Here is a 57,671-nt window from a genome sequence, read left to right as displayed (position 1 = left end):
GTCGATGGCTTTAACTACATTCTTGATGTAGGTACGAACCATGGAACGCAGGCTGGCGTTGTGGCTGCGACGCTTCTCAGCCTGTTTTGCACGTTTTTTGGCGGAAGGTGTGTTGGCCACCGTCGAGCTCCTCGAAAGACTTTTTAGGAAATAGCAAACAAAATAGGCCGCGAATCATGCCGATGAGTTGATGTCTTGTCAAGGGCGGTTGAGACGTTCCGCTAAGTGGTAGGTATAAAGAGGCGGGATATTTATTTCCGGCGCTTGACCTGTAAACTCGCGAGCTTTGGCTCTGTGCTGCTGCGGCGCGGAGTATCGCATAAGTGGGCGCGTTGTTCGCCTGCTGTTTATCGACAGGCACAAACTCTTTCAATGAATCTGCTCAAATCGTTGGCCGCCGTCAGCTCTATCACGATGCTTTCCCGGATTCTGGGGTTCGTCCGTGACACCCTCATTGCGCGCACATTTGGCGCGGGGATGGCGACCGACGCCTTCTTCATCGCCTTCAAACTGCCCAATCTGCTGCGCCGGATCTTCGCAGAAGGGGCTTTTTCCCAGGCCTTCGTGCCGATTCTTGCCGAGTATAAAAGCCAGAAGGGCGAGGAGGCGACACGCACTTTTATTGCCTACGTCTCCGGCCTGCTGACACTGGTGCTGGCGCTGGTCACCGCATTGGGCATGCTCGCGGCGCCTTGGGTGATCTGGGCGACGGCGCCAGGCTTCACCAACACCCCGGAAAAATTCGAGCTGACGTCCAGCCTGTTGCGGGTGACCTTTCCTTATATATTGCTCATCTCCCTGTCTTCACTGGCCGGGGCGATCCTCAACACCTATAACCGCTTCTCGGTGCCGGCCTTCGTGCCGACCTTGCTCAACGTCAGCATGATCATCTTTGCGGTGTTCCTGACGCCGTACTTCGATCCGCCGGTCATGGCCCTGGGCTGGGCAGTGCTGGCTGGCGGTCTGGCGCAATTGCTTTATCAGCTGCCGCACCTGAAAAAAATCGGCATGCTGGTGCTGCCACGCCTGAACCTGCGCGACAGTGGGGTGTGGCGGGTCATGAAACAAATGCTGCCGGCGATTCTCGGCGTTTCGGTGAGCCAGATTTCGCTGATCATCAACACCATTTTTGCGTCGTTCCTGGTTGCCGGTTCCGTGTCGTGGATGTATTACGCCGATCGTTTGATGGAATTGCCGTCCGGGGTGCTGGGCGTGGCGTTGGGCACGATTCTGCTGCCGACCCTGGCCAAGACCTACGCCAGCAAGGATCGCGCCGAGTATTCACGGATTCTCGATTGGGGCCTGCGACTGTGTTTCGTGCTGGTGTTGCCGTGCTCGCTGGCGCTGGGGATTCTGGCCGAGCCGCTGACGGTTTCGTTGTTCCAGTACGGTCAGTTCAGCGCCTTCGACGCGGCCATGACTCAACGGGCGCTGATCGCCTATTCGGTCGGGTTGCTCGGGATTATCGTGATCAAAGTGCTGGCGCCGGGCTTTTATGCGCAACAAAACATCCGCACACCGGTAAAAATCGCGATTTTCACGTTGATCGTCACGCAATTGTTCAACCTGGTGCTGATCGGTCCGCTGGCTCATGCCGGGCTGGCGCTGGCGATCAGCGCGGGTGCCTGCCTCAACGCCGGGCTGCTGTTCTATCAGCTGCGCAAGCAGCAGATGTATCAGCCGCAGCCGGGCTGGGCGAAGTTCGGCGCCAAGCTGGTGATCGCGGTGCTGGTGATGTCAGCGGTGTTGCTGGTCGGGATGCGCTTTATGCCAGTCTGGGATCAGGGGCATATGCTGGAGCGTTTCCTGCGTCTGGGCGCGCTGGTGGCTGCTGGTGTGGTCACGTATTTCGGTATGTTGCTGCTGATGGGCTTCCGTTTGCGCGACTTCAATCGCAACGCGCTGAGCTGAGGCTTTTGCCTCGATAAACACGGGCGAGCCGGCGGTTTTGTCGGCTCGATCACTTTGGGTTACGGTGTTGCCTGTCGTCGGCCGCCGGGTGTGGTTATAATCGACCACTTTATGAGCAAGAAGCGCGTTATGCAGCTGGTTCGAGGCCTCCACAACCTGCGCCCCCAGCATCGGGGCTGTGTCGCCACTATTGGCAACTTTGACGGTGTTCACCGTGGTCACCAGGCTATCCTGGCGAGGCTGCGTGAGCGTGCGCTCGAGTTGGGCGTGCCCAGCTGCGTGGTGATTTTCGAGCCACAGCCGCGGGAATTCTTTGCCCCCGACACGGCGCCGGCCCGTCTGGCCCGGCTGCGGGACAAACTGCAGCTGCTGGCCGACGAAGGCGTGGACCGGGTCCTGTGCCTGGCGTTCAACCAGCGTCTGAGCAAACTCAGCGCCGCGGAATTCGTCGATACGATTCTGGTGGACGGACTGGGCGTGCAGCATCTGGAGGTCGGTGACGATTTCCGCTTCGGTTGCGACCGGGTAGGGGATTTCGATTTTCTGCAACAGGCCGGCGTCCTCCAGGGCTTTACCGTCGAAGCGGCGCAAACCGTCGAGCTGGACGGTATCCGCGTCAGCAGCACCCAAGTGCGTAATGCATTGGCCGCTGCCGACTTTGTCTTGGCCGAACGCCTGCTTGGGCGGCCGTTCCAGATTAGCGGGCGGGTGCTGCATGGCCAGAAGCTGGCGCGCCAACTCGGGACGCCGACCGCCAACATCCAGCTCAAGCGTCGTCGCGTGCCGTTGTCCGGGGTTTACCTGGTCAACGTCGACATCGACGGCAAGACCTGGCCAGGCGTCGCCAATATCGGCGTACGGCCAACGGTCCAAGGGGATGGCAAGGCCCACCTCGAAGTACATCTTTTAGATTTTGCCGGCGATCTGTATGACCGGCGTTTGACGGTGGTTTTCCACCACAAGCTGCGTGAAGAGCAGCGTTTCGCCTCTCTGGAGGCGCTTAAGACGGCGATCAATGCGGATGTCGCCGCCGCCCGTGCCCTGTCGCACCTAGCGCCAATCGCTAATGAAGAGCCATAAATGACCGACTATAAAGCCACGCTAAACCTTCCGGACACCGCCTTCCCAATGAAGGCCGGCCTGCCTCAGCGCGAACCGCAGATTCTGCAGCGCTGGGACAGCATTGGCCTGTACGGTAAGTTGCGCGAAATTGGCAAGGATCGTCCGAAGTTCGTACTTCATGACGGTCCTCCGTACGCCAACGGCACGATTCACATCGGTCATGCGCTGAACAAGATCCTCAAGGACATGATCATCCGCTCGAAGACCCTGTCGGGTTTCGACGCGCCTTATGTTCCGGGCTGGGACTGCCACGGTCTGCCGATCGAGCACAAAGTCGAAGTGACCCACGGCAAGAACCTGGGCGCGGACAAGACCCGCGAACTGTGCCGGGCCTACGCCACCGAGCAGATCGAAGGTCAGAAATCCGAATTCATTCGCTTGGGCGTGTTGGGCGACTTCGCCAACCCGTACAAGACCATGGACTTCAAGAACGAGGCCGGCGAAATCCGCGCCCTCGCTGAAATCGTCAAAGGCGGTTTCGTGTTCAAGGGCCTCAAGCCCGTGAACTGGTGCTTTGACTGCGGTTCGGCCCTGGCTGAAGCGGAAGTCGAGTACGAGAACAAAAAATCCTCGACCATCGACGTGGCCTTCCCGATTGCCGACGAAGCCAGACTGGCTGCCGCTTTCGGTCTGCCGTCGCTGGGCAAACCGGCTTCGATCGTGATCTGGACCACCACCCCGTGGACCATCCCGGCCAACCAGGCGCTGAACGTTCACCCGGAATTCAACTACGCCCTGGTCGACGTCGGCGACAAACTGCTGGTCCTGGCTGAAGAGCTGGTCGAGTCGTGCCTGGCGCGTTACAGCCTGGAAGGTTCGGTCATCGCGACCACCACCGGTAAAGAACTGGAACTGATCAACTTCCGTCACCCGTTCTACGATCGTCTGTCGCCGGTTTACCTGGCCGAGTACGTGGAACTGGGCGCTGGCACCGGCGTGGTTCACTCCGCACCGGCCTACGGCGTGGACGACTTCGTGACCTGCAAGAAATACGGCATGGTCAACGACGACATCCTCAATCCAGTGCAAAGCAACGGCGTTTACGCGACTTCGCTGGAGTTCTTCGGCGGCCAGTTCATCTGGAAGGCCAACCCGGCGATCGTCGACAAGCTGACCGAAGTCGGTGCGCTGCTGCACACCACTATCATCGAACACAGCTACATGCACTGCTGGCGTCACAAGACCCCGCTGATCTACCGCGCCACCGCGCAGTGGTTCATCGGCATGGACAAAGAGCCTGTCAGCGGCGACACCCTGCGCAAGCGCGCTCTGAAAGCCATCGAAGAGACTCAGTTCGTTCCGGCCTGGGGCCAGGCGCGCCTGCACTCGATGATTGCCAACCGTCCGGACTGGTGCATCTCGCGTCAGCGCAACTGGGGCGTACCGATTCCGTTCTTCCTGAACAAGGAAAGCGGCGAACTGCACCCACGCACTGCCGAGCTGATGGAAGAAGTCGCCAAGCGCGTCGAAGTCGAAGGCATCGAAGCCTGGTTCAAGATGGACGCTGCCGAGTTGCTCGGTGACGAAGCTCCGCAGTACGACAAGATCAGCGACACCCTGGACGTCTGGTTCGATTCGGGCACCACGCACTGGCACGTCCTGCGCGGTTCGCACCCGATGGGCCACGAAACCGGTCCTCGCGCCGACCTGTACCTGGAAGGCTCGGACCAACACCGAGGCTGGTTCCATTCGTCGCTGCTGACCGGTTGCGCCATCGACAACCACGCGCCATACCGCGAACTGCTGACCCACGGCTTCACCGTCGACGAGTCCGGTCGCAAGATGTCCAAGTCGCTGAAGAATGTGGTCGAGCCGAAGTCGGTAAACGACACTCTGGGCGCCGACATCATGCGCTTGTGGGTCGCTTCTACCGATTACTCGGGCGAGATTGCGGTGTCCGACCAGATCCTGCAACGCAGTGCGGACGCCTACCGGCGGATCCGTAACACCGCGCGCTTCCTGCTCTCCAACCTGACCGGTTTCAACCCGGCCACCGACATCCTGCCGGCCGAAGAAATGCTCGCGCTGGACCGTTGGGCCGTGGACCGCACGTTGCTGCTGCAACGCGAGCTGCAAGAGCACTACGGCGAATACCGCTTCTGGAACGTCTACTCCAAGATCCACAACTTCTGCGTGCAGGAGCTGGGTGGTTTCTACCTCGACATCATCAAGGACCGTCAGTACACCACTGGCGCCAACAGCAAGGCCCGTCGTTCGGCGCAAACCGCGCTGTACCACATCTCCGAAGCGCTGGTGCGCTGGATCGCGCCGATCCTCGCGTTCACCGCCGACGAACTGTGGGAATACCTGCCGGGCGAGCGTAACGAATCGGTGATGCTCAACACCTGGTACGAAGGCCTGACCGAACTGCCGGACAACGTCGAACTGGGCCGCGCCTACTGGGAGCGGATCATGGCGGTGAAGGTCGCGGTCAACAAGGAAATGGAAATCCAGCGCGCGGCAAAGGCCGTCGGTGGCAACCTGCAAGCCGAAGTGACGCTGTTCGCCGAAGACGCGCTGAGCGCCGACCTGGCCCAGCTGAGCAACGAACTGCGTTTCGTACTGATCACCTCGACCGCCAGCGTTGCGCCTTTTGTTCAGGCGCCAGCGGACGCGGTAGTCACCGAAGTCAGCGGCCTGAAGCTGAAAATCGTCAAGTCGGCCTTCGCCAAGTGCGCCCGTTGCTGGCACTGCCGTGAAGACGTCGGCGTGAACCCGGAGCATCCGGAAATCTGCGGCCGTTGCGTCGACAACATCAGCGGCACTGGCGAGGTTCGTCACTATGCCTAATGCCATTGGCCGTTTCGGACGGCTGGGCTGGCTCTGGTTGAGTTTGCTGGTCCTGGTCATCGACCAGGCCAGCAAGTTCTACTTTGAAGGCTCGCTGAAGATGTACCAGCAGATCGTGGTGATCCCCGATTACTTCAGCTGGACCCTGGCCTACAACACCGGCGCGGCGTTCAGCTTCCTGGCCGACAGCTCGGGCTGGCAGCGCTGGCTGTTTGCCTTGATCGCGGTGGTGGTCAGTGCGGTGCTGGTGGTATGGCTCAAGCGTCTGGGGCGCAACGAAACCTGGCTGGCCATTGCGCTGGCCCTGGTGCTCGGTGGCGCGCTGGGCAATCTGTATGACCGCATTGCCCTGGGCCATGTGATCGATTTCATTCTGGTGCATTGGCAGAACCGCTGGTATTTCCCGGCGTTCAACTTTGCCGACAGTGCAATTACTGTCGGTGCCGTGATGCTGGCACTGGACATGTTCAAAAGTAAAAAGACCGGAGAAGCCGTTCATGACTGAACAGGTATTGGCTGAGCAACGCATCCGCCAGAACACGGAAGTCACCTTGCACTTTGCACTGCGCCTGGAGAACGGCGACACCGTCGACAGCACCTTCGACAAAGCCCCGGCGACCTTCCAGGTCGGCGACGGCAACCTGTTGCCAGGTTTCGAAGCGGCCCTGTTCGGCTTCAAGGCAGGCGACAAGCGTACGCTGACGATTCAGCCGGAAAACGCTTTCGGCCAGCCAAACCCGCAAAACGTGCAGATCATCCCGCGCTCGCAGTTCAAGGACATGGAACTGTCACCGGGTTTGCTGGTGATCTTCAACGATGCGGCCAATACTGAGCTGCCTGGCGTGGTGAAAGAGTTCGATGACGAGCAAGTGACTATCGACTTCAATCATCCGCTGGCCGGCAAGACATTGACCTTTGACGTCGAGATCATCAGCGTCAAATCGCTGTAACTGACCGGATGCGGTCAAATGTAGGAGCAGAGCTTGCTCGCGAAGGCGTCATCACATTCAACACCAATGTCGACTGACACACCGCTTTCGCGAGCAAGCTCTGCTCCTACAGGATGTAATGTTCTAACTTCTTGCGCGCAAGACACGAGGCACAGCATGCAAATCAAACTCGCCAACCCCCGTGGCTTCTGCGCCGGTGTGGACCGGGCGATCGAAATCGTCAACCGCGCCCTGGAAGTCTTCGGGCCGCCGATCTATGTTCGCCACGAAGTGGTGCACAACAAATTCGTCGTCGAAGACCTGCGCGCTCGCGGCGCGATCTTCGTTGAGGAGCTGGATCAGGTGCCCGACGACGTGATCGTGATCTTCAGTGCCCACGGCGTTTCCCAGGCTGTGCGCACCGAAGCCGCCGGCCGTGGCCTCAAGGTGTTCGACGCAACGTGTCCGCTGGTGACCAAGGTGCACATCGAAGTCGCGCGTTACAGCCGCGACGGTCGTGAATGCATCCTGATCGGCCACGCCGGTCACCCGGAAGTCGAAGGCACCATGGGCCAGTACGATGGCAGCAATGGTGGCGCGATCTATCTGGTCGAGGACGAAAAAGACGTTGCCGCGTTGCAGGTACATAATCCTGAAAAACTGGCGTTCGTCACCCAGACTACCCTGTCCATGGACGATACCAGCCGCGTCATCGACGCCCTGCGTACACGCTTCCCGGCAATCGGTGGTCCGCGCAAGGACGACATCTGCTACGCGACGCAAAACCGTCAGGATGCAGTCAAGCAACTGGCTGACGAATGCGACGTGGTGTTGGTGGTCGGCAGCCCGAACAGCTCCAACTCCAATCGCCTGCGTGAGCTGGCCGAGCGCATGGCCACCCCAGCCTACTTGATCGACGGCGCCGAAGACCTGCAAAAAAGCTGGTTCGACGGTGTCGAGCGTATCGGCATCACCGCAGGCGCCTCCGCGCCAGAAGTGCTGGTGCGTGGCGTGATTCAGCAACTGCAGGCCTGGGGCGCTACCGGTGCCGATGAGCTGGCTGGTCGCGAGGAGAACATCACCTTCTCCATGCCTAAAGAGTTACGCGTCCGTTCGCTGCTTTGATTTTTTTCCTTTCTCGCACAATGCCTGTGCAGTCTTATCGCTGCGCAGGCTGACGCGACCGCTGGGGGCCAGCACCACCTGGTGCTGACTCACCGGCTCGCGTTTTGCGCAAACGTGTATTGTCCCCGCTTGGAAGCCACCGTGCAGCGGTTCGCCGAGATGGCTGAATCGAACAGAAGTGCTGATGTAGTGATTGCCGAAAATCGGCACCCGAGTGCCACTTCGGCGCTCGACCAGCAGCGGATTGCTGCTGTCCTCATGCCCCTTGCCATTTAAATCCAGAATCATCCGCCAACCTTGACCCCAATCGTCGTTTATCCCGTGAATGACGACGGTCTGGTTTCGCGTGATTGCCTCGCTTCTGGCGCTGCGTATGCCACTGACAAGCGACTTCGCCGCCTCCTCGCGATGGTTCGATTCTGTGAGCGCTGCGAACGCCGGACTGACCAAATGCAGAACAATCCCGACAATCATCAGTCCCATAAGCAGTTCAACCAGACTGAAACCTTGTTGGCGCATGAAATCTCCCTCCCTGGAATGCGGTAGCCCGCGCAATCCTTGCGCGAGTAATAGCAAAACAACCGAACATCTGTCGGTCGAATGTTCTAGCGTGTAACAGCAGGTATAGCCGACGGCAACGGAGGGCATCGATGGATCATCGTACAAAAGGTTTCACGCTGATCGAGTTGCTGGTCGCGCTCGCGGTCTTTCTGATTCTGATCACCCTGGCGGTGCCGGCGTTTACCCGTTCGGTGCAAGGCACCAAGGCCGACACTGAACTCGGCGACCTGCAGCGCGCTTTGAATTTCGCCAGGCTTGAAGCCATCGACCGGGGCATTACCACCCGGGTGCGTCCAACGGTGGGCGGCAGCGTCTGGACCGGCGAATTGGCGGTCTACGACGGTACTGGCACTCCGGCCAATGTATTGCGGGTTGTTCCAGCGATGAGCAGCGGCGCAACTCTGACGCTAACCTCAGGAGTGACCGCCATCGATTTCAACAATCTGGGCGGTCTGTCGGCACCGTCCACGGCGGTGGTGATCAGCTATGTACTGGGGGCGCAAAGCAGGACGCTGACGGTGTGTTTGAACGGACGAATTCTATTGGGTGGAAGTTGCGGATGAGGGGATGGAGCAAGCGTGCACAGGAAGGCATGACGCTGATCGAAGTTCTGGTAGCGTTGTTGATTCTGAGCGTGGGTCTGTTGGGGGCGGCGGCGTTTCAGCTCAATGCGCTGAAGTACACCGACAGCTCGCGCATGACCAGCCAGGCGAGTTTTATCGCCTACGACATGATGGACCGCATCCGCGCCAACTCCGGCGCCGATTACACCGTCACGCCGCCGACGTCGGGCAACCTGAATGTCGCGCGGGACCAGGACCTGTACGACTTCACCTCCAATATCATCAATTTCCTCGGCAGCACCGCCACGGGCAGCGTCACCCTCAATCAGCGGGTGTACACCATCACTATCACCTGGGACGACTCGCGGGCCGCCAACATCGCCAACTCTCGTCGCAGCTTTGTGCTGACCAGTCGCGCCGCCGTCGATCCGGTGGCGACGCCATGAACCGGCTCAATCGCGGTTTCGGCCTGATCGAAATGTTGATCGCCCTGGCGTTGAGCCTGGTCGTGGTACTCGGCGTGGCGCAGGTTTTTATCGCGGCCAAGAACACCTACGTCAGTCAGAACGCGGCGGCGAACATGCAGGAAGATGCGCGTTTCGTGCTGAGCAAGATGATTCAGGAAATCCGCATGGTGGGGATGTTTGGTTGTCTGGGGACGATTATCGATGCAAGCGCCGGGGCGAGTTTCACTGCCAGCCAAATAACGCCGATCAGCTGGGACAATGCCAACCTCAAGCTGACGCTGGTGACTGCCGATGTCGGAGCGGGTGGTGGTACGCCGACCTGGACGGTGGTTTCGGATTGCCGAAACACTGCGATGGCTTACTCCAATGTGCAGGCTCCCGCCACAGGACAATTGGCGTTTCCGATTCGACGACTGATCTACAGTCTCAAGAACGGCCAACTGACAATGGGCAGTGGCATCGGGACGCCGACTCAGGCAGTGCTTGTCGACAACGTCAGCAAATTTGACGTGAGCTTCGGCCTCGCTGCGTCGGCCACCGATACGGCCGCTTCCAGTTACAGCCCCAACCCGTCCGACCCTGCGCGAATCCGTAGCGTGCGCCTGACGCTGACGCTAAGGGATCCGAACAGTCGCGTTCGCGATCAAACCTTCAACGTGGTTGCCGCTTTGCGCAACCGCTTGCCATGAGGGGAGGGCTGATGAGTTTTTCTACCGCGACCTCTCACGCCCAGCGCGGCATGGCGCTGCTGGTCAGCCTGGTGTTCCTCCTGTTGCTGACGCTGATAGGCATTTCATCGATGCAGAACGCCACTTTGCAGGAAAAAATGGCCAGCAGCGTGACCCTGCGCAATCAGTCGTTCCAGATTGCCGAAGCCGCGTTGCGCATCGGCGAAAGTGCGGTGCAGCTGGGTACTTATGCATTGCCGGTTTGCAGCGGCAATCAATGTTTGCCGCCCGCCGAGTCATCGACCATCACGGCTGCCGGTCTCAATTCCACTTCGGGTGTCACCTGGATTGCCGCCGCCAACGGTTTCTACGGGGTGCAGAACATCGGCACCACGTTGAACGCCGTGAATGTGCCAAGCAACACCTCTGCGACGCTTTATCGGGTCACGGCAGTGGCCATCGTCGGCAATAACGTTCGCAGTGTGGTGGAGAGCATCTATGCCAAGTACTGACAGGTGTTCCGGGATCTGGCGGTTGCTTTCTGGCGTTGTATTGGGCCTGTACCTGTCAGCCCCTGCGTACGCATTCACGCCCTCGGACTCGCCCTTGCTGAGCGCTGCGGCGGTTCCGCCAAACGTGATGCTGCTGATCGATGATTCGGGAAGCATGAACAACATCATTTGGGCGCCGGATTTCGATCCGACAGCCAACCGTGCACAAATTGCGAATTGCACTGCGAACGGCTCTTGTCAGAGCGGTCAGTTTCTTGACATGAGCGACACCAATATTGCCTTGTCGAGCCTTAATCGTGGCGGTTGTTCAACCAGCGGCAATTGGTACGGTTTCTATCGGGGATTTTTGGGGCTTTCATCGGTTTGCCTGAAGCTGCCCGACCCGGCGGGCAATGAAAACACGCGTTATACGGCTGACTATCTGTCTTATCTGGTGAGTCTGGTGACGGGCTCGAGCAGGGACTTCACCACTGGCACTGCTGCCATCCCCAACGATTACCGAATGAACGTAGCGAAGGATGTGTCCAAAAAACTCGTTACCAGCAATCGCGCGCTGCGTATCGGCCTGTCGACGTTTAATCCGCCTACGGGCTCTAACTCCGGCCCCGGTGGTTTTATTGCCCGCGCAGTCAGTGATCTGTCTCCCGTTGGCAGCGTTACCCAGGATAAAGCGGACGATAACTTCGATGACCTGATTTCATCGATCACGGGTTTGAGTGCAATCGCCAATACCCCGTTGGCGGAAACCTATTACGAGATCACGCGGTACATGCGCGGCATGGCGCCGTACTACAACTCGACGCCCACCACTTACACCAGCCCGATCCAGTATCGCTGCCAGAAAAACTACGGCGTGGTGATCACCGATGGCCTGCCTACGTTCGACCGGACCTTCCCGACCAACGACCCGCTCGGTGGCAGCCGTTTGCCGAACTGGGACGGCATCAGCGCGAACGATGGCGACAACCTCTCCGGTGATGGCGAGGGTGATACGTTGTACCTGGACGATATTGCCAAATTCGCCTTCGACATCGACATGCGCACCACCGGTACCGACGCCGCCGGCAAGAACTGGAACGCCACAGATTTCCCCACGCAGAACATGAACACCTACACCGTAGGCTTCACTGCCGCGAATCAGATGTTGTCGGATGCCGCCAGATACGGGCAGGGCAAGTATTATCAGGCAACAGACAGCGTCGGCCTCAACACCGCGCTGGCATCCGCCCTGAGCGACATCACGTCGAAAGCCGGCTCAGGGGGCAGCGGCACCACCAGCAGCTCAATCGTCGGGGTCGGTTCCGCTTACTACCAGACCAGCTACGACCCCAAGGACTGGCGCGGCACCATCAAATCCTATGGGTTCACTGCCACTGGCGCGGTCAATACCGCCTCGGTGCTCTGGACCACTGACACGGCCATCGTACCCGGTGCAACGGCGCCGGTTTACCAGTCGTGGAACACCGTGAGCAATGCTCCCGTCACCCTGGCTTACACCAATTTCGCCCCGGCGCAGCAGACGGTGCTGAGTCAGGGTCTGCCCACGGGAATCACCGGCAGCGATCTGGTGGAGTGGAGCAAGGGCACCAACAAGACGGGGTTGAAAGTGCGCAGGGTGTTGCTCGGCGATATTATCAACTCGCCTTTGGTGCTGGCCTCGCCGACGGACAAAACCGCATCCGATCTGGTGAGTGACACCAGCTACAGCACCTATCTGGCGACCAAAGCCATCAATATGAACTCCAGCCTGGTGGTCAACGCCAACGACGGTTTTGTCAGCGTCATCAACTCGGGTAACGGCGCGAGGCGCTATGCCTACATGCCTTCCAGCGTACTGCCATCGTTGCGTTTCATTGCCGATACCGCCTACATCAACGGCGTCAGCCACAAGTTTCTGGTCGACGGGCAGGTCGGCGTATTCGATGCACAACTCAACAGTGCCTGGAAAACCCTGGCGATCGGCGGGACAGGGGCGGGTGGCAAGACGTTTTACGCGCTGCAGCTGTTTGACGCTTCGGCCGGTAACGTGACCAAGGCGTTGTGGGAGTTCAGTGCACCCGCCACGGCCAATACGGCGAACGTTTTCAATGATCTGGGCTATGCCTATGCCCGTCCGGAAGTGGCACGCTTGGCCGATGGCCGTTGGGCGGCGTTCATCTCCAACGGCTATGGCAGCAATTCGGGGGTGGCGGCGTTGTATGTGATCGATATTCGCGATGGGTCACTGATCAAGAAAATCGTCATCGACAGCACGGAGACCACCAACGGCCTGTCTTCGGTAGAGCTCAAGGTCAACTCACAGAATGTGGTGCAGGCTGCCTATGGCGGAGACCTGAAAGGACGGTTATGGAAGTTTGATTTGAGTGGCGCCACCACCGACACCTGGGGTGTGGCGTTTTCCGGCAAGCCGTTGTTCACGACAGCGGGCGGTGCCACCCAGCCGATCACTGCGCAGCCGTTACTGGCGGACAATTCACTGGGCGGTAAAGTGGTGTTTTTCGGCACCGGCAAGTTCAACGAGACCGTCGACAAGACCAGCAAGGATCTGCAGGCGTTCTATGCAGTGTGGGACGCGGACGGCGGTTCCGGACAGATCACCACGTCCAGTTTGCAGATTCAGTCGGTGACGGGCGTGTTCTCGGGAAGCTCGGGGCAATTCATTACTACCAGCCAGAACGAAACGACTTATCCGGCGGAGAAGGGCTGGTACTTGCCACTGGTCTACAACAGCGTATTAACCGGTGAACGAGTGATCAACCAGGCATCCCTGGTGCTGGGGCGAATCGTATTTACTACCGCCGTAGTCGACACTACGGACCCTTGTGCGAGTTTCGGCACCGGCAAACTGGTCGAACTGGATGCGTTCAGCGGTAAGATGCTCAATTACGCGGTGCTCGACACCAACGGCGACGGGGTGGTCGACAGCGCGGACACGATATCCAGTGGAGTAATATTTACTGGCGGGATGCCGTTCTTGAACGCCATCGTCAACGGCGGGGCCCGCAAGATTGTGAACGATTCCAGCGGAACGCCCACTTCGCTGGTGGAAAAAGCCGGCGGCGGTAGCCGTCGCATCATGTGGCGACAAATTCAGTAAGTGAGAGTTGATGAATGCGCAGATCCAATCGAGGTTTTACCCTGATCGAAATCATGATCGTGATTGCGATCATCGGGATCGTCATCACCATTGGCTACCCGAGCCTCACCGAATATGTGAAAAAGGGGCGTCGGACTGAAGTGGCCGGCCTGCTTTCCGAGCAGGCGCAAATTCTCGAACGGTTTTACTCGAAGAATAATGTTTACACCGGTGCCACCGGCCTGAGCACCGGCAATGACTTCTACACCATCACCCCGACCCTGACCGACCAGACCTTCCTGCTGACCGCTGCACGCAAAGCCGGCAGCATGGAAACTGACAAGTGTGGCGATTTCACCATCACCAACACCGGTGTCAGAAGCATGGTCAGTGCTGCGTCCGGCCTGACTACCAAGGATTGCTGGGGGCGCTGAGTTGCTTTTTCGGGCGCCTTTTGCGCCCTCTGTCTATTTAACGGTTGGATCGGAACATGACCATGCAACAACAAGTGGTGATCGTCGGCGGCGGTGTGATTGGCCTGCTGACGGCGTTCAATCTCGCGTCCGAAGTACAAAGCGTTGTGCTGCTGGACCGTTCGAATGTCGGTCAGGAATCGTCCTGGGCCGGTGGCGGCATCGTCTCCCCACTCTACCCATGGCGCTACAGTCCGGCTGTCACCGCACTGGCCCACTGGTCGCAGGATTTTTATCCACAGCTGGGCGAGCGGCTGTTTGCCGCGACCGGAGTTGATCCCGAGGTGCACACCACCGGTCTGTATTGGCTGGATCTGGACGATGAGGCCGAGGCGCTGGCCTGGGCCAAGCGGGAAAACCGGCCGCTGCGGGCTGTGGATATCTCGGCGGCGCACGATGCCGTGCCGGTACTTGGCCCTGGCTTTTCCCGGGCGATCTACATGGCCGACGTGGCCAATGTGCGCAATCCGCGGCTAGTGAAGTCCCTCAAGGCTGCTTTGCTGGCGCTGCCGAACGTGACGATTCACGAGCAGTGCGAGGTCAGCGGGTTTATTCGTGAAGGTGATAACGTTGTCGGCGTGCAGACTTCGACGGGTGCTATCCACGGTGATCAAGTCGTCCTGACCGCTGGCGCCTGGAGCGGTGATTTGCTCAAAAGCCTGGGGCTGGAACTGCCGGTTGAGCCTGTGAAAGGGCAGATGATTCTCTACAAGTGCGCGGCCGACTTCCTGCCGAGCATGGTGCTAGCCAAGGGGCGTTATGCAATTCCTCGCCGTGATGGACACATTCTGATTGGCAGTACGCTGGAGCATGAAGGCTTCGACAAGACACCGACCGGGTCTGCGCTGGAGAGTCTGAAGGCCTCTGCGGTGGAGCTGATTCCAGCGCTGGCTGAGGCCGAGGTGGTCGGGCACTGGGCCGGGCTGCGACCGGGTTCGCCGGAGGGGATTCCCTACATTGGCCGGGTGCCGGGGTTCGAAGGGTTATGGCTCAACTGCGGGCATTACCGCAACGGCTTGGTGCTGGCACCGGCGTCGTGCCAGTTGTTTGTGGATGTGATGTTGGGGCGAGAGCCGATTATTGATCCAGTACCGTATGCGCCGACCGGGCGGATCTGATCGCGGAATATCTGGCGTTTGCCAGATCGCCTTCGCGGGCAAGCCTCGCTCCTACAAGATCAGCAACAATTGACATCTTGTAGGAGCGAGGCTTGCTCGCGAAGAGGCCCTCAATCCAACCCGAACTTCTTCAGCCTGTAACGCATCGACCGAAACGACAAATTTAACCGCTGAGCTGCCGCCGTGCGGTTCCAGCGGGTTTCCTCCAGGGCCTGGAGGATGAGTTTGCGTTCGACGTTGTCCAGATAGTCTTCCAGATTGTCGATCTGCGTCAGGTCCTGCACCCCACTGTCTGCGGTGCAGTTGCCTTCGGCCAGTCGCAGGTCGCTGGCTTCGATCTGCTTGTTTTCGCACAAGGTGTGAGCCCGTTCGAGCATGTTCTCCAGCTCTCGCACGTTGCCCGGAAAGCGATAGCTTTTCAGCGCTTCAAGCGCTTGCGGGTGGAGTTTCGTGGCGGGCTGGCCGCTGCCGGCTGCCAGACGCTTGAGGACATGAGTGGCCAACGATTCGATGTCGTCGCGGCGTTCGCGCAAGGGCGGAACCCGTAGTTCGATAACGTTGAGTCGGTAGTACAGATCCTGGCGAAAGCGTTCGGCGGCGACTTCGGCGGCGAGGTCTTTGTGGGTGGCACAGAGGATGCGCACATCCACCACGGTTTCCTGTTGCCCGCCCACGCTGCGAACGGCCTTTTCCTGAATCGCCCGCAACAGTTTGACTTGCATCGCCAGAGGTAAATCAGCCACTTCGTCGAGGAACAGCGTGCCGCCATGGGCTGCCTGGAACAGCCCGGGCTTGTCTTCGATGGCGCCGCTGAAGCTGCCTTTGCGATGCCCGAAAAATTCGCTCTCCATCAGTTCCGAAGGGATCGCCCCGCAGTTCACCGGGATAAACGGCTGGTTGGCGCGCGACCCTTGTTCATGGATCAGCCGGGCGACCAGTTCCTTGCCACTGCCGGACTCGCCGCTGATATACACCGGCGCCTGACTGCGGGCCAGCTTGTCGATTTGTTTACGCAAATTGCGCATGGGCAACGAGTCGCCCAGCAAACGACGATCGACGGTGACGCCCGGCGCGGGCATACGCAGTGCGCTGGTGACCAGTGCGCGCAGGCGGGTGAGGTCCACCGGTTTGGTCAGGAAGTCGAAAGCACCGGCCTTGAGAGCGTTGATCGCCGTTTCGAGGTTGCCGTAAGCGGTGATCATGGCCACCGGCAGTTGGGGATAGCGTTGCTGAATGTGTTGCACCAGCTCAAGGCCGGTGCCGTCCGGCAGGCGCATGTCGGTCAGGCACAGGTCGAACGTTTCGCGTTTCAACAGGGCCTGGGCTTCGCCAAGGTTGCGGGCGCTGAAGGTGTCGAGTTTCATTCGTCCCAGGGTAATTTCCAGGAGTTCGCGGATATCCGGTTCGTCGTCGACAATCAGGACTTTTTGCAGTGGGCTCATGTTCAACTTTGTTTCCGTCCGTGAGCAAAGGTGATGCGAAAGCAGCCGCCGCCTTGGCGTGGTTTGAAGTCTAGGCGGGCCTGGTTGCTTTCGCACAGTTCACGGGACAGATAAAGCCCCAGGCCTGTGCCTTGGGCGCTGGTGGTGAAGAACGGTTCGAACAGATGCACCTGCTGATCCGGCGCCACGCCGGGGCCATCGTCCAGAACTTCGATGATGGGCAACTGCGTGTCGGGGTCGATAAACAGATCAAGCCAGACCTGCGCCTGATCGTGGGTTTGAGCGCTGTGGCGCCAGGCATTGCGCAGCAGGTTATCGATAATCTGGGTCAGCTGGTTCGGGTCCATCAGGGTTTTGAAGTCTCCCGAGCCGATATGCAGATGAATCTGCTGGCGGTCGAGCGCACCTTCGCGACTTTCTGCAACGAACTGCTCCAGCCACGGCTTCAGATCAAGCCGTTGCGGCACGGTTTGCTGGCGGCGGGACAGTTGCAGGACGTTTTCGATAACCCGATTCATACGCTGAGAGTGATCTTGAATAATCTGGGTCAGACGCCGGTCCGCGCCGTTCAGTTCCTCGGATTCCTGCAATAGCTGAGCGGCGTGACTAATGGCGCCCAGTGGATTGCGTATTTCGTGGGCGATCCCGGCGGTCAGGCGGCCAAGTGCGGCGAGTTTCAGTTGTTGGGCCTGCTGGGCGATTTGCGCGAGGTCTTCGAGAAAAACCAGGGTTTGATGGTGTGGGCTTTGGTCCAGGGCAATGAAACTCGGTTGCAGTTCCAGGCCGCTGCCGGTGACTTTCAGGCTTTGAGGGCGCAGCGTCGGGTTGTTCAGCCACAGTTGCAGGCGCTCGACGAGAGCGGGTGAGTAGTCATCGATCCGTTGGCCTTCGAGGTTGTCCCGGCCCAACAGGACCTGGGCGCTGTGATTGGCCAGTTGCACTCGCCGCTGGTCGTCGAGCACCAGGATGCCGGTGCGCATGCGCTGCAGGATCAACGCATTAAGGGCTTCCAGGCCCACGACTTCACTGGCCCGTTGCTCGGCGAGGGTTTCGCTGACTTCCACCCGCTGGATCAGCCCTTGCACCAGCAATGCCGCGGCAAAACACAGCGCACCGAGCGTACCGACTTGCAGATAATCGTTAGGGGTGGCGGGATGGCTGAAGCTCAGGAGAAGGCTTAGCCCGACGATACCGAGTGCGCCGACGGCGGCAATCAGCAGGCCGATACGACTTCGCAACAAGGCATTGCTGATAGCCACCGAGACGATCAGCAGGTTGCCAATGGCGCTGGCGACACCACCGGCGGCATAGAACAGGCCGCACAGCAGCAGGACATCGATCAGTGCCAGGCCGAATAACTGCGCAGGGCGGTGGGTGTTCTCAAAAAAGACCACCAGCAGAATGTTCAGCACCAGGTACAACCAGCTGCCACTGCGCAGCAGGTCGTCATTGGAGAATGTCAGCAACTGGTTGTCGAGGTTGCTGGAGATCAGCAGCACCAGGGTGATGCCGACACTTAAGCGGTAGAGATGATAAAGGCGCAGCAGTCGCTGAGCCTGTTTGCTGCCGGGACTGGACGTCTCAGCGATCACTGGTGCCTGGGCCTTGCTCGAGGTGAGCCTGGCTGCAATACCACTGTTGTTGAAGACTCAGCGCGCGGTCGCGGGGCAGGTGGACACCACAATGGGCGCAACGAACCATGGGCGCGGCTTCCAGTTCGGCAGAGGACTTGGGCACAGAAGGCTGAGCCTTGAACTTGCGCCAGAACCATACCGCAGCGGCAATAAGGGCGATCCAGAACAATAGACGAAGCATGGTGAGCTGCTTTATGACGAGTGATTCTGCAGTTTAGCCAAGGACATGACGGGCGCACAGCGTAATAAATCGCTGAAATAAAAAGGGAGACTCAAGAGTCTCCCTTTTTGCATAACCCGGTGTGTCAGTCGAACACGCCGAAGGTCATGTAGCTGAACCACGAGCGGTCGCTGTTGTTGGCTTCGGACTCGTGTTCCTCTTCCTCGATCACGTCACCGTTTTCATCTTTAGGCTTGAGATCGTTTGGAATCGCGTCTTTGGCGTCTCGGAATTGTCTCTGCACGTCCTGGTTGGCGCGGGTTTCGCCCGGCGGCAGCGGTGGACGGGATTCGATCAGGCCCAGGGTGGCCTTGCTCAGCCACGAACGGTTGTCGGCTTCATCCACCGACGGCACGAACTGACCGTCCACCAGGGTTGGGTGGTTCGGGTAGTTGAGCTTCAGGGTTTCGAGGCTGGTGGCCGCCAGGTCGTCCAGGTGCAGACGCTGATAGGCTTCGGTCATGATCGCCAGGCCATCACCGACCGATGGGGTTTCCTGGAAGTTTTCCACGACGTAACGACCACGGTTCGCGGCAGCGACGTAGGCCTGACGGGTCAGGTAATAGTCGGCGACGTGAATCTCGTAGGCCGCCAGCAGGTTGCGCAGGTAAATCATGCGCTGCTTGGCGTCCGGCGAGTAGCGGCTGTTCGGGAAGCGGCTGGTGAGCTGGGCGAACTCGTTGTAGGAGTCGCGGGCAGCGCCCGGGTCACGCTTGGTCATGTCCAGCGGCAGGAAACGCGACAGCAGGCCGACGTCCTGGTCGAAAGACGTCAGACCCTTGAGGTAGTACGCGTAATCCACGTTCGGATGCTGTGGGTGCAAACGAATGAAACGCTCGGCGGCAGACTTCGCAGCCTCAGGCTCGGTGTTCTTGTAGTTGGCGTAGATGAGCTCGAGTTGAGCCTGATCGGCGTAGCGGCCAAACGGATAGCGCGACTCCAGCGCCTTCAGCTTGGCTGTGGCGGCGGTGTAGCTATTGTTGTCCAGGTCGGTCTGAGCCTGCTGGTACAGCTCGACTTCGCTAAGGTTTTCGTCTACGACTTCCTTCGATGAGCAAGCAGCGGTCAATGCGAGGATGGCGATCAGCAGCAGGTGTTTCACTTGCATGGCGGCTTGCGTCCCTATGACGGCCGCTGTCTTGGGCGGGGCCGTCCTGTTATGATGAGCGCCCCGTTGAATAGCCTCGGGGCAAAAGACGCCGTATTTAACCACAAGCGCGCAGCCGAAACCAAAGGCTGTGCCGACGCCTAGTCCGAGCATGTCCGATAAAATTGAACTTCGCGCAGAGGTGCCGTCCGAATTGGGCGGCCAACGCCTCGATCAAGTCGCCGCACAATTATTCGCTGAGCACTCGCGCTCGCGCCTTTCCGCCTGGATCAAAGACGGCCGCCTGACTGTGGATGGGGCGGTAATCCGCCCGCGAGACATCGTTCACGGTGGCGCCATTCTTGAGCTCACTGCCGAGCAGGAAGCTCAGGGCGAATGGATCGCTCAGGACATCGAGCTGGACATCGTCTATGAAGATGACGACATCCTCGTGATCAACAAGCCTGCGGGCCTGGTGGTGCATCCTGCCGCCGGCCACGCTGATGGCACCTTGCTTAACGCCTTGCTGCACCACGTGCCGGACATCATCAATGTGCCCCGCGCCGGTATCGTGCATCGCCTGGACAAGGACACCACCGGTCTGATGGTGGTGGCCAAGACCATTCAGGCGCAGACGCAGCTGGTTACACAGTTGCAGAGCCGCAGCGTCAGCCGCATCTACGAATGCATCGTGATCGGTGTGGTGACGGCGGGTGGCAAGATCAACGCGCCGATCGGTCGTCACGGTCAGCAACGCCAGCGCATGGCCGTGATGGAAGGTGGCAAGCAAGCCGTCAGCCATTACCGCGTGCTCGAGCGTTTCCGCTCCCACACTCACGTGCGGGTGAAGCTGGAAACCGGTCGTACGCACCAGATTCGCGTACACATGGCCCACATCAACTACCCGTTGGTCGGAGATCCTGCCTACGGCGGCCGTTTCCGAATTCCGCCAGCCGCCAGCCAGACCATGGTCGATTCCTTGAAGACGTTCCCGCGTCAGGCCTTGCATGCGCGGTTTCTGGAGCTGGATCACCCGACCACCGGTAAACGCATGAGCTGGGAATCGCCACTGCCTGACGATTTCGTCTGGTTACTGACCCTGCTCAAGCAAGACCGCGAGGCGTTCATCGGATGAGTGACTGGCTGATTCCCGACTGGCCTGCGCCTGCCGGGGTGAAAGCCTGTGTGACCACCCGTGCGGGCGGCGTCAGTCTGGCGCCGTTCGACAGCCTCAACCTCGGCGATCACGTCGACGACAGCCCCGAAGCTGTTGCCGAAAACCGCCGTCGCCTTACCGATCATTTCTCTATTCAGCCGGCCTGGTTAAAGCAGGTTCACGGCATCGCCGTGGCTCACGCGGACCCAAGCCTTGTGGTCGCCGCCGACGCCAGCTGGACGGCGACGCCCGGCATTGCCTGCGCGGCGATGACCGCCGATTGCCTGCCCGCGCTGTTTTGCGACCGTGCCGGTACTCGCGTCGCAGCCGCCCATGCCGGTTGGCGCGGGCTGGCGGCGGGTGTGCTGGAAGCAACTCTGGACGCGCTGGCCGTACCACCGGAAGACGTTCTGGTCTGGCTCGGTCCGGCCATTGGCCCGCAGGCCTTTGAAGTCGGCCCGGAAGTGCGCGAAACCTTCGTCGAGCAATTGCCTGAAGCCGCCACAGCCTTTGTGCCAAGTGCAAATGCCGGCAAGTTCATGGCCGACATCTATGAGCTGGCGCGTTTGCGTCTGGCTGCTCGCGGTGTCACCGCTGTCTATGGTGGCGGTTTCTGCACCGTGACCGATCCACGCTTTTTTTCTTACCGCCGCAGCCCGCGCACCGGTCGGTTCGCCTCCCTGATCTGGCTATAGTGCCCTGTCTCACGAAGACTGTTCCTTTTTGACGGCGTCTGTTGTCGTCATGCTGCGTTGCCGCTCCTCGCCATAGCGAGCTATGACTCGTCGCGGCGCCTTGCCTGACGACAACAGCCACTCGTCAAAAGAGGAACGTCTTCGTGAGGCAGGGCACACGCTAGACTTCTCTGATCTACATCAACTGTACGACGCTTGAAACTCCCAGAATCGACCGCATCTATAACGGTATCTGGCAGGTTTCTTCATTCAGGATGTTTTATAGGTCCGGCCTGCTCAAAAGGAAGGTGACCCATGCGTATAGATCGTTTAACCAGCAAATTGCAGTTAGCTCTATCCGACGCCCAATCGCTGGCCGTCGGTCTTGACCATCCCGGTATTGAACCGGCGCATTTGATGCAAGCCATGCTTGAGCAGCAGGGTGGTTCGATCAAACCCCTGCTGATGCAGGTCGGTTTCGACGTCAACAGCCTGCGTAAAGAGCTGACCAAAGAGCTCGACCAGCTGCCAAAAATCCAGAATCCGACCGGCGACGTCAACATGTCGCAGGATCTTGCGCGGCTGCTCAACCAGGCCGATCGTCTGGCCCAGCAAAAGGGCGATCAGTTTATTTCCAGTGAGTTGGTGTTACTCGCCGCCATGGACGAGAACAGTAAGCTCGGTAAATTGTTGCTCGGCCAAGGGGTGAGCAAGAAAGCCCTGGAGAACGCGATCAACAACCTGCGCGGTGGTGAGGCGGTCAATGACGCCAACCACGAAGAGTCGCGCCAGGCGCTGGATAAATACACCGTCGACCTGACCAAGCGCGCCGAAGACGGCAAGCTCGATCCGGTGATCGGCCGTGACGACGAAATTCGCCGGACCATTCAGGTGCTGCAACGTCGCACCAAAAACAACCCGGTACTGATCGGTGAGCCTGGCGTGGGTAAAACCGCCATCGCCGAAGGCCTGGCCCAGCGCATCATCAACGGCGAAGTGCCGGACGGCCTTAAAGGCAAACGTCTGTTATCCCTGGACATGGGCGCGCTGATTGCCGGTGCCAAGTACCGCGGCGAGTTCGAGGAGCGCCTGAAATCCCTGCTCAACGAACTGTCGAAGCAGGAAGGGCAGATCATTCTGTTCATCGACGAACTGCACACCATGGTCGGCGCCGGTAAGGGCGAAGGCTCGATGGACGCGGGCAACATGCTCAAGCCTGCATTGGCCCGTGGTGAATTGCATTGCGTTGGCGCGACCACGCTCAACGAGTACCGCCAATATATAGAGAAGGATGCGGCCCTCGAGCGGCGCTTCCAGAAAGTGCTGGTGGACGAACCGAGCGAAGAAGACACCATCGCCATTCTGCGTGGCCTGAAAGAGCGTTATGAAGTTCACCATAAAGTGGCGATCACCGACGGCGCGATCATTGCCGCTGCCAAACTGAGCCATCGCTACATTACGGATCGTCAGTTGCCGGACAAGGCCATCGACCTGATCGACGAAGCCGCCAGCCGCATCCGCATGGAGATCGATTCCAAGCCGGAAGTGCTGGACCGTCTGGAGCGTCGTCTGATTCAGTTGAAGGTGGAGTCCCAGGCGCTGAAGAAAGAAAGCGACGAAGCGGCGATCAAGCGTCTGGAAAAACTCCAGGAAGAAATCGTTCGCCTCGAGCGTGAATATTCGGACCTCGAAGAAATCTGGAACTCGGAAAAAGCCGAGGTTCAAGGTTCTGCGCAGATCCAGCAGAAGATCGAACAGTCCCGTCAGGAACTGGAAGCTGCGCGCCGTAAAGGCGACTTGAACCGCATGGCCGAGCTGCAATACGGGGTGATCCCGGACCTGGAGCGCAGCCTGCAAATGGTCGACCAGCACGGCAAAAGCGAAAACCAGTTGCTGCGCAGCAAGGTGACCGAAGAAGAGATCGCTGAAGTCGTGTCGAAGTGGACCGGCATTCCGGTGTCGAAAATGCTCGAAGGCGAGCGCGACAAGCTGATGAAGATGGAAAGCCTGTTGCACCAACGTGTGATCGGTCAGGACGAAGCGGTGATCGCGGTTTCCAATGCGGTGCGGCGTTCACGCGCCGGGTTGTCCGACCCGAATCGTCCGAGCGGTTCGTTCATGTTCCTCGGCCCGACCGGTGTCGGTAAAACCGAGCTGTGCAAGGCGTTGGCCGAGTTCCTCTTTGATACCGAAGAGGCCATGGTGCGGATCGACATGTCCGAGTTCATGGAGAAACATTCCGTGGCTCGACTGATCGGTGCACCACCAGGCTATGTAGGTTATGAAGAGGGCGGTTACCTGACCGAGGCGGTGCGTCGCAAGCCTTATTCGGTGATCCTGCTGGATGAGGTCGAGAAGGCCCACCCGGATGTGTTCAACATCCTGCTGCAAGTGCTGGAAGATGGCCGCCTGACTGACAGCCATGGCCGTACGGTGGACTTCAAGAATACCGTGATCGTCATGACGTCCAACCTGGGCTCGGTACAGATCCAGGAACTGGTCGGTGATCGTGAGGCTCAGCGCGCGGCGGTGATGGATGCAATTTCCACGCACTTCCGGCCGGAGTTCATCAACCGGGTCGACGAAGTGGTGATCTTCGAGCCATTGGCTCGGGATCAGATCGCGGGTATTACCGAGATCCAGTTGGGTCGTCTGCGCAGTCGCCTGACCGAACGGGAACTTAAGCTGGAACTCAGTCCTGAGGCCATGGATAAGCTGATCGCTGTCGGTTACGACCCGGTGTACGGCGCACGGCCGCTCAAACGAGCGATCCAGCGCTGGATCGAAAACCCGCTGGCGCAGCTGATTCTGTCGGGGCGTTTCATGCCCGGCGATACCGCCAAGGGTGTAGTGGAAAACGACGAAATCGTCTTCGCCTGATCCACGATCACAGCAAAATTGAAGAGGCCTCGCATTGCGAGGCCTTTTTTTCGTCAGGTTGTTGAACTGAAAGGAAAAGGCTTGTAAAGTGCGCCCCGCAGTAAGTCACCCCGAAGGGTTTCCGCTCCCCAAGCAGGAATCTGAAATAAGTTGCAAATCATTAACTTGAAAGCAATTTAAGGGGTTGACAGAGGTGCTTAAGATTGTAGAATAGCGCGCCTCAGACACACGAACGCAGCGATGCGAACGGGTCGAAGAGGTGAAGCAAGCTTCACAGTTGTAAATTGAAATATGTAGTTCCGTGATAGCTCAGTCGGTAGAGCAAATGACTGTTAATCATTGGGTCCCAGGTTCGAGTCCTGGTCACGGAGCCAATTTCAAACCGGGGTATAGCGCAGTCCGGTAGCGCGCCTGCTTTGGGAGCAGGATGTCAGGAGTTCGAATCCCCTTACCCCGACCATTTTTGGGTCGTTAGCTCAGTTGGTAGAGCAGTTGGCTTTTAACCAATTGGTCGTAGGTTCGAATCCCACACGACCCACCATTTTTGAAACCAGTTAGCGCTGGGATCAGATCTTAAGATCAGCGGCCAAAAGCCCTGATCGAAGAAGGCGACTTGTAAAGGTCGCCTTTTTTTTCCGGGGTATAGCGCAGTCCGGTAGCGCGCCTGCTTTGGGAGCAGGATGTCAGGAGTTCGAATCCCCTTACCCCGACCATATTAAAAATCCTCGTATCGAAAGATACGGGGATTTTTTTTGTCTTCGAAAAAGCCGAATCCTTTCAAGTCATCGTACAACTTGCCGATAACGAGCTGTCGGGGCGCAGACGCGGCCTCCCATTCAAGCCAACAACAAGAAAGGCGCTCGTTATGTTTCTTCGTCAGCTGAATATTGCCCCCCGTGCCGCGCTGGGTTTTGCCTTGATCGCCGTGTTGGTGGCGTTGCTCGGGATGTTTGCGCTGGGGCAAATGTCGAGTATTCGCGAGAGCGAGGTGGCCGTGGAGAAGCAGTGGTTGCCGAGCATCCGCGGGGGTGACGAGATTCGCGAACTGATGTTGCGCATCCGCACCATTTCCTTGCGCATGGCTCTGGATCAGGACCCAAAGAATATTCCGACCTACCGCGGTCAGATGGACACTCGCGACAAGGAGCTGAGTGAGAAGATCGCGGCTTATGATCGGTTGGTCGATACTGCCGAGGGCCAGGCCTTATATGACCAGTTCAAAACCACCTTTGCCGCCTATCGCACCGGCATTGCCCAGTCGTTCACCCTGGCGGAACAAGGACGTCGTGACGAACTGACCAAGCTGCTGCTGATCGACATGAAGACGGTGGTCGATGGTTCAGGCAAGCAGCTCAATGATCTGGCGGATCTGTTCGCCAAGCAGGTCGCCGCTGAAAGCGAGAAATCCGCAGCGCACTACGAAACGTCGCGAACGATTGTCAGTTTGTTTATTGCGCTGGCGGCGTTGGCTACGGTAGGCCTGGCCATGTTGCTGACCCGCAGCATCGTCCGTCCTTTGAGTGAAGCGCTGATTGTCGCGGAAAGTGTGGCGCAGGGCGATCTGACCCAGCCGATCGCAACCCATGGCAACGACGAAGTGACTCGTTTGCTCAAGGCGCTGGCGACTATGCAGCAGAATCTGCGAGAAACCTTGCAAGCCATCAGCGGTTCAGCCACTCAGCTGGCCACGGCGGCGGATGAGTTGAACGCCGTCACCCTCGACAGCACTCAGGGGCTGCAACAACAGAATAACGAAATTGAGCAGGCTGCCACGGCGGTCAACGAAATGACCAGTGCCGTGGAAGAAGTGGCGCGCAACGCAGTGTCGACTTCCGATGCTACCCGCCAATCCAGCGAGTCCGCGCATCTGGGGCAGGAGCGGGTCAGCGAAACCGCCAGCGCTATCAGTGCCTTGGCCAAGGATGTGCAGCACACCGGTGAATTGGTGCAGTCACTGGCTAATCAGTCTCAGGACATTGGGAAGGTGCTGGATGTGATTCGGGCCATCGCTGAGCAAACCAACCTGTTGGCGCTCAACGCAGCGATTGAAGCGGCCCGTGCAGGGGAAAGCGGTCGCGGTTTCGCTGTAGTGGCTGATGAGGTGCGTGCGTTGGCCCATCGTACCCAGCAATCGACCCAGGAAATCGAACAGATGGTCCAGGGCATGCGCAACGGTTCGAGTCTGGCGCTGGACTCCATGAATGCCAGTGCTTCCCGTGCCGCCAGCACATTGGTGTTGGCTGAACGAGCCGGGGAAGCGCTGCAGACCATCACTGCTTCGGTTCACGAGATTCACGAGCGTAACCTGGTGATCGCCAGTGCTGCGGAAGAACAGGCTCAAGTGGCTCGGGAAGTGGATCGCAATTTGGTGAATATCCGTGATCTTTCGGTGCGATCAGCCTCCGGTGCCGATCAGACCAGTGCCTCCAGTCATGAGCTGTCGAAGCTGGCCAATGCACTGCAGGGCATGGTGCAGCGCTTTCGGGTGTAAATCCGCCCGACGTAAAAAAGGCCGCGCTTCTCGATGGAGAGGCGCGGCTTTTTTTTGTGGTGGGGGCGCGTCTTGATCGTTCGCTACTGCCTTGCGCAATGGCGCCATTTTAAGCGAGGGGGATAATCGCTGGGCGGGTTCGACGAGCGCAGGAGTGTTCGTCGGTTGGTCTGAAACGCTTGCATATCGCCGATTGCTTTAAAGTCATGCTTGGAGATAAGTGGCATAATGCGCTTTTTTTGGTTGCGCTGCTGAAGGAGTGCCTGCCTGGTCAATCAGGTTCATAGCCCCGCAGGTGGTTATGCTGCACTGGAGCGCAAGTAACACTCCATAAAAGGAGGGTATCGCCAGCAGAGGAGGCTATTTGAATCACGCCAACCAAGAAGCGAGCGCTGCCCGGAACTGGCAAGACATGCATGCGAAGATAAACATCAACAGCGGGTGGTGATTCCCGGTTAGTTGAAGTGTGAACCGCTTAAGAATTAGTTAATGGGAGTTTTACCTGATGTCGGGCATCAAACGGGCGAGTGTTGGCAAGTTCAAAAGCAGAGAGGCTCTAATTGGTATCGTAGGGCTGGGTTATGTCGGTCTGCCTCTGATGTTGCGTTACAACGCTATTGGCTTTCGTGTGCTGGGCATCGATATCGATGAGGCTAAAGTCTCCCGGTTGAACGACGGACAAAGCTATATCGAGCATATCCCTGCCGAGAAAATTCAGAACGCTCGTCAAAGCGGCTTCGAGGCGACCACGGACTTCCAGCGGGCGAGCGAATGCGACGCCTTGATCCTGTGTGTGCCAACCCCGCTGAACAAGTACCGTGAACCGGACATGAGCTTCGTGATCAACACCACTGAAGCGATAAAACCCTATTTGCGCGAAGGGCAGATTGTCTCCCTGGAGAGCACCACCTATCCGGGGACTACCGAAGAAGAGTTGCTTCCGCGGGTTCAGGAAGGCGGATTGACGGTGGGCGAAGACATCTTCCTCATCTATTCGCCTGAGCGTGAAGATCCGGGCAATCCAGACTTTGAAACTCGCACTATTCCCAAGGTGATCGGCGGGCACACCCCGGCTTGCCTGGAAGTGGGGATCGCACTGTACGAACAGGCGATTGACCAGGTCGTGCCAGTCAGTTCCACCAAGGCCGCCGAGTTGACCAAGCTGCTGGAAAATATCCACCGCGCGGTAAATATCGGCCTGGTCAACGAGATGAAAGTGGTCGCCGATCGTATGGGGATCGATATCTTTGAAGTGGTCGATGCGGCTGCGACCAAGCCTTTCGGCTTCACTGCGTTCTACCCGGGGCCGGGGCTCGGCGGGCATTGCATCCCGATCGACCCGTTTTACCTGACTTGGAAGGCTCGCGAGTACGGTTTGCATACGCGTTTCATCGAACTCTCCGGCGAGGTCAACAAGGCCATGCCCGAGTATGTGGTCAGCAAGCTGATGGATGGCCTCAACAACAACAGCAAGTCCCTGAAGGGCAGCAAGGTGTTGGTGCTCGGTATCGCCTACAAGAAAAACGTCGACGACATGCGTGAGTCGCCTTCCGTCGAGATCATGGAGTTGCTCGAAGCCAAAGGCTGCGTGGTGGCTTACAGCGACCCGCATGTCCCGGTTTTCCCGAAGATGCGTGAGCATCACTTCAATCTGTCGAGCGAAGCGCTGACCGCTGAAAATCTCGCGAGCTTCGATGCCGTAGTCCTGGCCACTGATCACGATAAATTCGACTATGAGCTGATTCGCCAACACGCACGGTTGGTGGTGGACAGTCGCGGCAAATACCGCACCCCTGAAGCTCATATCATCAAAGCCTGATTGCTGGAGTGTTCCCTTTGAAACGTTTCGCCCTTATCGGCGCTGCCGGTTACATCGCCCCACGGCATATGCGCGCAATCAAAGACACCGGTAACGAGTTGGTATCGGCTTATGACATCAATGATTCCGTAGGGATCATTGACAGCCTGTCTCCGCAGAGCGAGTTTTTCACCCAGTTCGAGCGTTTCAATGAACACGCCTGGCAGCTCAAGCGCGATCCGGCGACAGCCCTGGACTACGTCGCTGTCTGCTCGCCCAACTACCTGCACCATTCGCATATTGCGGCGGGTCTGCGCCTTGGCTGTGATGTGATTTGCGAGAAGCCGCTGGTACCCACTCCGGAAATCCTGGACGAGCTTGCGCTGGTCGAGCGCGAGACGGGCAAGCGTGTCTACAACATCCTGCAACTGCGTCATCACCAGGCCATTCTCGATCTCAAAGAGAAAGTTGCCCGGGAGTCTCGCGACGGTAAATACGATGTAGAACTCACCTACATCACTTCCCGTGGCAAGTGGTACATGGAGAGCTGGAAAGGCGATCCGCGCAAATCTTATGGCGTCGCGACCAATATAGGCGTGCACTTCTACGACATGCTGCATTTCATCTTCGGCAAGTTGCAGCGCAACGTTGTGCACTTTGCCAATGATTACAAAGCGGCTGGCTACCTGGAGTACGAAAAGGCCCGGGTGCGTTGGTTCCTGTCTATTGATGCGCAGGACCTGCCGGATTCAGTCAAGGGTAAAAAGCCGACCTACCGCTCAATCACCGTTGACGGAGACGAGATGGAATTCTCCGAAGGCTTTACCGACCTGCACACCACCAGTTATCGGGAAATCCTCGCCGGTCGTGGCTACGGCATCGAAGATGCGCGTCATTGTGTGGAGACCGTGAATACCATTCGTTCGTCCAGGATCGTTACGCCACAAAACAATGAAGGCCACCCTTTCCTTGCAACTCTGAGTCGTTGAGGTCGGTATGAGCTATCAGGTTCATCCTTCGGCAATCGTCGATGAGGGCGCGCAGATCGGTGAGGGCTCTCGGGTATGGCATTTCGTCCACGTCTGCGGTGGTGCACGTATCGGCAAAGGCGTTTCCCTTGGGCAGAACGTCTTCATCGGTAACAAGGTGGTGATTGGTGACAACTGCAAGATCCAGAACAACGTGTCGGTATACGACAATGTCACGCTCGAAGAGGGCGTGTTCTGTGGTCCGAGCATGGTATTTACCAACGTCTACAACCCGCGCTCTCTGATCGAACGTAAAAACGAGTACCGCGACACACTGGTGAAAAAAGGCGCAACGCTGGGTGCCAATTGCACCATCGTCTGTGGCGTTACCATCAGTGAGTTTGCCTTCGTTGGCGCGGGTGCTGTGGTCAACAAGGATGTTCCGGCATATGCCTTGATGGTCGGCGTGCCTGCTCGGCAGATTGGCTGGATGAGTGAGTTTGGCGAGCAGCTGGAATTGCCTGTCAAGGGCGAGGGCTCGGTGGTGTGCGAGCACAGTGGCGACCGTTACGTGCTCAGTTTTAATGGATTGTGTAGGGAAGCAGGCGCGTCGACGATCTAGCAGCCTGTCTGTCAGGTTCGCAGTATCGTCCGCGTCATGACATGTTTTCACGGTGGCAAGCCGCCAATAACGAAGTGATTTATGGAATTTATCGATCTCAAGACCCAGTACCGTGAGCTCAAGGATTCGATCCGAGATCGCATTGACCGTGTACTCGAGCATGGCCAGTACATCATGGGCCCTGAAGTGGTCGAGCTCGAGACCCGGCTTGCCGAGTATGTGGGGGTTAAACACTGCATCAGCGCAAGTAGCGGCACCTGCACGCTTTTGATCGCCATGATGGCTTTGGGAATAGAAAGGGGTGATGAGGTCATCACTACGCCTTTCACGTTCATTGCAACGGGCGAGATGATCGCCTTGCTGGGCGCGATACCGGTTTTTGTCGATGTCGAACCGCTTACCGGTAACATCGATCCCGCAAAGATAGAAGCCGCCATCACGCCGCGTACCCGGGCGATCATGCCGGTCAGCCTGTATGGACAGTGCGCCGACCTTGATGCGATCAATGCAGTGGCCGACAAGTACGGTTTACCGGTCATTGAGGATGCGGCGCAGTCATTTGGCGCCACCTACAAAGGACGTCGCTCCTGTGCCTTGAGCACCATTGGTTCGACCAGTTTCTTTCCATCCAAACCGCTGGGTGCATATGGCGACGGTGGTGCATTGTTCACCGATGATGATCAGCTGGCCAAAGCCATGCGCGAGATTCGCATTCACGGGCAGGACCGACGCTACCACCATCCGCGTATCGGTCTCAATGGTCGGCTGGATACCCTGCAGGCTGCCGTTCTGCTGGCAAAACTGGAGCGTTTCGACTGGGAAGTCGAGCGCCGGACCCAGGTGGCGGAGCGTTACGATCGGCTGATCGCATCAGCATGTCCGGGGATCGTCAAGCCTTGCGTTCTACCTGATCGTAGCAGTGTATACGCGCAGTACACCTTGCAGGTCGATGCTCGTGATGAACTGACCAAAGCGCTCAATGCGCTCGGTGTACCGACAGCCGTGCACTACCCGGTGCCGCTGCATCTCCAGCCGGCGTTTGCGTATCTGGGTCAGGGCCGGGGCGCCTTCCCGATTGCCGAGTCATGCAGCCAGCGAGTGTTGAGTTTGCCCATGGGGCCGGATGTGACCGAAGAACAACAAACGCAGGTGGTTGACGCGTTACAAGTAGCATTGCGAAAAACCGTATGACGGCGTTGAAGCGGCTGCTGAACTCCACTGCCACATACGCGTTGGCGAATGTCATCAACAGTGCCATCCCGTTTTTCCTCCTGCCCGTTCTCACAAGGGTTCTGGCGCCGGCGGAGTATGGCGTGGTGACCATGTTCACCACTGTGGTGGGTGTGCTTTCGGCATTCACCGGGCTGAGTATTCATGGTGCGGTCAGCGTGCGTCATTTCGACAATAGCACTGATCACCCGCGCTTTGTCGGTGCATGCCTTGGTGTCCTGGCGGTGAGTACCAGTCTGGTGTTGCTGGTGGTTTGGCTGATGGCCGGGCCGCTTGCCCGCTCGACGGAGATTCCCGAAAGCTGGCTGCTGGTCGCGGTGCTGGTTTCGGCAACGCAGGCCATCGTTCAGGTCCGTCTGGTGATCTGGCAGGTCCGGAACGAGGTGATGCGATACGGTTTGTTCCAGATCCTGCAGACTACCTTGAACCTTTCGCTTTCCCTGGGTTTGATTTTTCTTCTCGGTCTGGGTTGGGAAGGGAGGGTGCTGGGTATCACGGTGGTGGGCTTTCTGTTTGCCGGCCTGGCGCTCTACGGTCTACAGCGTCGGCGGCTGGTGCGCTGGAGCCTGGATCGTGAATATGTCCGGTCAGTCTTGCGCTTTGGCGTGCCACTGATTCCCCATGCAGTGGGTGCAATGATGATCGCCATGAGTGATCGCTTTATCATTACTCATCTGCTGGGTATCGGTGTGACGGGCGCTTACGCAGTGGGCGTGCAGATGGGGATGGTGGTCGGGCTGCTGGCAGATGCTTTCGTCAAGGCTTTCGGCCCTCATCTCTTTTCCGAACTGAAAACCCGGGACTCGACATCCGGCCTTCGTATGGTCCGCCAATGTGCCGTAGTCTTCGCAGGTTTCCTGGTGCTGGCACTCGGCTATGTGGCATTTTTGCCGTACCTTTATCCCTTCATCGTCGGCGAGCAATACAGTGCCTCGCTACCGATCGCGCAATTGATCGGTTTCGGTAATGCTTTCATGGGAATGTATTACGTGGTGGCAGGATTTTTGTTCTTTTTCGAGCGAACCGTGCTTCTGGCGAAACTCACTTTGGCGGTCGGTTTGCTGAGCGTCGCACTGACCTATTCGCTGGTGAATTGGGTGGGTGTCATTGGCGCCGCGTGGGCCTATGTGCTTGTTCAGTTTATGTTCTTTATGGGGGCATGGCGCCTGGCCCAGAAGGTGTTCCCTCTGCCGTGGCGCTCACTTTTCAGAGCGCAGAGTAATCCAGGATGCTAAGCATGGCGCGCAGGTTTTTAGTCCGGGTGCTGCTTGCCCTCAGTGCTCTTTATTGGCGAGTGATTTATTCTGAGTTCCGCGCACGCTATGGCGTGTCGCCACTCTTTCGTTTCAATGGCAAGAATATTTTGCTGTACGGAGACGGAAGGATCTGCCTGAGAGAGAATAGCTATATAGGTGATAACTCCACCGTGCATGCTTCTTCCGGGTTCAGCGTGCAGATTGGCATCGGTTGCCATATTTCATCGAACGTGCGGATATTCACTGAATCCGTTCTGCCGGACAGCGATTTTCGCGTGAAGCCGGTGCCTTCAAAAGCAGGCAATGTGATAATTGCCGAAGCGTGTTGGATTGGCGCAAATGTTCTGATCAATCCGGGTGTTTCAATTGGCGCAAATAGTGTAGTTGGTGCCAATAGTGTAGTAACACGAGATATTCCGCCGGATGAGATTTGGGGCGGCGTGCCGGCAAAGCTCATTAGGAAGAAGCGGCAGCAAGCTGCCAGTGCGGCTTCTTAACCACAGTAAAAACTTGTGATGTAGGGTTTATGATTCCATACGGTCGACAAAATATTAGTGATGACGATATTGCAGCGGTGGTTGAGGTGCTGCGTTCGGAGTGGCTGACTCAGGGACCCGGTATAGCCAGCTTCGAGCGAGCCGTGGCCGAGGTCTGCCAGGCCCGGCATGCAGTGGCTGTCAGCAATGCCACGGCCGCGCTGCACATCGCTTGCCTGTCGCTGGATGTAGGGCCGGGAGATCTGGTCTGGACCAGCCCCAACACCTTCGTTGCCAGTGCCAATTGCGCGCTTTACTGCGGCGCCGATATTGACTTCGTCGATATCGATTCGCAAACGCTCAACCTCAGTGTGGAGCGGCTGGCCGAAAAGCTGGATGCCGCACGCCAGGCTGGCCGTCTGCCAAAAGTGGTTATTCCGGTGCATTTCTCCGGTCGCAGTTGCGACATGCAGGCCATCGCGGCGCTGGGCAAGGAGTATGGTTTCCGGATCATCGAGGATGCCTCGCACGCAGTGGGCGCTGAGCATCAAGGCATGCCAGTCGGTGCTTGCCAGTACAGCGATATCACGGTCTTCAGCTTCCACCCGGTGAAAATCATTACCACCGGTGAAGGCGGTATGTTGACGACCAATGACACGGCATTGGCGAAGCGTCTGGTTCGGTTGCGTACCCATGGTATTGCGCAGGGCAGCGACGAGATGGTCAGTGCTCCGCAGGGGCCATGGGAGTACCAGCAGATTGAACTGGGCTTCAACTACCGCATGACCAACCTGCAAGCCGCATTGGGCCTCAGTCAACTGGCGCGCCTCTCGCCGTTCATTGCGCGTCGTCGCCAGTTGGTGCGGCAGTACCATGCGCTGCTGGCTGATCTGCCCATCGTCCTGCCGCAGGCCAGCGAAGAGTCGGCCTGGCATTTGTACCCGATCAGGGTTGCGGCGGAACGTCGCCTGGATGTGTTCTCCAAATTGCGTGCCGCGGATGTTTGGGTTCAGGTGCATTACATTCCGGTGCATACCCAGCCGTATTACCGCAATCTGGGTTTCAAGGCGGGCGATTTCCCCGAGGCGGAGCATTATTTCGCCGAGGCGTTCAGCCTGCCTTTGTTCTATGACCTGACCGACGAAGAGCAGCAAAGCGTGGTTGACCTGCTCCGCGAGGCTCTATCTTGAAGGTGGCGGTGATCCCGGCGCGCGGCGGCAGCAAGCGCATTCCGCGCAAGAACATCAAGATGTTCTGCGGCCGGCCGATGATCGCTTGGTCGATTCTGGCTGCCCAGCAGAGTGGCCTGTTCGAGCGTATAATCGTCACCACTGACGATGAGGAGATCGCCGAGGTCGCGCGTGCCTGGGGGGCAGAAACACCCTTCGTGCGGCCGCCGGAGCTGTCCGACGACTACGCCGGGACCACCGAGGTGATCGCCCATGCAACGCGCTGGTTGCAAGATCAGGGCGTTTCCGTTACGGCAGTATGCTGCATTTATGCGACTGCGCCGCTGATTCGACCTGAAGACCTGGCACGTGGTCTGGAGCTTTTTGAATCCGGAGACTGGGCCTATGCGTTCTCGGTTGCCGAGTTTTCTCCTTCGGTTTATCGCGCCTTTCAGGCGTCTGCGGAAGGCGGCGTGTCTATGCTGTTTCCCGAGTTTTTCACAACGCGCTCCCAGGATTTGCCAGTCGCCTTGCACGATGCCGGTCAGTTTTACTGGGGGCTCGCTGATGCCTGGACCCAAGGGCTGAAAGTCTTCGATCGCCACTCAACGCCGGTTTGCATTCCGCGTTGGAGGGTTCAGGATATCGACGACATGGACGATTGGATTCGCGCTGAAATGATTTTCAAACAATTGATGAGTGACCAGAGACAATGAGTGCATCGGATTTTGTGACACCCCAGGACGACATCATCTGGTTGCCGTTGGCGAAGGGAGTTTGAGATGTTGAAGTACTGCGTTCGCTGCGTGATGCCGCACACCAAGCCGGATCTGCATATTGACGAGGAGGGCGTCTGCAACGCTTGCCGCTCCTTCGAAAAACGCAAGGAGGTCGATTGGGATCAGCGTAAGAATGAACTCCTGGCGCTGCTCGAAAAGCATCGACGCCATGGCAGTAATTGGGATTGCATCGTTCCGGTGAGTGGCGGCAAGGACAGCACTTACCAGGTAATTCGGATGTTGCAACTGGGTTTGAACCCGCTGTGTGTCACCTCGACTACCTGTGACCAAAGTGAGAACGGTCGACGGAATATCCAGAACCTTCAGCGTCTAGGCGTGGATCATGTTCAGTTTTCACCCAATCCACTCGTGCGTGCCAAGCTCAATCGCATCGGACTGACTGAGGTCGGTGATATTGCATGGCCTGAGCATGTGGGTATCTTCACAATCCCTGTACGTGCGGCTGTGCAGTACAACGTACCTCTCATTGTCTGGGGTGAAAACTCGCAGAATGAATACGGCGGGCCGGCGGCAGCTACCGAAAACAACACCCTAACCCGGCGCTGGCTGGAAGAGTTTGGCGGGCTTCTGGGGCTACGCGTGTCCGATCTTTCTGAGACTTACGGCATAGAGCCGCGCAGCCTGCTCCCTTATCAGTATCCTTCGGATGAAGATCTCCAGCGGGTCGGGGTAACCGGACTTTTTCTCGGGCACTATCTGCCTTGGGATGGGCTTTCCAACACTTTGATTGCCCAGGCCCATGGCTTTGTTACCTACGATAAGCCAGTTGAAGGGTCGATGGTTAACTATGAGAATCTGGATAACCATCAGCACGGAATTCACGACTATTTCAAATACCTGAAATTTGGCTTCTCTCGCGCCACTGATATCGCGTGCCTGCATGTACGGCGTAAACGTATCACGCGACAGGATGCCATTGAAATCGTCAAGGCGCGTGACGGCAAATTCCCCTGGACCTACCTGGGTAAACCGCTCGCGGAAATTCTCGAGCCGCTGGAAATGACCACGGACGAGTTCATCAAGATCTGTGACCGGTTCACCAACAAGAAGATTTTCAAGCGTGATGCATCCGGCGTGTTGATCAAGGATCGACACGGCAACCTCATGAAGCTGAACCACGACAACGTATGAAAGTCGCCATCGTCAATTATGGGGTGGGCAACCTGAGCTCGGTACGCCGAGCCTTCGAGGAGCTGGGTGCCGAACCGGTAATCGCCAATCACCCGTCAGCACTGTACGACGCGAACCGTATTGTGCTGCCGGGTGTCGGGGCGTTTAAGGAAGGCATGGCCCATCTCGATCACGGTGGCTGGAGCGAGGCACTGCGTGAGGTAGTGGGCGAGCAAGGCAAACCGTTGCTGGGTATTTGCCTGGGCATGCAGCTGTTGGCCAGCGAGGGACATGAGAACGGCGTTACGCCTGGACTTGGATTGATCCCCGGTCAGGTGCGACGCCTGGACGAACTGGGCTGCACGTTGCGTATTCCGCATGTAGGCTGGAACGAAGCGTGTCACGATGGTAGCGACGTTCTTTTCGAAGGTATCCCGGACAGGTCGGACTTCTATTTCGTGCACAGCTACGCCTTCGTTCCTGAGGCGCTTGAGCATAGGCTGGCGACCGTTCCTTACGGCGTCGACCTGACTGCGGCCGTGCGCCGGGATCATGTCTTTGGTTGTCAGTTTCACCCGGAGAAAAGCTCCAAGGCGGGACGACGTCTACTTCGTAACTTTCTGAGCTATTCGCCATGTTGAAGGTTCGTGTCATCCCCACTTTGCTCTGGAAGGGGCTGGGACTGGTGAAAGGTGCCGGCTTCGATAGTTGGCGGCGGGTTGGGCCGGTGCTGCCTGCGATCAAGGTCTACAACGCGCGCGATGTGGACGAATTGATTCTGGTAGATATCACTGCGACTCAGGAAGGCGAATTACCGGACCATGATTCGGTCAATGACTATTCCGAAGAATGTACTGTGCCGCTGACAGTAGGTGGCGGCATCACCAGCGTGGAGCAGGTGTTGGCGCTGTTGCACAGTGGTGCCGACAAAATTGCCATCAATAGCGCTGCCTATGCCAATCCTCTATTGATTGAGGCGGCAGCCTCGCGTTTTGGTGCGCAATGCGTGGTGGCGAGCGTTGATGTCCGGCGCATGGATGATGGGAGCTATCGCTGCTTCAGTCATGCTGGCACCCAGGATACCGGTCGTGAGGTGGAGCAGTGGGCCAGAGAGCTGGCTGCGCGTGGAGCAGGCGAGATTCTGCTGACCTCCATCGAACGGGACGGCACCATGGGTGGATATGACCTGGCACTGGTGGAAAAGATTGCCCGGGCCGTGGATATCCCCGTGATTGCTTCCGGGGGGGCCGGCAGTTATCAACACATGATTGATGTGGTGCAGCAGGCGGGGGCTTCGGCCGTTGCTGCCGCCAGTATCTTCCACTTCACCGAGCTGACACCTGCCGGCGCCAAGGCTGCAATGCAGGCTGCCGGCATTCCGGTGAGGCGCAATTTCCTGGGTGAGGCGAGTTCTTGAACATAGTTCTACGTGTCGATGCCGGCCAGAGAATGGGGACCGGGCACTTCATGCGTTGCCTTACCCTGGCCGACACCCTCGCGCAACGTGGCGCACAGTGCGTTTTCCTGTGCCGCGAGTTGCCGTCGCATCTTGCGCAGTTGCTGGCGCGTCACGGGCATGCGCTGCGCAGCCTGCCTGCCCGCGAGAACGACACGCCTGACACCGGATTGGCGCATGCCGATTGGTTGGGTACCACCCAGGTCACGGATGCCGCAGATAGTCTGGAAGCATTGCTGGGGCAGGCATGGGACTGGTTGATTGTCGATCACTATGCCCTCGACCGGCATTGGGAGATGCGCCTGCGACAAGCCGTGCGCAGGATCCTGGTGATCGATGACCTGGCGGATCGTCAACATGAGTGTGACCTGCTTCTGGATCAGAATCTGTATCAAGACATGCAGTCGCGTTATGACGGCAAGGTGCCCGAGGTATGCCAGCTGCTGCTGGGGCCGCGCTTCGCGTTGTTGCGCGACGAATTCCGTCGCCTTCGCGTGAATCTGCCTCCGCGTGGGGAGGAGATCAAACGGGTGCTGGTGTTCTTCGGCGGCGTCGATGAACACAATTTCACCGGCCAGGCGCTGGCCGCTGTGCCAGGTATTGCTCAGGCAGGCGTTGAGGTCGATGTGGTGCTCGGTGCGTTGCATCCGCAGCGTGCTGCCATCGAGACCCTGTGCCAGCACCAAGGTTACCGTTGTCATGTGCAGACCACGCGAATGGCCGAGCTGATGGCCAGCGCTGATCTGGCGATTGGCGCAGGTGGGACGGCGACTTGGGAGCGATGCAGTCTTGGACTGCCGACATTGGCACTGAGCACTGCGGACAATCAGACTCGACAGCTGGCCGATGCGGCAAGCCGGGGCCTGGTCTATACCCTTCAGGCTGGGGAAGATTTTCAGGCGGATCTCGCGCTACACCTGAAAGCCCTGCAGCAAAATCCTGCGCTGCGCACGCTGATTTCGAACCAGGGCATGGCTGCCGTGGATGGCCTGGGCGTGCAACGCCTGGCTGCGCACATGGGGTGCACCGGCGTAGACATGCGTGCCGCACAGCCAGAGGACTCGTCCGCTCTATATCGCTGGCGCAACCACCCCTCGATCCGCGCTGTTTCTCGAAATACCGAGGAAATTGCCTGGGAGGATCACTGCCGCTGGTTCGCGTCAGTACTCGCAGATCCGCAACGCAAGCTGTTGATAGGCGAACAGGGCGGCGAGCCGGCGGGGGTTGTGCGTTTTGACCTGGAAGAAGGTGGCCAGGCCGAGGTTTCCATTTACCTGGTGCCCGACGCGGCCTCGCGCAGCCGCGGTGGTGATCTGCTTCAGAGCGCCGAGGACTGGATTGTCCGGCATTGCGCCGATGTGCGTTGGCTGCACGCGCAGGTCAAGGGCTCCAACAAACGCTCCAATGGGCTGTTCATGGCCGCAGGCTATGACATCGACATCACTCGATTTTCAAAGAAGTTGCATGAGCTATGACTGAATCATTCAAAATCGCAAATCGTCACATCGGCCCTGGTCATGCGCCTTTCGTCATTGCTGAAATGTCAGGCAACCATAACCAGTCCCTCGAGCGTGCTCTCGAAATCGTCGAGGCGGCGGCAAGCACCGGCGCCCATGCCCTGAAGATTCAGACCTACACCGCGGATTCGATGACGCTGGACCTGGATGAGGGCGAGTTCCATATCAGCGACCCCAACAGCCTGTGGGCCGGTACTTCGCTGTACAAACTCTATGGCGAGGCGTTCACTCCGTGGGAATGGCACAAGCCGATCTTCGACCGGGCGCGCGAGTTGGGGATGATCGCGTTCAGCACCCCTTTCGATGACAAGGCAGTCGATTTTCTCGAGGCGCTGGACGTTCCCTGCTACAAGATCGCTTCCTTCGAGAATACGGACCTGCCGCTGATTCGCCGTGTGGCAGCTACGGGCAAGCCGTTGATCATTTCCACCGGCATGGCCACGGTGGCGGAACTGGACGAAAGCGTGCGTGCTGCGCGGCAGGCCGGTTGCAAGGATCTTGTCTTGCTCAAGTGCACCAGTACCTACCCGGCGACGCCACAGAACACCAATATTCTGACTATCCCGCATCTGCGTGAGTTGTTCGGCTGCGAAGTCGGATTGTCCGACCACACCATGGGTATCGGTGTGTCCGTAGCCAGTGTTGCGCTGGGCGCGACCGTGGTCGAAAAGCACTTCACGCTAAGCCGTGCCGACGGCGGGGTCGACAGTGCGTTTTCGATGGAGCCTGCCGAAATGGCGCAGCTGGTCATCGAAACCGAGCGCGCCTGGCAATCCCTGGGACGTGTCAGCTATGGCGCCACCGCTGCCGAAGAGAAGAGCCGGGTTTTCCGCCGCTCCATCTATGCCAGCGAGGACATCGCAGAGGGCGAGCTGCTGTCGCCGGCCAACGTACGCATCATCCGGCCAGGTCTGGGGTTGCCGCCGAAGTACTTCGAGCAGGTGATAGGCAAGCGTGCGAAACAAGCCATCAAGCGTGGCACGCCGATCGGCTGGAATATTATCTAGTGCGGCAGCCAAGCTTTGCGCAATTACTCGAAATTGAGAACGACCCCGCGTTTCTGACGTTTCGCTGCCCCCGCAGCGGAGCGTTGCTTTGGCCTCTGGTCCGTAACCAGTTTTATCGCCAGTTGATTTCCGACCTCTACTACCAGGAGGCACCGTTGATCGCTGCCGTGCCCGCCGTGCCGCGTGGGCAGGCGCTGGCATCGCTTGCCCGTGTCGCTCGACACAATCTGGGGCAGAGGCGCTTGAGTGGTGATGTTCTGGTGATCGGGACGGGAGCGGGCAGTTTCCTGCGCGAGGGGCGCTGGTTCAATCGCATTACCGACTATCTGGCGCAGGCATCGCCGCCGGACACTGTGACCGTTGAAGGTGTGGTGGACTGGAACGTACCCCGGCCGCGCTGGAATCAGCGGATTTCCTACTGGTTGCCGTGGCAGGGGGCTATTACGGTAGCCGGACGGTTGTTGCAGCGAGATTCGCATGTTGAAACCGCTCGTGAGGTGCTGGCATACGCCAGACAGCGGGCGCATGACCTTCTCGATTTAAGCATCGCCGAGACACAGATGGATATGCTGGTCGGAATGCTGGCCCGCAAGCTGGCTCGCCTGCCGGTTGTCCATCATGCCTATCGGCGTCTGCTGGAAAAGGTTCGGCCGCGCTTGATACTGTTGGAGCAGGCTTGTTATGGCGATTTTTCGCCGATCAACCAGATTGCCCGTGAAATGGGCATCCGTGTCGCCGAGCCGCAGCACGGCATGGTGTCCGGTGGTCACGATGCCTATTGCTATGCGCCATTGCTGCGCGACAGTGCCGAATACAAAGCGTGTCTACCGCACGATTTTCTCGGTTATGGCTCGTGGTGGAACAAGCAGATCAATGTGCCGGTGGAGAAATGGGTGATCGGGCATCCCCATTACAGTGAGCAGCGACGCGGTATGTCACTGGCCAAGGGCGTGCAGAACGATATCCTTCTGTTGGGCGATGGTATCGAGTTTCCACTCTACGTGGCGTTGGCCACTGAGCTGGCTGAACTGTTGCGCGGGCAGTACCGTATCGTGCTGCGTCCGCATCCGCTGGAGCGTGTCGAGGTCTATCGGCGTTACCCTGACGGCAAGATCGGGGACGTCTTCATTGATACCAATCGGGACATCTATAGCTCTTTCATCAGCGCACATGCTGTAGCAGGCGAGGTTTCAACCGGGTTGTTCGAAGCAATCGGAATAGCCGGTAAGGTCTTGTTGTGGGAAACCCCCAAAGCTCAATTCAGTTATCCCAGCCATCCGTTCTCCGGATTCGTGGATGCCAAAGGTTTTGTCGAAGAGTTGCTCAAGCCTGAGGGTTCCGGGTTGCCTGTTATCGATGAGGATATCTGGGCGAGCGACTGGGTGAGCAACTACAAAAACTATCTTGGCCACGTGCTTGACAAGGCTGGCTGAATATTTCCCAGAAGAACGGGCCTGGGTTCCCGGCCTCGCTGGTCGGCAAAATGGATCAGAACAGGGTATCCTGCCTCGCTTTGAGCGGGCCTGATGCAGGGTGGTACTGGCCTGAAAGCGAAGCAACCTAATTCGATAGTGAATACTGGCCGTGCAAAAAATTTCTGTGATCGATTATGGCTGCGGCAATCTGGCCTCGGTCGTCAACATGATTCAGCATGTCGGCGCAGCGGCGCAGATCATCCACTCGCCCGAGCAATTGGCCGATGCTGGCAAGCTCATCCTGCCCGGTGTAGGGGCCTTCGATCATTGCATGGGCAACCTGCGCGATGCCGGTTGGGTCGCGCCGCTGGAGCAAGCGGTCTTCGAACGCCAGGTGCCCATCATGGGCATCTGCCTGGGCATGCAATTGCTGACCCGTGGCAGCGAGGAGGGGCAATTGCCCGGACTCGGATGGATCGATGCCCATGCGAAACGTTTCCGGCCGGAAGATGTAACGCTGAAGGTGCCGCACATGGGCTGGAACGAAGTGCATCAGATGCGCGCAGATGTTCTGTTGCCGCCATCGGAAAGCCCGCGACGTTTTTACTTCGTGCACTCTTACCGGGTTGAATGCGCTGATCCCGATGATGTCCTGCTGCAGTGCGAACACGGTGAAACGTTCGTCGCCGCGTTCCGGCGGGCGAATATCTGGGGCTTCCAGTTCCATCCGGAAAAGAGCCACAGGTTCGGCATGGAACTTTTCCGACATTTTCTCGAGGTGTGACGTGCTCAAGCATCGTGTGATACCCGCGTTGCTGCTGCGCGAGGGTGGTCTGGTCAAGACCCAGAAGTTCGGCAAGCACAAGTACGTCGGTGACCCGGTCAATGCCATCCGTATCTTCAATGAGAAGGAAGTGGACGAACTGGTGGTGCTCGACATCGATGCCAGCCGTCAGGGCCGTGAGCCCGACTACGCGCTGATCGAGAGCATCGCCGCAGAGTGCTTCATGCCATTGGGTTACGGCGGTGGTATTTCCACGATCGAGCAAGCACGTCGAATTTTTTCTTCCGGGGTGGAGAAAGTTATCCTGCAGACCTCCGTGCTGGGCAATCCGAGGCTGGTCACCGAGATCGCCGAGCGCTTTGGCAGCCAGAGCGTCGTGGTGTCCGTTGACGTCAAGCGGGACTGGCTCGGGCGCTATCGCCTGTGGTCGTCTTCGGCGCGTCGCTCAATCGGAGATGACTGGCTGTCGGCTCTAAAGGAGCTGGTCGCGGCGGGTGCCGGCGAAGTGCTGTTGAATTCGGTTGACCGTGATGGCATGCAGCAAGGGTATGATCTGCGCTTGATTCAAAGCGCTGCACAGGCAGTGGATGTGCCACTGATTGCTCTCGGTGGTGCGGCCGGACTGCAGGACTTTGTAGAGGCGACCAAGGCTGGCGCCTCTGCCGTTGCTGCCGGAAGCCTCTTTGTGCTTCAGGGCCCGCACCGTGCGGTGCTCATCAGCTATCCAAAATATTCAGAGCTCGAGTCGCTTTTCAGGGGTAAAGATGTATCCTAAAGAACACAGGGTCTGTACCCGCTGCGTAATGGATGACAGTGCATCCGGTATATCTTTTGATGAACAGGGCATCTGCAATTTCTGTACATATTTCCAGGAGCGCGTCAACGGCGTGGTTTTCGCTCAGGAAACCGAACGTGCGCAGCGGCGCAAGGCTTTCATCGAGCAGGTGAAAAAAGCCGGTGAGGGCAAGCCGTACGACTGCATCATCGGGCTTTCCGGTGGCGTCGACAGCTCCTATGTAATCCATCTGGCATTGGCCGAGGGTCTTCGACCACTGGCCGTGCACATGGACAACAACTGGAACTCCGAGTTGGCGGTCAACAACATCAAGAACCTGGTGACCAGCCTGGGTGTCGACCTGTACACGCATGTTATCGACTGGCCTGAGTACAAGGGGCTGATGCAGTCGTTTTTCGACGCGGACGTGATTGACGTTGAGCTTCTCTACGACAACGCCATGCTGGCGGTGAACTACGAACAAGCCAGGCGCTACGGCATCAAGTACATCCTCTCGGGAAGCAATTCGGCAACCGAGGGCATGCCGATGCCTGAAGACTGGAACTGGCGCAAGTGGGATAAACGCAACATCAAGGCGATCGCTCGTCGCAATGCAGTGCGCATCAAGACCTTCCCGATCATGGGAACCTTGGGCTACATCTACAACCGTGTATTGCGCGGTATCAAATGGGTGTCGTTTCTCGATTTCTATGATTACCAGAAGGACGCGGCGCTGGACTTGCTTGAAGACAAATACGCCTACAAGCGCTATCCGTACAAGCACTATGAGTCGGTATTCACACGCTTCTATCAGGGTTACATCCTGCCGCAGAAGTTCGATGTGGATAAGCGCAAGTTGCATCTGTCGACCCTGGTGATGAGTGGGCAGATGACCCGCGAGCAGGCACTGTCGCACCTGCAGCAATCGCCTTATGCCTCGTCTGAAGAGCTTGATCGTGACCGCAAGTACTTCCTGAAAAAGATGGGATGGACCGAGAGCCAGCTGGAGGCCTACCTGCAAAGGTCGGCCAAGCCGCACGACGCCTATCCCAGCGAGCGCTTTGCCTGGGACTTTATCCGCAAGCTGTATCAGATGAAGCGTTCTTCCTGAGTCTGTTCGATAAGGCCTGTCGGCTCTGATCTGTTAAGGGTTTTTCTTTTGAAAGTCTTGTTTTTGCACCCTGCGGCAGCGTTTGGCGGTGCCTCGAAAAGCCTGATCGAGTTGTATGCCATGTTGCGTGGCGCAGGAGTGCGCGGCACTGTGCTGACGCCCGCTGGGCCGGTCTGCCAATCCTTTGCCGAGGCAGGACTGCAGGTAGAAGCGGTCAGGGGGCTGAGTCAGTTCGATAACACCCGCTACGGTTACTACCGCAAGGTGCGCTGGCTCATCCTGCTGCGCGAGCTATTCCTGCTGCCGTTCTCGCTGCTCGGATTGTGGCGCCTGCGCCGTGAGCCTTTCGATCTGATCCACGTCAACGAAGTCACCCTGTTGCCTCTTGCGGTGGTTGCCAAGTGGATGCTGCGCGTGCCGCTGGTGGTACATGTCCGCTCATTGCAGCGCAAGCCGGGGGCCGGCTTGCGTACTCGCTGGGTGAACGCCCTTTTACGCCGTTATGCCAACGCCGTAGTGGCGATCGACCATACGGTGGCCGCAACGCTCGAGCCGAATTTGCCGCTCAGCATCATCCATAACGGGCTCAAGGTCGCCGGGCAAATCCCGGCCTCGGAGCCCAGGGGTGATGACGAGGTGGTCAGGGTCGGTTTTCTGGGGGTGCTGATTCCGCTCAAAGGCATCTTCGAGCTGGTCGAGGCGATGCGTATTCTCAAGGGGCGAGGCGTACGTATCGAGTGCCTGGTCGCTGGCGAGAACGCGCGCCAGCTCTCTGGTTTCAAGGCTTGGGTGCTCGGGAAATTCGGCTTCGCGCGGGATATGCGTGCCGAGCTCGAAGCGCTGATCCGGCGTGAGTGCCTGGAGGAACAGGTCAAGCTGCTCGGATTCGTGAGCGATGTCCGCACGCTCTACCCGCAACTGGATATCCTCTGCTTCCCTTCGCACCTGGATGCGGCTGGCCGGCCGGTGTTTGAAGCGGCTTTCTATTCCGTTCCGAGCGTCGTGGCGGTGACCGATCCGGTGCCCGACGCCCTGGTACATGAAGTCACGGGGTTGGCGGTGCCGACGCCAGATCCGACGCTGATCGCCGATGCCCTGCAGCGGATGGCCGAGGCTCCGCTCTGGCGCCGGCAGCTGGGTACGCAAGCCAGGAGCTGGGCGGAACATACATTCTCGATCGAAGCCAATGCCGTGCGTATGCTCGATCTTTATCGGCATATTCTTTCATCACAGGCAAGTCGTTGAGTCATGCGAATTCTGATGCTGTCCCAGTATTTCTGGCCGGAAAGTTTCATCATCAACGATATCGTGCGGACCCTTGCCGAGCAGGGGCACGACGTTGTGGTTACTACCGGCAAGCCCAACTATCCGGATGGCAACGTATTTGAAGGCTATCGCGCGGCGGGTACTCAGCGAGAACGCTATGAGGGGCACATCGAGGTGCTGCGTGTGCCACTGTGGCCGCGCGGTAAAGGGGGGGCGAAGAACCTGATTCTCAACTACCTTTCGTTCGTGTTCGCCGGGTTGCTTTACCTGCCCTGGATGCTGCGCAAGCGCGAATTCGATGCGATCCTGGTCTTCGCACCCTCGCCAGTCACCCAGGCGATTCCGGCCATTCCCCTCAAGTGGCTGAAGAAGGCGCATCTGGCGCTCTGGGTGCAGGATCTGTGGCCGGAAAGTCTGTCTGCCACCGGTTTTGTGCGCAATCGGCATTTGCTCAAATTGGTGGGCTGGATGGTCAGGGCGATTTATCGCCATTGCGACACGCTGCTGGTGCAGTCGCGCGCTTTCGTCGAGCCGGTGGCTCGCTATGCCGCACGCGAGAAGATTCAGTACTACCCCAACTCTATGGATGTGCGTAGTGAGCGGTCGGTGGTGGAGGTTCCCCTGGAGCTGGACGCGTTGCTCAAACAACACTTCTGTGTGGTGTTTGCCGGCAATCTGGGCACTGCCCAGGCCCTGGATACGCTGGTACAGGCGGCGGAACAGCTGCGCGATGAACCGGATATCCGCATTGTGCTGGTCGGCAGCGGAAGCCGCCTGGACTGGCTCAAATCGCAGCAGCAGGCGCTGGCGTTGGACAATCTGGTGTTGCCAGGGCGCTTTCCGATGGAGGCAATGTCTGCGATTTTCGAACGCTCATCAGCCCTGCTGGTATCGCTTAATGATGAAGAAGCCTTCGCCCAGACTATCCCCAGCAAGATTCAGGCGTACCTCGCCGCTGGACGGCCGATTATCGCTTGTATGAACGGCGAGGGTGCTAGGGTGGTCTATGAAGCTGGAGCGGGGCTGACCTCGCCTGCCGAACAGGTGTTGCCGCTGGTTACCAATATCCGACGCATGAAAGCGCTGGGGCCGGCTGAGCGAGCGGTCATGGGGGAGGCGGGCAGGGCCTACTTCGATGCGCATTTTGAGATGGACAGTCAAGTGACCCGTTTGGTCGAGTTGTTGCAGCGCTGACGGCGCAGGGCGAACCTGCCCGCTTAAGGAATAGATAATGCGTGTGATGGTCTTCCCCGTCGCCTTCATGGCGAACACCTTCGCCATGATGGTGGTCATGATCGGACTGAGTCTGTTCGGAAAGTCCGCTCTGGCGGCGGATTTCGGACTTATCCACGGTGCCACGGTTGCGCTGTTCTACTCGTTTTCCGGCAATGCGCGCAGTCTGATTCTCTCTGAGTCCGGCGCTATCGATGCTCCCGGGATCCTTCGACTACGCCTGATTTTGCTGCTGCCGTTGGGCATGCTGGCGTGGATGCTGTGTGCCGGGGTTGTGGATAGCAGCTGGTTGTTTGTTCTGCTGCTGGTGGTGCGTCGCGCTGCGGAATGGCTGGCTGAAATCTTTCTCAGTGAACAGGAGTTGCGTCACCAGGAACGCGCAGCAATCCGCTTCCTGCTTACCCAGGGCTGTCTCAGCCTGGCGCTGCTGCTGGCGCTGCTAAACGATGGCCCTCTGTCTACACCCATGACGTTGCTCTGGGCTCTGTCGCCGTTGCTTGGATGCATGAGCCTTGGGCTTCCAAAGCGTGCCCTGAGCAGTGGCGTACCGCTGTTTTCCAGCATTCGGCTTATGTTGCCGCACTTCGGTTCGACCGCGGTTATCGGTGTGTCGGTTTACGTGTTCCGACTGTTCATCTTGTTGGTGGCGGACAAGCAGGTGGCCGGCGATCTGTTTTCGGCCTTTGCCTTGGGCGGCATTCTCGGTGCGGTTTTCTCCCAGGCATTGGGTCCGACCATGGTGCGGCACGAGCGGCGCTCGGCAGGTCCAGGGCGTCTGGTCAAGATGTTCAATCTGATGCTGGTCGTCATGCTGCTGGCCGGTTTAGTGCTGGTGGCCGGGGTGTGGAGCATTCCGCATTTGCTGGACTGGACGGAGAAGGACCAGCTCTTCTGGCTGGCTGTGGGTTGCTCCTTGATGGGGGGGGTCGTGATGGTGCTGGCACAGCGCATCCGTCTGCGCATTCTCCAGGATGAGGCCGGAGGTGATGTGTTCGGTTCGGACATGTTGTCGAACATTCTGCTGATAGCGAGTATCCCCTTCTTGTATTACGGGATCGGTGTCAACGCTCTGGCGCTGCTGTACTTGCTGGGTGCACTCCTGTCCTGGGTGTTCTATGCCAGCGAACGTCACGGCCTGCTTTCCTGGCGTGATTCGGGCTGGTTCACGCAGAAAAACTTGCTGTTGCTGATCGCGCTGGTGATATTTCTGCCCGTGTTTTTCCAGCTCAATGGCGGGATTTTCCATGATCCGTCCCATAGTTTCAGCCACGGAGGGGTTCTGGCTTTGTTACCGATTCCCCTGTCGGTACTGGCCTGTTACTTGGGTATGGTGTTGCTCGGTCGCTACTCGCACGCGCGCCTGGCATTGCTGAGTCTGTTTTTCGTTTTCATTGGCATGCTATTGACCAGTCTGCTGCTGGGTCTGGACACGAGCGGAGGGGGGAGTCAGAAGATGATATTGCTGATCCAGTACATCCTGCCGATGTTCGCTCTCGTGCTTGGGCAGCAGTTTGGCATGCGTGAAGGAGCGCTGACGTTGGTTGCCAAGGCCGCGCTATTCATTCTGCTGACGGTAGTACCCTTGCAGTTACTGGCGACTCTAACTTCAGGTGATGTACTGCTTTCGCCCTCTGTCTATATCTTTAGTATCTATCAACACCTGCAGTATGCTTCCTTGTTGTTTGTTGCGGCCTTCGTGCTGGCGCTGTTCACGCTCTGGGGGCGTGCGGGTTTTGATGGATGGCTGCGCGCCTTGACCTTGCTGATGGGCGGCTATGTGATTTTGTCCTGGTCTCTGCTTGCGATGCTACTCTTCGTGCTGGCGGTATTCTGCTTTGTTGCGCAGCAAGGGGCGCGAGAGCGACGCCTGGCATCTTTGCTGGTCGTACCGCTGTTGGCGGTGTGCGGGGCGCTGCTGTCGTTCCTGTACATGCACTACGTGTCGCAGGCAGAAGTGCCAACACCGCTATCAGAGGCGACCGATCTTTCCATGCAGGCGCTCGAGGGACGGGTCGGTTATCTGGAGAGTTGGATGTTCTATATCGATGGCATTTCCGCGAGTTGGACCAATGCCCTTTTCGGTCATGCTACGTCGCCAGAGAGGGGGTTGTACCCCAGTGCGCTCAACTACTATCTCGATTTCGCTTACAACTTCGGTCTACTGGGATTGTTGCCGCTAATCGCGCTGGCTCTGTATAGTCTTGTGCTCGTATGCCGGCGGTGGCGGGATTTTTGGGCGCACAGCCCATACATGGGCCTGGCGCTGGTGGTCATTTTCATGCTGGTAGTCGACAGTGCCTTCAAAGTCGGTCTGCGCCAACCGTACTCTGGTGTAATCATGTTCTTTTTATGGGGTTTGTTGCTGGCGGTGATTTCTCTGCCAAGAGCGCGCCTTTCAACGGTTAGTGGAAATGTTGTCTGAGGGATTATGCGCTGGGATATTCTGATTAAAGGTACTTGGCTACTCGTATTAGCGGGAATTGCGCTTATCGGTGCCTGTGCATTGGCCGAATATCAGGGAAGTGCATGGGTTTATATACTGTTCACTGTGCTCTCGACGGCGGTTCTGTTCTTTGGCTTCGGTCGCGGTGCGATTTTTTTCGATTCCTTCATTGGTGTCTTGCTGTGGATCGGCTTCTGGCTGAAGTTCAGTGTGCACACAGCTTTTTCCCATGGCCGTTTCAACATTTCGGTAGGTGCTTTCGACGCAAGCCCCGCTTCGCTGGATCAGGTGTTACTGGTAGTTTGCTGTGCTCTGGCGGCAATTTTACTCGTGCGGTTTATTCGTCAGCGCTTCTTTTTTAGTTATCCCGATACGATGCCGGATATCTCCTATACCGGGTTGTATGCTTTTTATCGAAAATATCGAATCGCACTGCTGACCGCCTTTATTTTGGCTGTGTTGGCCGTCTGCATTTCCAATGCATGGTTCGGTATTTACCAGAGAGGCCTGGTTGAACGGGTGAAGTTGCCTTTCGGGCTTAATGGTGTTTATGCCTGGTTGTTGATGTTTGGGATGGCGTCCGTTTCTGCAATCATCTTGCGTTTTGAGTTCGAATTGAACCGAGATCGTTATTGGGTCGCAATCGTCATCGCTCTCCTGGAGGTGGCATTGTCCAATGTCTCCTTGTGGAGTCGAGGTATGATCCTCAACGGGTCTGCCTTGATGTATGGTGCCGTGGCGCAGTTTCGGCGGCAAGAGCCTCGCTTGCGTTTAGGGTTGGCGGGATTTGTTGTAGTGGTTTTCGGTACCTTATTTGTCGCATCGGTGTTGTCTGTCAACTACTTGCGGGCTAAAACTTATTATACTGATTACACCCCGGCTCAGCGTGAAGGAGCGGTTGTAGAACAAACGTCCACTCTTTTTCTTGATCGCTGGGTGGGTGTGGAAGGTGTCATGTCTGTGGTGGGTTCAACAGACAAAGGTTGGCCGATGTTCAAAGAGGCACTTTCCGAGAAATTCGATAAAACGGTTAACTCGTTTTATGACAAGCATTTTGTGGAGTCTTCCTACGATAACTCCCGCGGTGATGGCACGCACTTCGTTTCCTTGCCAGGATATATCGCATTTCTGTTTTATCCTGGGTCCTATCTCTTTTTGTTCTGCGCAGTATTTGCGTTCTCAGTAGTTGCAGCGTTTGTTGAGTACATGGTTTACCGGCTGGGTGGAAAGAACCTGGTGTTCTGTGCGTTGATAGCGCAGGTTATAGCTTTTCGCTATACCAGCTTTGGTTACGTACCATTGCAAAGCTACATGCTGTTCGGCTCCATATTGTTGAATGTTCTGATTCTATTTTCCGTTGATAGATTTCTGCGCTATTCCTACAAGACTTGAAATTTTAAGAAGGTTTACGATTCATGGCACGGGTTCTGGTTCTTGGTGTTACCGGCATGCTCGGCAATGCTGTTTTTCGTGTGTTCTCTGCTGATGCACACCATGAAACATGGGGTACGCTGCGCAGTGCGTCGGCGCTCCGGAATTTTCCGTTGCAAGCGCATGAGCGTTTGCTGGTTGGCGTAGATGCGCTCGACCAGGATGCGCTGGCGGCGGCATTCTCCCGGGTCAGGCCAGATGTGGTGATTAACTGTGTCGGGCTGATCAAGCATTTGGCCGATGCAAAGGATCCGCTCACCGCTCTGCCGATTAATGCAATGCTGCCGCATCGGCTGGCCCGGTTGTGCGAGCTGAGCGGTGCGCGGCTAATCCATGTCAGCACCGACTGCGTGTTTTCCGGGCGTAAGGGTGGCTACCTGGAGTCCGATACGTCGGATGCAGAAGATTTGTATGGCAAGTCCAAGTACATCGGTGAGCTGCATGATTTGCCCCATGCGATCACGCTGCGTACCTCGATCATCGGGCATGAGCTGGGTTCGAGCCATGCATTGGTCGATTGGTTCCTGTCCCAGCAGGGGAGCGCAAAGGGATTTACCAAGGCGATCTTCTCCGGGCTGCCGACGGTTGAACTGGCGCGGGTCATGAAAGACTTCGTCGTTCCTCACTTGAGTCTCAATGGCCTGTATCATGTCGCTGCCGAGCCTATCGCCAAGTTCGATTTACTGGCTTTGGTCGCCTCTGAGTACGGCAAGCAGATTGATATTCGGCCCGATGATGCACTGGTCATTGATCGCTCGCTGGACGGTTCACGTTTTCGTGAGGCAACTGGCTACGTGGCGCCGGGTTGGCCAGAGCTGATTCGCAGGATGAATACGGATCGTTGAATATTGGTGATTTTGACTGTTGTTGGTGCTGCTAGACGTTTTGGGTAATTTGTAGCCGACGAGCTAGATGGCTTTATCTTAAATTGCGCTTCGTTGCGAAGCCCCATGATTCAGAAGGTTTACATGTTCGACGACAAGGTATTGATGATCACCGGTGGCACCGGTTCTTTCGGCCATACGGTCCTCAAGCGTTTTCTCAATACCGCTGTGCGCGAGATTCGCATCTTCAGTCGCGATGAGAAGAAGCAGGAAGACATGCGTATCGCCCTGGCCAATGACAAGGTCAAGTTCTACATCGGCGATGTTCGCGATTACGACAGCTTGCGTCAGGCGATGGTCGGTGTGGATTACATCTTCCATGCTGCGGCGCTGAAGCAGGTTCCGTCCTGCGAGTTCTATCCGATGGAAGCGGTGCGCACCAACGTGCTGGGCACCGAGAACGTGCTGAACGCGGCCATCGCCAGCGGCGTGCAGCGGGTTGTGGTGTTGAGCACTGACAAGGCGGTCTATCCGATCAACGCCATGGGCATCTCCAAGGCAATGTCCGAGAAGTTGATGGTCGCCAAGTCGCGCATGATCCCGGCCAATGGCCCGGTCATTTGCGCGACCCGTTATGGCAACGTCATGGCCTCGCGCGGCTCGGTAATTCCGTTGTTCGTCGACCAGCTTCGCACGGGTGGCGCACTGACGGTGACCGACCCGGAAATGACTCGCTTCCTCATGTCGCTTGAAGATTCTGTTGATCTGGTTCTGCATGCTTTCGAGCACGGCCAGCAAGGCGATCTGTTCGTCCAGAAAGCCCCGGCCTCGACAGTCGGCGACCTGGCCGAAGCGCTCAAGCAACTGTTCGGCAAGAAAAACGATGTCAAGGTGATCGGTACTCGCCACGGCGAGAAACTGTACGAGTCGCTGGTTTCTCGCGAGGAAATGGCCAAGGCCGAGGACATGGGGCGTTATTACCGGATTCCGGCCGACAACCGTGACCTGAACTACAACAAGTACTTTGTCGAGGGCGAGGAACGTATATCCGAGTTCGACGACTACACCTCGCATAATACCGAGCGTCTGGATGTACCGGGTATCAAGGAGCTGTTGCTGAAACTCGATTACATCAAGGAGCAACTCGATGCTTAAGGTCATGACGCTGGTCGGTACACGTCCCGAGCTGATCAAGATGAGCCGGGTCATCGCCGAGCTGGATCGCCAGGTCAATCATGTCCTGGTGCACTCCGGGCAGAATTACGATTACGAACTCAATCAGGTGTTCTTCGACGACCTGGAAATCCGCAAGCCGGATCATTTCCTCGGCGCTGCCGGCGATACGGCTGCCAAGACCATCGCCGAAGTCATTGCCAAGTCCGATGAAATCTTCGAACTGGAAAAGCCTGACGCCTTGCTGCTGTACGGCGACACCAATACCTGCCTCGCGGTGATTTCTGCCAAGCGTCGCAAGATTCCGGTGTTCCATATGGAGGCGGGCAACCGCTGCTTCGACCAGCGCGTGCCTGAAGAATTGAACCGCAAGGTGCTCGATCACCTCAGCGACATCAACATGGTGCTGACCGAGCATGCTCGCCGTTACCTGATCGCCGAGGGTATTCGCCCTGAAACGATCATCAAGACCGGCTCGCACATGCAGGAAGTCCTCGAGCACTACATGCCCAAGATCGAGCTGTCCGATGTGCTGACGCGCAGTGGCCTCGAGCAGGACAAGTTCTTCATCGTCAGTATCCACCGCGAGGAAAACGTCGACACGCCGGACAACCTGCGCGATTTGCTGGATACCCTGCGGGCCCTGGCCGATCAATATGGTTTCCCGTTGATCGTTTCGACTCATCCACGTACGCGCAAGCGTCTGGAAGCCTTGGGTGAATCCCTTGATCACCCGTTGATCCGCTTCGTCAAACCTTTCGGTCTGCTGGACTACATCAAGCTGCAGATGTCGGCGTTCTGTGTGCTTTCTGACAGCGGCACCATTACCGAAGAAGCGTCCTTGCTTAACCTGCCTGCCGTCACCCTGCGCAACGCCCATGAGCGTCCCGAAGGGATGGATGAAGGTACGCTGATCATGAGCGGCCTGAAGCGCGGTTCCGTGATGGATGCGGTGCGGGTGGTGACCAGCCAGCATTCTCGCGAACAGCGCAAGGTGCCACTGGTGCCGGATTATCAAGGCGGACCGGTTTCGCTGCAGGTGGTTCGCGTTGTCCTGAGTTACACCGACTACATCAATCGCACGGTGTGGAGCAAGGCTTGAGCCCACTATGATGCGAGTCCTTTTGACGGGGGCCAGCGGCTTTGTCGGGTCTGCGGTCCAGGCTCGTCTGCTGACTGATCCTCAATTTGCAGTGCGTGCTGTCTATCGACAGCTACCGCCGCAGTCCTCGCCCCGCCTGGAAGTCTGTCAGGTGTCCGGACTTGAGCCGGACACCGACTGGCAGGTGCCGCTCGAGGGCGTCGAAGCCGTGATTCACTGTGCTGCCCGCGTGCATGTCATGAACGAGCGCGAAGCCGATCCGCTGGCCGCCTTTCGTCGGGCCAATGTGCAGGGGACGTTACGTCTTGCGGAGGAAGCAGCCCAGACCGGTGTCCGGCGTTTCATCTATCTGAGTTCGATCAAGGTCAACGGTGAGGGCACACTGCCCGGCCACCCTTATACGGCCGATGACCAGCCCGCTCCGCTGGATCCTTATGGTGTCTCCAAACTGGAGGCTGAGCAGGCATTGCAAGCCCTGGCGGCGAAAACCGGTATGGAAGTGGTGATCATTCGTCCGGTGCTGGTCTATGGCCCTGGGGTGAAGGCCAACTTTCGCAGCATGATGGGTTGGCTCAATAAAGGCGTGCCATTGCCGCTGGGAGCCATTACCAACAAGCGCAGCCTGGTGGCCCTGGACAATCTGGTCGACCTGATCGTGAGCTGCATCCATCATCCCGCCGCTGCCAATCAGGTTTTCCTGGTGAGCGACGACGAGGATCTGTCCACCAGCGATCTGCTGCGACGTATGGCCCGGGCTTTGGGCCGGCCGGCGCGCTTGCTGCCATTGCCGATGTGGCTGTTGAGCGGCACTGCGCAACTGCTGGGAAAAAAGGCCTTGTCGCAGCGTCTCTGCGGGTCGCTTCAGGTTGATATCGAGAAAACCAAAGCGTTGCTCGAATGGACCCCGGCGATCAGTGTGGATGGGGCGTTGGCAAAGACCGCGAAAGACTTTCTGGAGCCGCGAGTGTGACAGGGAGAGGGTGGATTGCAGGCAGTAAGTCGAGCGAAGGGAAATCGTGTAATGCGTGAGCGTTTATTGAATCTGCCGCGTAGCTATAAGCGCGTCTTGCAGTTGCTGATTGACATAGTGCTGGTCTGGGTGGCGCTCTGGTTGGCGTTTGTCGTGCGTCTGGGTATTGAGCGACCCGTGAATCCTTTCGGGGATTATGCGTGGCTGTTCGCGGCTGCGCCGGTCATTGCAATCCCCATCTTTATCAACCTCGGCCTGTATCGCGCGGTGATGCGTTATTTCGGCAACGATGCCCTGCTCAGTATCTTCAAGGCCGTGACCTTGTCGGCGCTGCTGTTGACGGTCTACGTCTATTTGTACCGCCCTGGCGTACTGGTACCACGCTCGCTGATCGTCAATTACTGGTGGCTGAGTTTGTTGATGGTCGGCGGCCTGCGTTTGTTCATGCGCCAGTATTTTCTCGGTGACTGGTTTCTCGCCGGACAGCATGTTCCTTTCCTGCGCCAGGACGATGACGCCACCAGGGTCGCCATCTATGGTGGCGGGGCGGCAGGCAATCAGCTGGTGGCAGCACTGCGCATGGAGAAGGCGATGCGTCCGGTCGCCTTGATCGATGATGACCCGAGCATTGCAGGTCGGGTGATCGCCGGTCTCAAGGTTTATCCGTCCAAGGATATTGAACAGCTGATCGAGGAAACCGGTGCAACAGAAGTGTTGCTGGCCATTCCATCGGCATCACGTGCAAGGCGTCGAGAGATTCTGAGTGCGCTTGAGTCTTATCCATTGCACGTGCGCACGATTCCGGGGTTTATGGATCTGGCCAATGGCCGGGTCAGTGTCAGCGATCTGCAGGAAGTCGATATTATCGATCTGCTCGGGCGAGACTCGGTTGCGGCGCAGCAGACTCTTTTCGAGCGCTGCATTCGTGGCCAGGTGGTCATGGTGACCGGAGCGGGCGGTTCCATTGGTTCCGAGCTGTGCCGGCAAATCCTCACCAGCAAACCGACGGCACTGATTCTGTTTGAACACAGTGAGTTCAATCTCTACAGCATTCATAGCGAGTTGGAGAGATTGATCCAAAGCGAGGGGCTGAACCTGGAGTTGGTGCCGATCCTCGGTTCGATTCGCAACAGCGAGCGTCTGCTGGATGTGATGCGCACCTGGAGCGTGAAGACGGTCTATCACGCCGCGGCCTATAAACATGTGCCGATCGTCGAGCATAACGTTGCCGAAGGCGTGTTGAACAACGTCCTCGGGACCTTGCAGACTGCGCAGGCGGCCGTGCAGGCGGGGGTCGAGCACTTCGTGCTGATCTCCACCGACAAGGCGGTGCGACCGACCAATGTCATGGGGTGCACCAAGCGGCTGGCCGAGATGACACTGCAGGCCCTGAGCCGCGAGTCCAATCCGCTGCTGCTGGGTGAGCACTTCACGGCGCCTTGCACCAACGCGACCCGGTTCACCATGGTGCGTTTCGGCAATGTGCTGGGTTCGTCCGGTTCGGTGATCCCGCTGTTTCGCGAGCAAATCAAGAATGGTGGGCCGATTACGGTGACCCATCCGAACATGACCCGCTATTTCATGACCATTCCCGAGGCCGCGCAACTGGTGATCCAGGCGGGCTCAATGGGGCAGGGTGGCGACGTGTTCGTGCTCGACATGGGGCAACCGGTGAAGATCGCCGACCTGGCGGAAAAGATGGTCCACCTGTCCGGCCTTTCCCTGCGTAGCGAAGAGCGACCGAATGGGGACATTGCGATCGAGTTTACTGGCCTGCGCCGAGGCGAAAAGCTCTATGAAGAGTTGCTGATCGGTGACAACGTGTCCCCGACCGAACACGCGATGATCATGCGCGCCGACGAAGAGCATCTGCCGTGGGAAGACTTCAAACAGGCGATTTCAGCGCTGTTGGAAGCCGTTGCGGAGGATGACTATGTGCAAGTTCGCACGCTGTTGCGCGATACGGTCAACGGCTACGAACCCGAATGCCACATTGTCGACCTGATTCATGAGCGCCGTCAGAAGTCGGGTTGTTCCGACGACGTTTGACGGATACGGAGGCTGGGTGTAAATCCGCCAGACGAAAAAAAGCCGCGTTTCTCGATCGAGAAGCGCGGCTTTTTTCTTGTAGGCTTAGGCGCCGTCTTGGTCTTTCAGGTGCTCGAACAGGCCTTTTGGCATTTTCTTGCCATTGGCTTCGAAGTTGGCTTTCACGTTGTCGTAAGCCTCTTGCTCGTCGATGAAGCCGTCGTGGTTGGTGTCGATCTTGTCGAAGTTGGACTTCGGCGCAACTTTCTGGAATTCAGCGCGAGAGACCTTGCCGTCACCATCGGTGTCGGTTTTTGCCATCGATGCATCGCCACACTTGCCTTCGCCGCATTTGCCTTCAGGGGTCTTCACCACTTGTTCGGCCGAGGCCAGCAGGTAGCCCTGGGTCAAAGGCTGCGAAGCGAAAGCGGCGCCGGTCAACATCATGCCGCCTGCAAGGACAGCACCGAGCAAACCGATAGTGTTTTTGGTGGTACGGGACATTTCAAATCTCCTGGGTTGCACAACACAACCGTTCGAAAAAGGACGCCACGTAAGTGCGGCGATAACCGTAGCTGGCGAGGTGCCTTGCCCGGATGTGGCCATTTAACGGTCGGGGTGTATCGCTACTGTGTCGCGCAAGGGGGAGTTTGTAAGCGAAGGGGCGAAATCGCGGGGGGAGATACAGTGAGACACACATGTGTTTGCAGGCTGGACCGAGGTGCCCTCATTCGCGGGCAAGCCTCGCTCCTACAAGATCACCACTGACCTGTAGGAGCGAGGCTTGCCCGCGAAGAGGCCCGAATAG

The 57,671-nt window shown here is 58.0% G+C and carries 50 protein-coding genes and 4 tRNA genes (1 of these 54 only partly in view); 47 read left to right on the top strand and 7 right to left on the bottom strand.

From position 1 onward, the window contains the following. On the bottom strand, window positions 1–120 hold the 5' portion of the coding sequence (gene rpsT, locus KJF94_RS22475) for a 30S ribosomal protein S20 (protein WP_008154937.1). The gene continues 159 nt to the left of window position 1, outside the view; only the first 120 of its 279 coding nucleotides appear in the window; its start codon is at window positions 118–120; its stop codon lies beyond the left edge, outside the window. A 252-nt stretch (window positions 121–372) separates the two neighbouring features. Between rpsT and murJ the strand changes: the two genes are divergently transcribed. The 6 genes from murJ (at window position 373) to ispH (ending at window position 7,877) form a co-directional block, all read left to right on the top strand. Then, window positions 373–1,911 (top strand): murein biosynthesis integral membrane protein MurJ, encoded by a 1,539-nt coding sequence (gene murJ / locus KJF94_RS22470; RefSeq protein WP_214378890.1) that lies wholly within the window; start codon window positions 373–375, stop codon window positions 1,909–1,911. A 129-nt stretch (window positions 1,912–2,040) separates the two neighbouring features. After that, on the top strand, window positions 2,041–2,991 hold the full coding sequence (gene ribF / locus KJF94_RS22465; RefSeq protein WP_214378888.1) for a bifunctional riboflavin kinase/FAD synthetase: 951 nt from the start codon (window positions 2,041–2,043) through the stop codon (window positions 2,989–2,991). Beyond that, window positions 2,992–5,823 carry an isoleucine--tRNA ligase gene (ileS, locus tag KJF94_RS22460; protein WP_214378887.1) on the top strand — a complete coding sequence of 944 codons (2,832 nt, stop codon included), beginning with the start codon at window positions 2,992–2,994 and terminating at the stop codon, window positions 5,821–5,823. It abuts the gene before it with no gap. Further along, window positions 5,816–6,328: a signal peptidase II gene (lspA, locus tag KJF94_RS22455; RefSeq protein ID WP_017340852.1), complete on the top strand. Its 513-nt coding sequence runs from the start codon at window positions 5,816–5,818 to the stop codon at window positions 6,326–6,328. Before ileS ends, lspA begins: the two co-directional genes overlap by 8 nt. A 7-nt stretch (window positions 6,329–6,335) precedes the next feature. Then, entirely contained in the window at window positions 6,336–6,773 is a 438-nt protein-coding gene (gene fkpB, locus KJF94_RS22450; protein WP_010467538.1) for an FKBP-type peptidyl-prolyl cis-trans isomerase, read from the top strand. A 156-nt stretch (window positions 6,774–6,929) separates the two neighbouring features. After that, entirely contained in the window at window positions 6,930–7,877 is a 948-nt protein-coding gene (gene ispH, locus KJF94_RS22445; RefSeq protein ID WP_214378885.1) for a 4-hydroxy-3-methylbut-2-enyl diphosphate reductase, read from the top strand. Here the strand turns inward: ispH and KJF94_RS22440 are convergent. Beyond that, window positions 7,854–8,396 carry a GspH/FimT family pseudopilin gene (locus KJF94_RS22440; RefSeq protein ID WP_214378883.1) on the bottom strand — a complete coding sequence of 181 codons (543 nt, stop codon included), beginning with the start codon at window positions 8,394–8,396 and terminating at the stop codon, window positions 7,854–7,856. The genes ispH and KJF94_RS22440 overlap by 24 nt on opposite strands. Before the next feature lie 131 nt (window positions 8,397–8,527). On the opposite strand from KJF94_RS22440, the gene KJF94_RS22435 reads away from it, so the two are divergent. Genes KJF94_RS22435 through thiO form a run of 7 tightly spaced genes read left to right on the top strand, consistent with a single transcriptional unit; the run spans window position 8,528 to window position 15,315 of the window. Continuing rightward, complete coding sequence (locus KJF94_RS22435) at window positions 8,528–9,001, top strand: GspH/FimT family pseudopilin (RefSeq protein WP_214378881.1); 474 nt, start codon at window positions 8,528–8,530, stop codon at window positions 8,999–9,001. Beyond that, the gene (gene pilV, locus KJF94_RS22430) at window positions 8,998–9,447 is read left to right on the top strand and encodes a type IV pilus modification protein PilV (protein WP_214378879.1); all 450 of its coding nucleotides are present in this window, start codon (window positions 8,998–9,000) and stop codon (window positions 9,445–9,447) included. Before KJF94_RS22435 ends, pilV begins: the two co-directional genes overlap by 4 nt. Further along, window positions 9,444–10,157: a PilW family protein gene (locus KJF94_RS22425; RefSeq protein ID WP_214378876.1), complete on the top strand. Its 714-nt coding sequence runs from the start codon at window positions 9,444–9,446 to the stop codon at window positions 10,155–10,157. The genes pilV and KJF94_RS22425 overlap by 4 nt, the downstream gene beginning before the upstream one ends. 11 nt (window positions 10,158–10,168) lie before the next feature. Continuing rightward, on the top strand, window positions 10,169–10,648 hold the full coding sequence (locus KJF94_RS22420; RefSeq protein WP_214378874.1) for a pilus assembly PilX family protein: 480 nt from the start codon (window positions 10,169–10,171) through the stop codon (window positions 10,646–10,648). Then, window positions 10,635–13,745, top strand: a complete 3,111-nt coding sequence (locus KJF94_RS22415; RefSeq protein WP_214378873.1) for a pilus assembly protein — start codon at window positions 10,635–10,637, stop codon at window positions 13,743–13,745. The genes KJF94_RS22420 and KJF94_RS22415 overlap by 14 nt, the downstream gene beginning before the upstream one ends. A 14-nt stretch (window positions 13,746–13,759) precedes the next feature. Further along, window positions 13,760–14,158 carry a type IV pilin protein gene (locus KJF94_RS22410; RefSeq protein ID WP_214378871.1) on the top strand — a complete coding sequence of 133 codons (399 nt, stop codon included), beginning with the start codon at window positions 13,760–13,762 and terminating at the stop codon, window positions 14,156–14,158. A 56-nt stretch (window positions 14,159–14,214) separates the two neighbouring features. After that, window positions 14,215–15,315: a glycine oxidase ThiO gene (gene thiO / locus KJF94_RS22405; protein WP_214378869.1), complete on the top strand. Its 1,101-nt coding sequence runs from the start codon at window positions 14,215–14,217 to the stop codon at window positions 15,313–15,315. Window positions 15,316–15,425: 110 nt separating this feature from the next. On the opposite strand, the gene KJF94_RS22400 is transcribed toward thiO, so the two are convergent. From KJF94_RS22400 to KJF94_RS22385, 4 genes are all read right to left on the bottom strand, one after another. Beyond that, window positions 15,426–16,757 carry a sigma-54-dependent transcriptional regulator gene (locus KJF94_RS22400; RefSeq protein ID WP_214378868.1) on the bottom strand — a complete coding sequence of 444 codons (1,332 nt, stop codon included), beginning with the start codon at window positions 16,755–16,757 and terminating at the stop codon, window positions 15,426–15,428. A 2-nt stretch (window positions 16,758–16,759) separates the two neighbouring features. After that, window positions 16,760–18,349: an ATP-binding protein gene (locus tag KJF94_RS22395; protein ID WP_214378866.1), complete on the bottom strand. Its 1,590-nt coding sequence runs from the start codon at window positions 18,347–18,349 to the stop codon at window positions 16,760–16,762. After that, window positions 18,339–18,572 (bottom strand): PP0621 family protein, encoded by a 234-nt coding sequence (locus tag KJF94_RS22390; protein WP_214378865.1) that lies wholly within the window; start codon window positions 18,570–18,572, stop codon window positions 18,339–18,341. Before KJF94_RS22390 ends, KJF94_RS22395 begins: the two co-directional genes overlap by 11 nt. 124 nt (window positions 18,573–18,696) lie before the next feature. Continuing rightward, complete coding sequence (locus KJF94_RS22385; protein WP_145316021.1) at window positions 18,697–19,719, bottom strand: outer membrane protein assembly factor BamD; 1,023 nt, start codon at window positions 19,717–19,719, stop codon at window positions 18,697–18,699. 151 nt (window positions 19,720–19,870) lie between these two features. Here KJF94_RS22385 and rluD point away from each other — a divergent pair, with 151 nt between their 5' ends. The 34 genes from rluD to KJF94_RS22215 all read left to right on the top strand — a co-directional run bounded on the left by rluD (window position 19,871) and on the right by KJF94_RS22215 (window position 56,884). After that, a complete protein-coding gene (gene rluD / locus KJF94_RS22380; RefSeq protein WP_008028788.1) occupies window positions 19,871–20,833 on the top strand; it encodes a 23S rRNA pseudouridine(1911/1915/1917) synthase RluD in 963 nt (320 codons plus the stop codon). Further along, the gene (gene pgeF / locus KJF94_RS22375; protein WP_214378863.1) at window positions 20,830–21,549 is read left to right on the top strand and encodes a peptidoglycan editing factor PgeF; all 720 of its coding nucleotides are present in this window, start codon (window positions 20,830–20,832) and stop codon (window positions 21,547–21,549) included. Before rluD ends, pgeF begins: the two co-directional genes overlap by 4 nt. A 294-nt stretch (window positions 21,550–21,843) precedes the next feature. Beyond that, window positions 21,844–24,408 (top strand): ATP-dependent chaperone ClpB, encoded by a 2,565-nt coding sequence (clpB, locus tag KJF94_RS22370; RefSeq protein WP_214378860.1) that lies wholly within the window; start codon window positions 21,844–21,846, stop codon window positions 24,406–24,408. Between the two features lie 298 nt (window positions 24,409–24,706). Beyond that, window positions 24,707–24,782 (top strand) — tRNA-Asn (locus KJF94_RS22365). A 9-nt stretch (window positions 24,783–24,791) separates the two neighbouring features. Continuing rightward, a tRNA-Pro gene (locus KJF94_RS22360) sits at window positions 24,792–24,868 on the top strand. Between the two features lie 5 nt (window positions 24,869–24,873). After that, window positions 24,874–24,949: transfer RNA gene (locus KJF94_RS22355), tRNA-Lys, on the top strand. A gap of 95 nt (window positions 24,950–25,044) precedes the next feature. Next, window positions 25,045–25,121 (top strand) — tRNA-Pro (locus KJF94_RS22350). A 152-nt stretch (window positions 25,122–25,273) separates the two neighbouring features. Then, a complete protein-coding gene (locus KJF94_RS22345; RefSeq protein ID WP_214378858.1) occupies window positions 25,274–26,899 on the top strand; it encodes a methyl-accepting chemotaxis protein in 1,626 nt (541 codons plus the stop codon). Window positions 26,900–27,404: 505 nt separating this feature from the next. After that, entirely contained in the window at window positions 27,405–28,718 is a 1,314-nt protein-coding gene (gene wbpA / locus KJF94_RS22340; RefSeq protein WP_214378856.1) for a UDP-N-acetyl-D-glucosamine 6-dehydrogenase, read from the top strand. Window positions 28,719–28,735: 17 nt separating this feature from the next. Next, the gene (gene wbpB / locus KJF94_RS22335; RefSeq protein WP_214378854.1) at window positions 28,736–29,686 is read left to right on the top strand and encodes a UDP-N-acetyl-2-amino-2-deoxy-D-glucuronate oxidase; all 951 of its coding nucleotides are present in this window, start codon (window positions 28,736–28,738) and stop codon (window positions 29,684–29,686) included. Between the two features lie 7 nt (window positions 29,687–29,693). Then, window positions 29,694–30,287, top strand: coding sequence for a UDP-2-acetamido-3-amino-2,3-dideoxy-D-glucuronate N-acetyltransferase (gene wbpD / locus KJF94_RS22330; RefSeq protein ID WP_214378852.1), 594 nt, complete (start codon window positions 29,694–29,696; stop codon window positions 30,285–30,287). 81 nt (window positions 30,288–30,368) lie between these two features. Then, the gene (locus KJF94_RS22325) at window positions 30,369–31,478 is read left to right on the top strand and encodes a DegT/DnrJ/EryC1/StrS family aminotransferase (protein ID WP_214378850.1); all 1,110 of its coding nucleotides are present in this window, start codon (window positions 30,369–30,371) and stop codon (window positions 31,476–31,478) included. After that, window positions 31,475–32,752, top strand: a complete 1,278-nt coding sequence (locus tag KJF94_RS22320) for a lipopolysaccharide biosynthesis protein (protein WP_214378848.1) — start codon at window positions 31,475–31,477, stop codon at window positions 32,750–32,752. The genes KJF94_RS22325 and KJF94_RS22320 overlap by 4 nt, the downstream gene beginning before the upstream one ends. 2 nt (window positions 32,753–32,754) lie before the next feature. Then, entirely contained in the window at window positions 32,755–33,270 is a 516-nt protein-coding gene (locus tag KJF94_RS30405) for an acyltransferase (protein ID WP_284681134.1), read from the top strand. A gap of 29 nt (window positions 33,271–33,299) precedes the next feature. Next, window positions 33,300–34,439, top strand: a complete 1,140-nt coding sequence (pseC, locus tag KJF94_RS22310) for a UDP-4-amino-4,6-dideoxy-N-acetyl-beta-L-altrosamine transaminase (RefSeq protein WP_214378846.1) — start codon at window positions 33,300–33,302, stop codon at window positions 34,437–34,439. Between the two features lie 2 nt (window positions 34,440–34,441). Continuing rightward, the gene (gene pseF / locus KJF94_RS22305) at window positions 34,442–35,134 is read left to right on the top strand and encodes a pseudaminic acid cytidylyltransferase (RefSeq protein ID WP_348772800.1); all 693 of its coding nucleotides are present in this window, start codon (window positions 34,442–34,444) and stop codon (window positions 35,132–35,134) included. A 66-nt stretch (window positions 35,135–35,200) separates the two neighbouring features. Beyond that, window positions 35,201–36,349, top strand: a complete 1,149-nt coding sequence (locus tag KJF94_RS22300) for an N-acetyl sugar amidotransferase (RefSeq protein WP_250548190.1) — start codon at window positions 35,201–35,203, stop codon at window positions 36,347–36,349. After that, window positions 36,346–36,969 carry an imidazole glycerol phosphate synthase subunit HisH gene (hisH, locus tag KJF94_RS22295; RefSeq protein ID WP_214378842.1) on the top strand — a complete coding sequence of 208 codons (624 nt, stop codon included), beginning with the start codon at window positions 36,346–36,348 and terminating at the stop codon, window positions 36,967–36,969. Before KJF94_RS22300 ends, hisH (KJF94_RS22295) begins: the two co-directional genes overlap by 4 nt. Further along, window positions 36,963–37,745 (top strand): imidazole glycerol phosphate synthase subunit HisF, encoded by a 783-nt coding sequence (gene hisF, locus KJF94_RS22290; RefSeq protein ID WP_214378840.1) that lies wholly within the window; start codon window positions 36,963–36,965, stop codon window positions 37,743–37,745. The genes hisH (KJF94_RS22295) and hisF overlap by 7 nt, the downstream gene beginning before the upstream one ends. After that, window positions 37,742–39,259 (top strand): UDP-2,4-diacetamido-2,4,6-trideoxy-beta-L-altropyranose hydrolase, encoded by a 1,518-nt coding sequence (pseG, locus tag KJF94_RS22285; protein WP_214378838.1) that lies wholly within the window; start codon window positions 37,742–37,744, stop codon window positions 39,257–39,259. Before hisF ends, pseG begins: the two co-directional genes overlap by 4 nt. After that, a complete protein-coding gene (pseI, locus tag KJF94_RS22280) occupies window positions 39,256–40,308 on the top strand; it encodes a pseudaminic acid synthase (RefSeq protein ID WP_214378836.1) in 1,053 nt (350 codons plus the stop codon). The genes pseG and pseI overlap by 4 nt, the downstream gene beginning before the upstream one ends. Continuing rightward, window positions 40,308–41,741 carry a hypothetical protein gene (locus tag KJF94_RS22275; RefSeq protein ID WP_214378833.1) on the top strand — a complete coding sequence of 478 codons (1,434 nt, stop codon included), beginning with the start codon at window positions 40,308–40,310 and terminating at the stop codon, window positions 41,739–41,741. Before pseI ends, KJF94_RS22275 begins: the two co-directional genes overlap by 1 nt. Window positions 41,742–41,892: 151 nt before the next feature. Further along, a complete protein-coding gene (gene hisH, locus KJF94_RS22270) occupies window positions 41,893–42,507 on the top strand; it encodes an imidazole glycerol phosphate synthase subunit HisH (RefSeq protein WP_250548189.1) in 615 nt (204 codons plus the stop codon). Between the two features lies 1 nt (window position 42,508). Then, window positions 42,509–43,282: an AglZ/HisF2 family acetamidino modification protein gene (locus tag KJF94_RS22265; RefSeq protein WP_214378830.1), complete on the top strand. Its 774-nt coding sequence runs from the start codon at window positions 42,509–42,511 to the stop codon at window positions 43,280–43,282. Continuing rightward, entirely contained in the window at window positions 43,272–44,393 is a 1,122-nt protein-coding gene (locus KJF94_RS22260; RefSeq protein WP_284681133.1) for an N-acetyl sugar amidotransferase, read from the top strand. Before KJF94_RS22265 ends, KJF94_RS22260 begins: the two co-directional genes overlap by 11 nt. A gap of 48 nt (window positions 44,394–44,441) precedes the next feature. Next, the gene (locus KJF94_RS22255; RefSeq protein WP_250548188.1) at window positions 44,442–45,638 is read left to right on the top strand and encodes a glycosyltransferase family 4 protein; all 1,197 of its coding nucleotides are present in this window, start codon (window positions 44,442–44,444) and stop codon (window positions 45,636–45,638) included. A gap of 3 nt (window positions 45,639–45,641) precedes the next feature. Then, entirely contained in the window at window positions 45,642–46,853 is a 1,212-nt protein-coding gene (locus tag KJF94_RS22250) for a glycosyltransferase family 4 protein (protein WP_214378826.1), read from the top strand. A gap of 37 nt (window positions 46,854–46,890) precedes the next feature. Then, window positions 46,891–49,314, top strand: a complete 2,424-nt coding sequence (locus tag KJF94_RS22245; protein ID WP_214378824.1) for a hypothetical protein — start codon at window positions 46,891–46,893, stop codon at window positions 49,312–49,314. Window positions 49,315–49,320: 6 nt separating this feature from the next. Beyond that, entirely contained in the window at window positions 49,321–50,727 is a 1,407-nt protein-coding gene (locus KJF94_RS22240; protein ID WP_214378822.1) for a hypothetical protein, read from the top strand. A 23-nt stretch (window positions 50,728–50,750) separates the two neighbouring features. Next, on the top strand, window positions 50,751–51,611 hold the full coding sequence (locus tag KJF94_RS22235) for a dTDP-4-dehydrorhamnose reductase family protein (RefSeq protein WP_214378820.1): 861 nt from the start codon (window positions 50,751–50,753) through the stop codon (window positions 51,609–51,611). 123 nt (window positions 51,612–51,734) lie between these two features. Beyond that, entirely contained in the window at window positions 51,735–52,745 is a 1,011-nt protein-coding gene (locus tag KJF94_RS22230; protein ID WP_214384935.1) for a polysaccharide biosynthesis protein, read from the top strand. Continuing rightward, window positions 52,738–53,865 carry a non-hydrolyzing UDP-N-acetylglucosamine 2-epimerase gene (gene wecB, locus KJF94_RS22225; RefSeq protein ID WP_214378818.1) on the top strand — a complete coding sequence of 376 codons (1,128 nt, stop codon included), beginning with the start codon at window positions 52,738–52,740 and terminating at the stop codon, window positions 53,863–53,865. The genes KJF94_RS22230 and wecB overlap by 8 nt, the downstream gene beginning before the upstream one ends. 7 nt (window positions 53,866–53,872) lie before the next feature. Then, on the top strand, window positions 53,873–54,835 hold the full coding sequence (locus KJF94_RS22220) for a UDP-glucose 4-epimerase family protein (protein ID WP_375379837.1): 963 nt from the start codon (window positions 53,873–53,875) through the stop codon (window positions 54,833–54,835). Window positions 54,836–54,886: 51 nt separating this feature from the next. Beyond that, window positions 54,887–56,884, top strand: a complete 1,998-nt coding sequence (locus KJF94_RS22215) for a polysaccharide biosynthesis protein (RefSeq protein ID WP_214378816.1) — start codon at window positions 54,887–54,889, stop codon at window positions 56,882–56,884. An 84-nt stretch (window positions 56,885–56,968) separates the two neighbouring features. Here KJF94_RS22215 and KJF94_RS22210 read toward each other — a convergent pair whose 3' ends face one another. Then, a complete protein-coding gene (locus tag KJF94_RS22210; RefSeq protein WP_214378814.1) occupies window positions 56,969–57,367 on the bottom strand; it encodes an HvfA family oxazolone/thioamide-modified RiPP metallophore in 399 nt (132 codons plus the stop codon). Window positions 57,368–57,671 lie beyond the last annotated feature (304 nt).

This window comes from Pseudomonas hormoni (assembly GCF_018502625.1).
Classification (GTDB): domain Bacteria; phylum Pseudomonadota; class Gammaproteobacteria; order Pseudomonadales; family Pseudomonadaceae; genus Aquipseudomonas; species Aquipseudomonas hormoni.
This window is presented reverse-complemented; position numbering and strand designations above follow the sequence as displayed.

What these genes read in the sequence shown, in the direction of transcription:
- KJF94_RS22440 (WP_214378883.1), bottom strand. Translation starts at nt 8,396, where the DNA reads ATGCGCCAACAAGGTTTCAGTCTGGTTGAACTGCTTATGGGACTGATG.
- KJF94_RS22390 (WP_214378865.1), bottom strand. Translation starts at nt 18,572, where the DNA reads ATGCTTCGTCTATTGTTCTGGATCGCCCTTATTGCCGCTGCGGTATGG.
- rluD (WP_008028788.1), top strand. Translation starts at nt 19,871, where the DNA reads ATGTCCGATAAAATTGAACTTCGCGCAGAGGTGCCGTCCGAATTGGGC.
- KJF94_RS30405 (WP_284681134.1), top strand. Translation starts at nt 32,755, where the DNA reads ATGGCGCGCAGGTTTTTAGTCCGGGTGCTGCTTGCCCTCAGTGCTCTT.
- KJF94_RS22410 (WP_214378871.1), top strand. Translation starts at nt 13,760, where the DNA reads ATGCGCAGATCCAATCGAGGTTTTACCCTGATCGAAATCATGATCGTG.
- KJF94_RS22345 (WP_214378858.1), top strand. Translation starts at nt 25,274, where the DNA reads ATGTTTCTTCGTCAGCTGAATATTGCCCCCCGTGCCGCGCTGGGTTTT.
- wbpA (WP_214378856.1), top strand. Translation starts at nt 27,405, where the DNA reads ATGTCGGGCATCAAACGGGCGAGTGTTGGCAAGTTCAAAAGCAGAGAG.
- pgeF (WP_214378863.1), top strand. Translation starts at nt 20,830, where the DNA reads ATGAGTGACTGGCTGATTCCCGACTGGCCTGCGCCTGCCGGGGTGAAA.
- pilV (WP_214378879.1), top strand. Translation starts at nt 8,998, where the DNA reads ATGAGGGGATGGAGCAAGCGTGCACAGGAAGGCATGACGCTGATCGAA.
- KJF94_RS22325 (WP_214378850.1), top strand. Translation starts at nt 30,369, where the DNA reads ATGGAATTTATCGATCTCAAGACCCAGTACCGTGAGCTCAAGGATTCG.
- lspA (WP_017340852.1), top strand. Translation starts at nt 5,816, where the DNA reads ATGCCTAATGCCATTGGCCGTTTCGGACGGCTGGGCTGGCTCTGGTTG.
- ileS (WP_214378887.1), top strand. Translation starts at nt 2,992, where the DNA reads ATGACCGACTATAAAGCCACGCTAAACCTTCCGGACACCGCCTTCCCA.
- KJF94_RS22210 (WP_214378814.1), bottom strand. Translation starts at nt 57,367, where the DNA reads ATGTCCCGTACCACCAAAAACACTATCGGTTTGCTCGGTGCTGTCCTT.
- thiO (WP_214378869.1), top strand. Translation starts at nt 14,215, where the DNA reads ATGACCATGCAACAACAAGTGGTGATCGTCGGCGGCGGTGTGATTGGC.
- KJF94_RS22215 (WP_214378816.1), top strand. Translation starts at nt 54,887, where the DNA reads ATGCGTGAGCGTTTATTGAATCTGCCGCGTAGCTATAAGCGCGTCTTG.
- KJF94_RS22435 (WP_214378881.1), top strand. Translation starts at nt 8,528, where the DNA reads ATGGATCATCGTACAAAAGGTTTCACGCTGATCGAGTTGCTGGTCGCG.
- pseC (WP_214378846.1), top strand. Translation starts at nt 33,300, where the DNA reads ATGATTCCATACGGTCGACAAAATATTAGTGATGACGATATTGCAGCG.
- KJF94_RS22240 (WP_214378822.1), top strand. Translation starts at nt 49,321, where the DNA reads ATGCGCTGGGATATTCTGATTAAAGGTACTTGGCTACTCGTATTAGCG.
- ribF (WP_214378888.1), top strand. Translation starts at nt 2,041, where the DNA reads ATGCAGCTGGTTCGAGGCCTCCACAACCTGCGCCCCCAGCATCGGGGC.
- ispH (WP_214378885.1), top strand. Translation starts at nt 6,930, where the DNA reads ATGCAAATCAAACTCGCCAACCCCCGTGGCTTCTGCGCCGGTGTGGAC.
- KJF94_RS22415 (WP_214378873.1), top strand. Translation starts at nt 10,635, where the DNA reads ATGCCAAGTACTGACAGGTGTTCCGGGATCTGGCGGTTGCTTTCTGGC.
- wbpD (WP_214378852.1), top strand. Translation starts at nt 29,694, where the DNA reads ATGAGCTATCAGGTTCATCCTTCGGCAATCGTCGATGAGGGCGCGCAG.
- KJF94_RS22220 (WP_375379837.1), top strand. Translation starts at nt 53,873, where the DNA reads ATGATGCGAGTCCTTTTGACGGGGGCCAGCGGCTTTGTCGGGTCTGCG.
- KJF94_RS22385 (WP_145316021.1), bottom strand. Translation starts at nt 19,719, where the DNA reads ATGCAAGTGAAACACCTGCTGCTGATCGCCATCCTCGCATTGACCGCT.
- KJF94_RS22260 (WP_284681133.1), top strand. Translation starts at nt 43,272, where the DNA reads ATGTATCCTAAAGAACACAGGGTCTGTACCCGCTGCGTAATGGATGAC.
- KJF94_RS22245 (WP_214378824.1), top strand. Translation starts at nt 46,891, where the DNA reads ATGCGTGTGATGGTCTTCCCCGTCGCCTTCATGGCGAACACCTTCGCC.
- hisF (WP_214378840.1), top strand. Translation starts at nt 36,963, where the DNA reads ATGTTGAAGGTTCGTGTCATCCCCACTTTGCTCTGGAAGGGGCTGGGA.
- KJF94_RS22425 (WP_214378876.1), top strand. Translation starts at nt 9,444, where the DNA reads ATGAACCGGCTCAATCGCGGTTTCGGCCTGATCGAAATGTTGATCGCC.
- wecB (WP_214378818.1), top strand. Translation starts at nt 52,738, where the DNA reads ATGCTTAAGGTCATGACGCTGGTCGGTACACGTCCCGAGCTGATCAAG.
- KJF94_RS22235 (WP_214378820.1), top strand. Translation starts at nt 50,751, where the DNA reads ATGGCACGGGTTCTGGTTCTTGGTGTTACCGGCATGCTCGGCAATGCT.
- murJ (WP_214378890.1), top strand. Translation starts at nt 373, where the DNA reads ATGAATCTGCTCAAATCGTTGGCCGCCGTCAGCTCTATCACGATGCTT.
- KJF94_RS22230 (WP_214384935.1), top strand. Translation starts at nt 51,735, where the DNA reads ATGTTCGACGACAAGGTATTGATGATCACCGGTGGCACCGGTTCTTTC.
- KJF94_RS22250 (WP_214378826.1), top strand. Translation starts at nt 45,642, where the DNA reads ATGCGAATTCTGATGCTGTCCCAGTATTTCTGGCCGGAAAGTTTCATC.
- KJF94_RS22320 (WP_214378848.1), top strand. Translation starts at nt 31,475, where the DNA reads ATGACGGCGTTGAAGCGGCTGCTGAACTCCACTGCCACATACGCGTTG.
- KJF94_RS22400 (WP_214378868.1), bottom strand. Translation starts at nt 16,757, where the DNA reads ATGAGCCCACTGCAAAAAGTCCTGATTGTCGACGACGAACCGGATATC.
- KJF94_RS22300 (WP_250548190.1), top strand. Translation starts at nt 35,201, where the DNA reads ATGTTGAAGTACTGCGTTCGCTGCGTGATGCCGCACACCAAGCCGGAT.
- hisH (WP_214378842.1), top strand. Translation starts at nt 36,346, where the DNA reads ATGAAAGTCGCCATCGTCAATTATGGGGTGGGCAACCTGAGCTCGGTA.
- KJF94_RS22420 (WP_214378874.1), top strand. Translation starts at nt 10,169, where the DNA reads ATGAGTTTTTCTACCGCGACCTCTCACGCCCAGCGCGGCATGGCGCTG.
- pseI (WP_214378836.1), top strand. Translation starts at nt 39,256, where the DNA reads ATGACTGAATCATTCAAAATCGCAAATCGTCACATCGGCCCTGGTCAT.
- clpB (WP_214378860.1), top strand. Translation starts at nt 21,844, where the DNA reads ATGCGTATAGATCGTTTAACCAGCAAATTGCAGTTAGCTCTATCCGAC.